54 protein-coding genes, 2 tRNA genes and 1 pseudogene (1 of these 57 running past the window's edge) are annotated in these 57,053 nt (G+C 68.7%); 30 read left to right on the top strand and 27 right to left on the bottom strand.

Annotated features, from left to right (window positions below; translation table 11 throughout):
- The 7 genes from DEI86_RS09250 to pknB all read left to right on the top strand — a co-directional run.
- Positions 1-271, top strand: the 3' end of a protein-coding gene (locus DEI86_RS09250) for a DUF3662 and FHA domain-containing protein (RefSeq protein WP_111010799.1). The gene continues 407 nt to the left of window position 1, outside the view; only the last 271 of its 678 coding nucleotides appear in the window; its start codon lies beyond the left edge, outside the window; its stop codon occupies positions 269-271.
- Positions 271-819 (top strand): FHA domain-containing protein, encoded by a 549-nt coding sequence (locus DEI86_RS09245; protein WP_111049357.1) that lies wholly within the window; start codon positions 271-273, stop codon positions 817-819. The genes DEI86_RS09250 and DEI86_RS09245 overlap by 1 nt, the downstream gene beginning before the upstream one ends.
- Positions 820-825: 6 nt before the next feature.
- The gene (locus DEI86_RS09240; protein ID WP_111049356.1) at positions 826-2,148 is read left to right on the top strand and encodes a Stp1/IreP family PP2C-type Ser/Thr phosphatase; all 1,323 of its coding nucleotides are present in this window, start codon (positions 826-828) and stop codon (positions 2,146-2,148) included.
- Positions 2,141-3,565, top strand: coding sequence for an FtsW/RodA/SpoVE family cell cycle protein (locus DEI86_RS09235; protein ID WP_111010796.1), 1,425 nt, complete (start codon positions 2,141-2,143; stop codon positions 3,563-3,565). The genes DEI86_RS09240 and DEI86_RS09235 overlap by 8 nt, the downstream gene beginning before the upstream one ends.
- 7 nt (positions 3,566-3,572) lie before the next feature.
- The gene (locus tag DEI86_RS09230) at positions 3,573-5,027 is read left to right on the top strand and encodes a penicillin-binding protein 2 (RefSeq protein ID WP_111011937.1); all 1,455 of its coding nucleotides are present in this window, start codon (positions 3,573-3,575) and stop codon (positions 5,025-5,027) included.
- A complete protein-coding gene (locus tag DEI86_RS09225; protein WP_111010794.1) occupies positions 5,024-6,844 on the top strand; it encodes a protein kinase in 1,821 nt (606 codons plus the stop codon). Before DEI86_RS09230 ends, DEI86_RS09225 begins: the two co-directional genes overlap by 4 nt.
- Before the next feature lie 97 nt (positions 6,845-6,941).
- Positions 6,942-8,729 (top strand): Stk1 family PASTA domain-containing Ser/Thr kinase, encoded by a 1,788-nt coding sequence (gene pknB / locus DEI86_RS09220; protein ID WP_258376499.1) that lies wholly within the window; start codon positions 6,942-6,944, stop codon positions 8,727-8,729.
- A 169-nt stretch (positions 8,730-8,898) separates the two neighbouring features.
- Here the strand turns inward: pknB and DEI86_RS09215 are convergent, their stop codons facing one another.
- From DEI86_RS09215 to DEI86_RS09210, 3 genes are read right to left on the bottom strand one after another with little or no spacing between them, the layout of a single operon-like run.
- Positions 8,899-9,549, bottom strand: coding sequence for an aminodeoxychorismate/anthranilate synthase component II (locus DEI86_RS09215; protein WP_111011934.1), 651 nt, complete (start codon positions 9,547-9,549; stop codon positions 8,899-8,901).
- Positions 9,546-9,707 carry a hypothetical protein gene (locus DEI86_RS16535; protein WP_181434571.1) on the bottom strand — a complete coding sequence of 54 codons (162 nt, stop codon included), beginning with the start codon at positions 9,705-9,707 and terminating at the stop codon, positions 9,546-9,548. The genes DEI86_RS09215 and DEI86_RS16535 overlap by 4 nt, the downstream gene beginning before the upstream one ends.
- An 8-nt stretch (positions 9,708-9,715) precedes the next feature.
- Complete coding sequence (locus DEI86_RS09210) at positions 9,716-10,498, bottom strand: class E sortase (protein WP_111010791.1); 783 nt, start codon at positions 10,496-10,498, stop codon at positions 9,716-9,718.
- Positions 10,499-10,570: 72 nt separating this feature from the next.
- Here DEI86_RS09210 and DEI86_RS09205 point away from each other — a divergent pair, with 72 nt between their 5' ends.
- Positions 10,571-10,825, top strand: a complete 255-nt coding sequence (locus DEI86_RS09205) for a cell division protein CrgA (RefSeq protein WP_111010790.1) — start codon at positions 10,571-10,573, stop codon at positions 10,823-10,825.
- 174 nt (positions 10,826-10,999) lie between these two features.
- Here the strand turns inward: DEI86_RS09205 and DEI86_RS09200 are convergent, their stop codons facing one another.
- Positions 11,000-11,854 carry a rhomboid family intramembrane serine protease gene (locus tag DEI86_RS09200; protein ID WP_111011932.1) on the bottom strand — a complete coding sequence of 285 codons (855 nt, stop codon included), beginning with the start codon at positions 11,852-11,854 and terminating at the stop codon, positions 11,000-11,002.
- Complete coding sequence (locus DEI86_RS09195; protein WP_111010788.1) at positions 11,854-12,408, bottom strand: peptidylprolyl isomerase; 555 nt, start codon at positions 12,406-12,408, stop codon at positions 11,854-11,856. Before DEI86_RS09195 ends, DEI86_RS09200 begins: the two co-directional genes overlap by 1 nt.
- A gap of 121 nt (positions 12,409-12,529) precedes the next feature.
- Here DEI86_RS09195 and DEI86_RS09190 point away from each other — a divergent pair, with 121 nt between their 5' ends.
- On the top strand, positions 12,530-13,120 hold the full coding sequence (locus DEI86_RS09190) for a hypothetical protein (protein ID WP_111049354.1): 591 nt from the start codon (positions 12,530-12,532) through the stop codon (positions 13,118-13,120).
- A gap of 335 nt (positions 13,121-13,455) precedes the next feature.
- Here DEI86_RS09190 and DEI86_RS09185 read toward each other — a convergent pair.
- The 10 genes from DEI86_RS09185 to dnaA all read right to left on the bottom strand — a co-directional run bounded on the left by DEI86_RS09185 (position 13,456) and on the right by dnaA (position 24,847).
- Positions 13,456-13,531 (bottom strand) — tRNA-Ala (locus DEI86_RS09185).
- A gap of 85 nt (positions 13,532-13,616) precedes the next feature.
- Positions 13,617-13,690 (bottom strand) — tRNA-Ile (locus tag DEI86_RS09180).
- A gap of 74 nt (positions 13,691-13,764) precedes the next feature.
- Entirely contained in the window at positions 13,765-14,172 is a 408-nt protein-coding gene (locus DEI86_RS09175; protein WP_111011930.1) for a DUF3566 domain-containing protein, read from the bottom strand.
- Positions 14,165-16,795: a DNA gyrase subunit A gene (gene gyrA / locus DEI86_RS09170; RefSeq protein WP_111026528.1), complete on the bottom strand. Its 2,631-nt coding sequence runs from the start codon at positions 16,793-16,795 to the stop codon at positions 14,165-14,167. The genes DEI86_RS09175 and gyrA overlap by 8 nt, the downstream gene beginning before the upstream one ends.
- 93 nt (positions 16,796-16,888) lie before the next feature.
- Positions 16,889-18,862 (bottom strand): DNA topoisomerase (ATP-hydrolyzing) subunit B, encoded by a 1,974-nt coding sequence (gene gyrB / locus DEI86_RS09165; RefSeq protein ID WP_111010784.1) that lies wholly within the window; start codon positions 18,860-18,862, stop codon positions 16,889-16,891.
- Between the two features lie 168 nt (positions 18,863-19,030).
- Complete coding sequence (locus tag DEI86_RS09160; protein ID WP_111010819.1) at positions 19,031-19,531, bottom strand: DUF721 domain-containing protein; 501 nt, start codon at positions 19,529-19,531, stop codon at positions 19,031-19,033.
- 2 nt (positions 19,532-19,533) lie between these two features.
- On the bottom strand, positions 19,534-20,799 hold the full coding sequence (recF, locus tag DEI86_RS09155) for a DNA replication/repair protein RecF (RefSeq protein ID WP_111049353.1): 1,266 nt from the start codon (positions 20,797-20,799) through the stop codon (positions 19,534-19,536).
- Between the two features lie 23 nt (positions 20,800-20,822).
- Positions 20,823-21,707, bottom strand: coding sequence for a phosphogluconate dehydrogenase (NAD(+)-dependent, decarboxylating) (gene gnd / locus DEI86_RS09150; RefSeq protein WP_111010782.1), 885 nt, complete (start codon positions 21,705-21,707; stop codon positions 20,823-20,825).
- 50 nt (positions 21,708-21,757) lie between these two features.
- Positions 21,758-22,903, bottom strand: a complete 1,146-nt coding sequence (gene dnaN / locus DEI86_RS09145; protein WP_111010781.1) for a DNA polymerase III subunit beta — start codon at positions 22,901-22,903, stop codon at positions 21,758-21,760.
- Positions 22,904-23,392: 489 nt separating this feature from the next.
- The gene (gene dnaA, locus DEI86_RS09140) at positions 23,393-24,847 is read right to left on the bottom strand and encodes a chromosomal replication initiator protein DnaA (protein WP_111010780.1); all 1,455 of its coding nucleotides are present in this window, start codon (positions 24,845-24,847) and stop codon (positions 23,393-23,395) included.
- Between the two features lie 417 nt (positions 24,848-25,264).
- Between dnaA and rpmH the strand changes: the two genes are divergently transcribed.
- From rpmH to DEI86_RS09100, 8 genes are all read left to right on the top strand, one after another.
- Positions 25,265-25,402 carry a 50S ribosomal protein L34 gene (rpmH, locus tag DEI86_RS09135; RefSeq protein WP_019181680.1) on the top strand — a complete coding sequence of 46 codons (138 nt, stop codon included), beginning with the start codon at positions 25,265-25,267 and terminating at the stop codon, positions 25,400-25,402.
- A gap of 9 nt (positions 25,403-25,411) precedes the next feature.
- Positions 25,412-25,771, top strand: coding sequence for a ribonuclease P protein component (gene rnpA / locus DEI86_RS09130; protein WP_111010779.1), 360 nt, complete (start codon positions 25,412-25,414; stop codon positions 25,769-25,771).
- Positions 25,768-26,211, top strand: a complete 444-nt coding sequence (yidD, locus tag DEI86_RS09125) for a membrane protein insertion efficiency factor YidD (RefSeq protein ID WP_111049352.1) — start codon at positions 25,768-25,770, stop codon at positions 26,209-26,211. Before rnpA ends, yidD begins: the two co-directional genes overlap by 4 nt.
- Positions 26,212-26,220: 9 nt before the next feature.
- Entirely contained in the window at positions 26,221-27,195 is a 975-nt protein-coding gene (gene yidC, locus DEI86_RS09120; protein WP_111010778.1) for a membrane protein insertase YidC, read from the top strand.
- Positions 27,192-27,731, top strand: coding sequence for a protein jag (locus DEI86_RS09115; protein WP_375342169.1), 540 nt, complete (start codon positions 27,192-27,194; stop codon positions 27,729-27,731). The genes yidC and DEI86_RS09115 overlap by 4 nt, the downstream gene beginning before the upstream one ends.
- A 58-nt stretch (positions 27,732-27,789) precedes the next feature.
- Entirely contained in the window at positions 27,790-28,428 is a 639-nt protein-coding gene (gene rsmG / locus DEI86_RS09110) for a 16S rRNA (guanine(527)-N(7))-methyltransferase RsmG (RefSeq protein WP_111010817.1), read from the top strand.
- A 96-nt stretch (positions 28,429-28,524) separates the two neighbouring features.
- A complete protein-coding gene (locus DEI86_RS09105; RefSeq protein ID WP_111035758.1) occupies positions 28,525-29,418 on the top strand; it encodes a ParA family protein in 894 nt (297 codons plus the stop codon).
- Positions 29,418-30,467: a ParB/RepB/Spo0J family partition protein gene (locus DEI86_RS09100; protein WP_111049351.1), complete on the top strand. Its 1,050-nt coding sequence runs from the start codon at positions 29,418-29,420 to the stop codon at positions 30,465-30,467. The genes DEI86_RS09105 and DEI86_RS09100 overlap by 1 nt, the downstream gene beginning before the upstream one ends.
- 1,174 nt (positions 30,468-31,641) lie before the next feature.
- Here the strand turns inward: DEI86_RS09100 and DEI86_RS09095 are convergent.
- From DEI86_RS09095 to murJ, 5 genes are all read right to left on the bottom strand, one after another.
- Positions 31,642-32,604, bottom strand: coding sequence for a D-alanine--D-alanine ligase (locus DEI86_RS09095; RefSeq protein WP_111049350.1), 963 nt, complete (start codon positions 32,602-32,604; stop codon positions 31,642-31,644).
- 83 nt (positions 32,605-32,687) lie between these two features.
- Positions 32,688-33,995 carry a PLP-dependent aminotransferase family protein gene (locus DEI86_RS09090; RefSeq protein WP_111049349.1) on the bottom strand — a complete coding sequence of 436 codons (1,308 nt, stop codon included), beginning with the start codon at positions 33,993-33,995 and terminating at the stop codon, positions 32,688-32,690.
- A gap of 203 nt (positions 33,996-34,198) precedes the next feature.
- Complete coding sequence (gene trxA, locus DEI86_RS09085; RefSeq protein ID WP_111010772.1) at positions 34,199-34,525, bottom strand: thioredoxin; 327 nt, start codon at positions 34,523-34,525, stop codon at positions 34,199-34,201.
- A 96-nt stretch (positions 34,526-34,621) separates the two neighbouring features.
- Positions 34,622-35,629 (bottom strand): thioredoxin-disulfide reductase, encoded by a 1,008-nt coding sequence (gene trxB / locus DEI86_RS09080; protein WP_111011922.1) that lies wholly within the window; start codon positions 35,627-35,629, stop codon positions 34,622-34,624.
- 108 nt (positions 35,630-35,737) lie between these two features.
- On the bottom strand, positions 35,738-40,156 hold the full coding sequence (gene murJ / locus DEI86_RS16680; protein ID WP_220038505.1) for a murein biosynthesis integral membrane protein MurJ: 4,419 nt from the start codon (positions 40,154-40,156) through the stop codon (positions 35,738-35,740).
- A gap of 108 nt (positions 40,157-40,264) precedes the next feature.
- On the opposite strand from murJ, the gene DEI86_RS09070 reads away from it, so the two are divergent.
- The 9 genes from DEI86_RS09070 (at position 40,265) to DEI86_RS09030 (ending at position 47,750) form a co-directional block, all read left to right on the top strand.
- Entirely contained in the window at positions 40,265-41,692 is a 1,428-nt protein-coding gene (locus DEI86_RS09070) for a CCA tRNA nucleotidyltransferase (protein WP_111049348.1), read from the top strand.
- A 180-nt stretch (positions 41,693-41,872) separates the two neighbouring features.
- Positions 41,873-42,244 (top strand): 30S ribosomal protein S6, encoded by a 372-nt coding sequence (gene rpsF, locus DEI86_RS09065; protein ID WP_111010769.1) that lies wholly within the window; start codon positions 41,873-41,875, stop codon positions 42,242-42,244.
- 3 nt (positions 42,245-42,247) lie between these two features.
- A complete protein-coding gene (locus tag DEI86_RS09060; RefSeq protein ID WP_111011919.1) occupies positions 42,248-42,793 on the top strand; it encodes a single-stranded DNA-binding protein in 546 nt (181 codons plus the stop codon).
- Positions 42,794-42,843: 50 nt separating this feature from the next.
- The gene (gene rpsR, locus DEI86_RS09055) at positions 42,844-43,104 is read left to right on the top strand and encodes a 30S ribosomal protein S18 (protein ID WP_066517360.1); all 261 of its coding nucleotides are present in this window, start codon (positions 42,844-42,846) and stop codon (positions 43,102-43,104) included.
- A 14-nt stretch (positions 43,105-43,118) separates the two neighbouring features.
- Positions 43,119-43,571: a 50S ribosomal protein L9 gene (gene rplI, locus DEI86_RS09050; RefSeq protein WP_111010767.1), complete on the top strand. Its 453-nt coding sequence runs from the start codon at positions 43,119-43,121 to the stop codon at positions 43,569-43,571.
- An 861-nt stretch (positions 43,572-44,432) separates the two neighbouring features.
- Positions 44,433-45,794, top strand: coding sequence for a replicative DNA helicase (dnaB, locus tag DEI86_RS09045; protein WP_375334608.1), 1,362 nt, complete (start codon positions 44,433-44,435; stop codon positions 45,792-45,794).
- 303 nt (positions 45,795-46,097) lie between these two features.
- Positions 46,098-46,559 (top strand): hypothetical protein, encoded by a 462-nt coding sequence (locus DEI86_RS09040; protein ID WP_111011918.1) that lies wholly within the window; start codon positions 46,098-46,100, stop codon positions 46,557-46,559.
- A complete protein-coding gene (locus DEI86_RS09035) occupies positions 46,556-47,026 on the top strand; it encodes a hypothetical protein (RefSeq protein WP_111011917.1) in 471 nt (156 codons plus the stop codon). The genes DEI86_RS09040 and DEI86_RS09035 overlap by 4 nt, the downstream gene beginning before the upstream one ends.
- 169 nt (positions 47,027-47,195) lie before the next feature.
- A complete protein-coding gene (locus tag DEI86_RS09030; RefSeq protein ID WP_111011916.1) occupies positions 47,196-47,750 on the top strand; it encodes an AAA family ATPase in 555 nt (184 codons plus the stop codon).
- A gap of 39 nt (positions 47,751-47,789) precedes the next feature.
- Here the strand turns inward: DEI86_RS09030 and DEI86_RS09025 are convergent, their stop codons facing one another.
- From DEI86_RS09025 to DEI86_RS09005, 4 genes are all read right to left on the bottom strand, one after another.
- Positions 47,790-48,074: a hypothetical protein gene (locus DEI86_RS09025; RefSeq protein WP_146242817.1), complete on the bottom strand. Its 285-nt coding sequence runs from the start codon at positions 48,072-48,074 to the stop codon at positions 47,790-47,792.
- Between the two features lie 190 nt (positions 48,075-48,264).
- Positions 48,265-48,849 (bottom strand): recombinase family protein, encoded by a 585-nt coding sequence (locus DEI86_RS09020; protein WP_111011914.1) that lies wholly within the window; start codon positions 48,847-48,849, stop codon positions 48,265-48,267.
- Between the two features lie 125 nt (positions 48,850-48,974).
- Positions 48,975-49,760, bottom strand: coding sequence for a glycosyltransferase (locus DEI86_RS16530; protein WP_181434570.1), 786 nt, complete (start codon positions 49,758-49,760; stop codon positions 48,975-48,977).
- A gap of 704 nt (positions 49,761-50,464) precedes the next feature.
- On the bottom strand, positions 50,465-50,953 hold the full coding sequence (locus tag DEI86_RS09005; RefSeq protein WP_111011911.1) for a MarR family winged helix-turn-helix transcriptional regulator: 489 nt from the start codon (positions 50,951-50,953) through the stop codon (positions 50,465-50,467).
- Positions 50,954-51,060: 107 nt separating this feature from the next.
- Here DEI86_RS09005 and DEI86_RS09000 point away from each other — a divergent pair, with 107 nt between their 5' ends.
- On the top strand, positions 51,061-51,852 hold the full coding sequence (locus DEI86_RS09000; RefSeq protein WP_111011910.1) for an SDR family NAD(P)-dependent oxidoreductase: 792 nt from the start codon (positions 51,061-51,063) through the stop codon (positions 51,850-51,852).
- 446 nt (positions 51,853-52,298) lie between these two features.
- Here the strand turns inward: DEI86_RS09000 and DEI86_RS08995 are convergent, their stop codons facing one another.
- Complete coding sequence (locus tag DEI86_RS08995) at positions 52,299-52,772, bottom strand: MarR family winged helix-turn-helix transcriptional regulator (RefSeq protein ID WP_220037426.1); 474 nt, start codon at positions 52,770-52,772, stop codon at positions 52,299-52,301.
- Positions 52,773-52,832: 60 nt separating this feature from the next.
- Between DEI86_RS08995 and DEI86_RS08990 the strand changes: the two genes are divergently transcribed.
- From DEI86_RS08990 to DEI86_RS08980, 3 genes are all read left to right on the top strand, one after another.
- Entirely contained in the window at positions 52,833-53,666 is an 834-nt protein-coding gene (locus DEI86_RS08990; RefSeq protein WP_309146557.1) for an NAD(P)H-binding protein, read from the top strand.
- A 281-nt stretch (positions 53,667-53,947) separates the two neighbouring features.
- Positions 53,948-54,130 carry a hypothetical protein gene (locus DEI86_RS08985; protein ID WP_146244893.1) on the top strand — a complete coding sequence of 61 codons (183 nt, stop codon included), beginning with the start codon at positions 53,948-53,950 and terminating at the stop codon, positions 54,128-54,130.
- Between the two features lie 197 nt (positions 54,131-54,327).
- On the top strand, positions 54,328-54,807 hold the full coding sequence (locus tag DEI86_RS08980) for an anthrone oxygenase family protein (RefSeq protein ID WP_111011907.1): 480 nt from the start codon (positions 54,328-54,330) through the stop codon (positions 54,805-54,807).
- Between the two features lie 93 nt (positions 54,808-54,900).
- Here DEI86_RS08980 and DEI86_RS08975 read toward each other — a convergent pair whose 3' ends face one another.
- Together DEI86_RS08975 and DEI86_RS08965 are read right to left on the bottom strand one after the other, a co-directional pair.
- Entirely contained in the window at positions 54,901-55,860 is a 960-nt protein-coding gene (locus tag DEI86_RS08975; protein WP_258376498.1) for a DUF2332 domain-containing protein, read from the bottom strand.
- A 410-nt stretch (positions 55,861-56,270) separates the two neighbouring features.
- Positions 56,271-56,945 (bottom strand): annotated as a pseudogene (locus DEI86_RS08965) (IS30 family transposase); the annotation flags it as partial.
- Between the last annotated feature and the right edge of the window lie 108 nt (positions 56,946-57,053).

Below are 57,053 nucleotides of genomic sequence, written 5' to 3'. Positions count from 1 at the left end.
GCAGCGCCATCACCTCAAGGTGGGCCGCACCGTCATCGGTCGCGGTTCGGACGCCGACATCACGGTCGCCGACACCGGCACGAGCCGTCGGCACGTCGAGGTCGTGTGGGACGGCAAGCACGCGCAGGCGACGGACCTCGGCTCGACGAACGGATCCAAGCTGAACGGCGAGCGCTTCGAGCGTGCGATCGTGGAGCCGGACTCCACCATCGAGATCGGACGGACCCGTATGGTGTTCCGGGTGGTCCCGGAAGCCGACGGAGGAGCGTGATGACGAGCAGCCTGACACTCCTCGTGCTGCGCTTCGCGTTCCTCGCGGTGCTGTGGCTGTTCGTGTTCGCGATCGTGTTCGCCCTCCGGAGCGATCTGTTCGGGCAACGCACCCGGTCCATCCCGACCGACGCCAAGAACCAGCAGCAGGGTCCGAGCACGCCGCCACTGCCGACCAACGCCACGGCTGGCCGCGCGGATCCGGGCGCGTTCACCGAGGCCATCCGGCCTGGAGGCCCACCCGCGTCCGCCACGCAGGTCGCCACCCGACTCGTCGTCACCGACGGCGCGCGCGAGGGCATGGAGATGCCCCTCGGGCGCGGTCCGATCACGATCGGTCGAGCGAGCGACAGCAACGTCGTCATCCGCGACGACTACACGTCCACCAACCACGCCCGCCTCGACCTCCGCCCCGAGGGGTGGTTCATCACCGACCTCGACTCCACGAACGGCACCTTCCTCGACGGCCAGCGCGTCTCCGCGCCCATGCCGGTCCGGGAGCGCACCCCGATCACCATCGGGACGACGACGTTCGAGCTGCGGCGGTAGCGCCGGATGGCAGCCCGTACCCTCAGTGCCGCCGTGTCCCACGTGGGCCGGATCCGCGCGAACAACCAGGACTCCGGCTACTCGGGGGCGTACCTGTTCGCGGTCGCCGACGGCATGGGCGGGCACGCGGGGGGTGACGTCGCCTCCGCGATCGCGATCCGCCGCATCCGCGAGGTCGACCGCGAGTTCCCGTCGGCCCACGACGCGGAGTTCGCGCTGCAGGCCGCGCTCATCGCGGCGAACCAGCTCATCACCGAGACGGTGTTCGAGCACCAGGAGCTCACGGGCATGGGCACGACCGTGTCCGCGATGATCCGCGTGGGCGACCAGATCGCGATCGCGCACATCGGCGACTCCCGCATCTACCGCTTCCGGGACGGCGAGCTCAAGCAGATCACCGCCGACCACACCTTCGTGCAGCGGTTGGTCGACAGCGGGCGCATCACGCCGGAGGAAGCCGCGGTCCACCCGCGGCGGTCCGTCCTCATGCGGGTGCTCGGCGACGTCGACGCGGCGCCCGAGGTCGACACCGCGGTCATGGACATCCAGCCCGGTGACCGGTGGCTGCTCTGCTCCGACGGCCTGTCGAGCTACCTCGCCGAGGAGCGCATCCGCCACGCGCTCGCGTCCGAGATGGACGCCAACCAGGTGACGCAGCGCCTCGTCAAGGAGACCCTCGACCACGGCGCACCGGACAACGTCACCGTCGTGGTGATGGACGTGACCGAGGACGTCCCGGACGACGTCGACGACGCCGCGACGACCGTCGGGTCCGCCGCGGCGCCGCTGACGTTCGAGGCGTCGACGGGCCGCAAGCCGATCCGGCTGCCGACGATCCTGCTCCACCCCCTCAAGGTCACGACGGCGCCCGAGGACTCACACTTCGAGCCCGAGTCCGACCAGTACTTCGCCGAGCTCATCGCGGAGGACCGCCGCCGGCGCCTGCGTCGTCGCATCTCGTGGACGATCGCGTTGGTCGCTGCGGTCGTCGTGCTCGTCGGCGTCGTGTTCCTCGGCTACCGGTGGACCCAACAGCACTACTACGTGGGCGCCGACGGCAGCAACGTGGCCGTCTTCAAGGGCGTGCAGCAGGGCATCGGTCCGGTGCACCTGTCGAGTGTGTACGAGGACTCGGACCTCCGGGTCGGCGACCTGCCCGCGTACACGCGTGAGAACGTCCGCCAGACCATCAACGCGTCGTCCCTGTCGGACGCGCGGGCCATCATCCGCCGTCTGGAGGCCGCGGCCGAGTCCGACGCGGACGGTGACGGCACCGGGACGCCGACGCCCACACCCACGCCGACGCCGACGGGAGGCGCGCATGGCTGACATCGCCGCCCGCCAGTCCCTGACGCAGACCATCACCATCAAGCTGCGCGAACCGGCGCGCGCCCGCAACCTGGAGCTCGGCCTCCTCGTCATCGCCTGCGGCATCTGCGCCGGCGCGATGCTGCTCGTCCAGCTCGGCGTGCACAACCGGATCGACGTGCCGATCCTGATCGAGGGCGCGGCCATCCTCGTGCTGGCCCTCGTGATGCACGTGGTCCTCCGCATCGTCGCGAAGAACGCGGACCCGTTCATCCTGCCGATCGCCCTCGTGCTCAACGGCATCGGGATCGCCGAGATCTACCGGATCGACCTGCACACACCGAGCGCCACCGGATGGGGCAGCGCCGGGGTCCGGCAGATCGCCTGGACCTGCATGGCCATGGTGATGGCGATCCTGGTGCTCCTGCTCGTCCGGAACCACCGCTTCCTCCAGCGCTACCGCTACATCTTCATGCTCGTCAGCATCGTGCTGTTGTTGCTGCCGATGCTGCCCGGGATCGGACGCACCATCTACGGCGCGCGCGTCTGGATCGGCATCGGACCGTTCTCGTTCCAGCCGGGCGAGCTCGCCAAGATCTCGCTCGCGCTGTTCTTCGCCGGGTACCTCGTGACGGCGCGCGACAGCCTGTCGATCGTGGGCCGCCGGATCCTCGGTGTGCAGCTGCCGCGGGCCCGCGACCTCGGGCCGATCCTCATCGTGTGGGGCGCGGCGATGAGCGTCCTCGTGTTCCAGCGCGACCTCGGGACCTCGCTGCTCTACTTCGGCCTGTTCCTCGTGATGATCTACGTGGCCACGGGCCGCGCGAGTTGGGTGATCATCGGCTTGATCCTGTTCGTGGGAGGCGCGCTCATCGCCGCGCAGACCCTCACCTACGTGCACGGCCGGTTCCAGGCCTGGCTCGAGCCGTTCGACAACACCATCTACAACCGGCAGTTCTCCGGGAGCTACCAGCTCGTGACGGGTCTGTTCGGGTTCGCCAACGGCGGCATCACCGGCACGGGCCTCGGCCAGGGACGCCCGTACCTGACCCCGCTCGCCCAGAGCGACTACATCTTCTCGGCCATCGGCGAGGAACTCGGGCTCGTCGGCGTCTTCGCGATCCTCGGACTGTTCCTCCTGCTCGTCTCGCGCGGGTTCCGCGTGGCGTACGCCGGCCAGGACGACTTCGGCCGACTCCTCGGGGTCGGGCTCGGCTTCGTCATCGCGCTGCAGACCTTCATCGTGATCGGCGGCGTCACGCGCGTCATCCCCGTGACGGGTCTGACCACGCCGTTCATGGCCGCGGGTGGCTCCTCACTCGTGGCGAACTGGATCATCGCGGCGATGCTCCTGCGCCTCACCGACTCCGTCCCGGCGGAACAGCGGGTGCAGCAGGGCGTCGCCACGGCCGCCATCGACACGAGGACAGGACGGTGACCCGCCCGTGAAACGCCAACTCCGCTCGATCTCGACCGTGGTCGTGCTCATGTTCGTCGCGCTCTTCGTGTCGACGACGAGCATCCAGTTCTTCTCGGCCCAGCAGCTCCGGGCCGACTCCCGGAACTCCCGGACGATCCTCGACAGCTACTCGACCAAACGCGGCGCGATCCTGGTCGACGGCACCCCCATCGCCGAGTCGAAGCCCGTGGACGACCAGTACAACTACCAGCGCACCTACGCGAACGGCGACCTGTACAGCGCCGTGACCGGGTACTTCACCATCGGGCAGGGCGAGACCGGGGTCGAGAGCGCCGAGAACTCCTACCTCGCGGGCACGAGTTCCGACAGCTTCTTCAGCAACATCAACTCGATCCTCACCGGGCAGGACGTCCAGGGCGACGACGTCAACCTGACGATCGACCCGCAGGTGCAGCAGGCCGCGTTCGACGCACTCGGCTCGAACACCGGTGCGGTCGTCGCCATCGAGCCGAAGACCGGCAAGATCCTCGCCATGGTGTCGAAGGCGTCGTTCGACCCCAACACGCTCGCCGTGCACGACACGAAGCAGGTCCTGGCCCAGTACCACGCCCTCCTGTCCGCCGAGAGCCAGCCGCTGCAGAACCGCGCGATCGCCGGCGACCTGTACGCGCCGGGGTCCACGTTCAAGCTGATCGTCGCTTCCGCCGCCTTCGCGAGCGGTGACTACGACCTCGACTCGACGCTGCCGAACCCGTCGACACTGACCCTGCCGGGCACGAGCCGCACGATCAACAACGCAGAGGGCGGGTCCTGCGGCGGTGGCAACACGGTCACCATCGCCGTCGCGATCCAGAACTCGTGCAACATCCCGTTCGCGGAGCTCGGCCAGAAGCTCGGCTACGACGCCATCAACGCGATGGCCAAGCAGTACGGCTTCGGCGACAGCATCCACGTGCCGATGGCGAGCACGCCGAGCCAGTACCCGCAGACCGACGGCACCGCCGAGCTCATGCGGAGTGCCTTCGGTCAGCAGAGCGTCCGGGTGACCCCGCTCCAGATGGCGATGGTGTCGGCCGGCATCGCGAACGGCGGCCGGGTGATGAGCCCCACGCTCATCGACAAGATCACGACGAGCGACCTGAAGACGGTGGTCCCGTTCCAGGCCAAGCAGTACGGCGACCCGATCTCGTCCGACGTCGCCTCCGACCTGACCAAGGCCATGGAGAGCGTCGTCGACAACGGCACCGGCACCAATGCGAGAATCGACGGGGTCGACGTGGCGGGCAAGACGGGCACCGCCGAGAACGGGACGGGCGATCCCTACACGCTCTGGTTCACCGGGTTCGCCCCCGCGAAGGACCCGCAGGTCGCCGTCGCCGTGGTCGTGGGGAACGGCGGCGGACTCGGACAACAGGGCGTGGGCAACACGGTCGCGGCTCCGATCGCGAAGAAAGTCATGGAGGCGGTGCTGAACAAATGAGACCCACCAGCGGACTCACCTTCGGTGGGCGGTACCAGCTCTCCTCCCGCGTCGCGATCGGCGGCATGGGCGAGGTGTGGCAGGCGACCGACCTCGTCATCGGTCGCACCGTCGCGCTCAAGATCCTCAAGGACGAGTACCTCGGCGACCCCGGGTTCCTCGAGCGCTTCCGCGCGGAGGCCCGACACGCGGCACTCGTCAACCACGAGGGCATAGCGAACGTCTTCGACTACGGCGAAGAGGACGGCAGCGCCTACCTCGTCATGGAACTCGTCCCCGGCGAGGCGCTCTCGACGCTGCTCGAGCGTGAGCACACACTCCCCGTCGACAAGGTCCTCGACATCGTCGCGCAGACGGCCAACGCCCTGCAGGCCGCGCACGCGGTCGGGCTGGTGCACCGGGACATCAAGCCCGGCAACCTCCTGATCACCCCGGACGGCCGGGTGAAGATCACGGACTTCGGCATCGCGCGCATCGCCGATCAGGTCCCCCTGACCGCGACGGGTCAGGTGATGGGCACCGTGCAGTACCTGTCGCCGGAGCAGGCGAGCGGTCACCCGGCGTCGCCCTCGACGGACATCTACTCGCTCGGGATCGTCGCCTACGAGTGCCTCGCGGGCAAGCGTCCGTTCACGGGTGAGTCCCAGGTCGCGATCGCGATGGCGCACATCAACGAGCAGCCCCCGGAGCTCCCGGCGTCGATCCCCGAGCCCGTGCGCGATCTGGTGATGTCCTGCATCGCGAAGAAGCCCGCCGACCGCCCGGCGACCGCGGCGAACCTCGCACGCGCGGCGCAGGCACTCCGACGTGGTGACGTCGCCGCGGCCACCGTCGCCGTCCCGGCGCTCGGCGCAGCCACGGTCGCCTTCAACCCGCCGGTCGGCAACGACGACGCCACGAGCATCATCGGGACCCAGGCCACCCAGCGACTCGCTCCGACGCCGGGGCCGGCCGTGCCCAGGGGCCCCGGCACCCCGCCGACCCCCGACGACGACGGCCGGAAGCGCCGGCCCTGGTTGTGGCCCCTCATCGTCCTCGGGGCGCTCCTCGTCGCGGCGCTCGTCATCGGCGGCATCGTGTTCGCGAACCGCGGCAACCAGCAGGACCCGAGTGCGTCGGAGACCCCATCGCACGCGTCCACGCCGAAGCGGTCCGAGCCGAGCGACAGCCCGAGTTCCACGCCGACCACCGCCCAGCCCCAGACCGTCACGGTGAACGAGGGCGACTACACGGGCAAGAACGTCGACGACGTGGCGGCCGCGCTGCGCGCCGAGGGGTTCACCGTCAAGGTCGTCACCGGCGATCCGGCGTCGAGCACGACGCCGGAGAACACGGTGCAGTCCATCGACCCCACCGGCAACCTGCCGTACGGCTCCACCATCACCGTCAAGGCCTACGGGCCCATGCCGTCGGCGCCCACCCCGTCCACGGCCACCGCCTCGCCGATCTCGTCGGACGGCACCTTCACGGCGACCTGGCCGGCGTACACGCAGTGCCCGACCGGCTACAGCCTCACCGGGTACTCGTACACGATCCAGAACGGCACGGACGGCTCCGGGGCGTCCTCGGGGGCGACCCGCGGCACGTCGGTCCGCGTCTCCGCCGGCTCGCCCGGAACGGTGTCCCTCACCTACACCGTCAACTGCGGGGACCTACAGTCGGGCTCGTCCCAGCCGCTCACCGTGCAGTACCAGCCGGCTGCGACGAGCACGCCCACACCGAGCTCCGCCGGGACCCCGGGTACCCCCGGCACCTCGAACGACGACGCGAACAACGTGCTCGACCAGATCGCGAACCGGGTCGGTCTGCACCGCTGATGACCTTCCGATAACGGTTCGCCACCGGGTCGCCCGCGCCAGCGATCCGTCAGGAACCCCTGCCGTACACTGATCGCGACGGACACTCGGAGGACACGTGGCAGAAGGTGTGACCGCGGGGATCTCCCTCCTCGCCGGCCGGTACGAGATCGGCGACACGATCGGCCGGGGCGGCATGGCGACGGTCCACATCGGCAACGACACCCGGCTCGGTCGTCGGGTCGCGGTCAAGCTCCTCAAGCCGAGCCTGGCGAACGACCCCTCGTTCCGCACACGCTTCCGGCAAGAGGCCCAGGCCGCCGCGCGCATGGCCCACCCGACCATCGTCCGCGTGTACGACGCCGGTGAGGAAACGGTGACCGAGCCCTCCGGTGCCGAGGTCCAGGTGCCGTACATCGTCATGGAGTTCGTCGAGGGGCGTCCGCTCAGCGACATCCTCACCGACGGCCCGCTCGCTCCGGACGAGGCCGTCCGCATCACCGAGGGCATCCTCACCGCGCTCGAGTACAGCCACCGTGCGGGTGTCGTGCACCGGGACATCAAGCCCGCGAACGTCATGGTGACGCAGTCCGGCCAGGTCAAGGTCATGGACTTCGGGATCGCGCGGGCCATCACCGACACCTCGGCGACCGTGGCCCAGACGACCGCGATCCTCGGAACCGCCTCGTACTTCTCCCCCGAGCAGGCCCGCGGCGAGACCGTCGACGCCCGCACCGACCTGTACTCGACGGGCATCGTCCTGTTCGAGCTGCTCACCGGTCGTCCGCCGTTCCGCGGGGACTCGCCCGTGGCGGTCGCGTACCAGCACGTCAGCGAGCAGCCGGCCGCCCCGAGCACCGTGAACCCAGCCGTGTCGCCCGCACTCGACGCGGTCACGCTGCGCGCCCTCGCGAAGGACCGGTCGCAGCGGTTCCAGAGCGCCGCGGAGTTCCGTCGTGACCTCCAGCAGGCCGCGTCCGGGCACGTCCCCGCGACGCGTCGGCTACCGGCCGCCGCCGACGCCTCGACCGTCCTGTTCGGCGTCGACCCCCGGACCTCCGACAGCGCCGACGCGGCCTTCCGCGAGCTCGACGACCCCGATGACGCCCGCCCGCAGCGGACGCAGAGCCGACCGCCCGTCGCGTGGATCTGGCTCGGCGTCATCGTCATCGCAGCCGTCGTGATCGCCGTCGTCTGGTGGGTCGCGAACCTCCAGCCATCCACGTCGTCCGTGTCCTCGTCGGTGTCCGTGCCGAACGTGGCCGGCGCGACCTGGCAGACCGGGCAGAAGGCCCTGGAGAAGCGCCATCTCGTCGCCGTCCGCGTCGACAGGAACTCGACGTCGGTCCCGAAGGACACCATCATCCGGACCACGCCCGGTGCCGGCACGAACGTCGCGCCCCAGCAGAACATCCGGGTCGTGGTCTCGGCCGGTCCGGCGCAGGTCGCCGTGCCGGACGTGACGAACCAGTCCCAGGACGCCGCCGAGACCACCCTGAAGTCGCAGGGCCTCAAGATCGGCAGCAGCAACTCGGGGTACTCGGCGACCGTGCCCGCAGGCACCGTCCTCAGCACCGACCCGGGCTCGGGCACGACCGTCAACAAGGGCTCGGTCGTGAACATCGTCGTCTCGAACGGCAAGATCCAGCTGCCCGACGTCACGAAGCAGCCCTTCTCGACGGCGAACGCGACACTCGCCGGCCTCGGGCTCACCGTGCAGCCGCAGCCGGACTACACCTGCACTGGCAGCACCGTGACGCAGCAGTCGCTCCCGCCGGGCGATCAGCCGCAGGGCTCGACCGTGCAGCTGACGTACTGTGCCGCCTCCGCGCAGCCCACGCAGACATCGACGCCGGCACCGACCCAGAGCAGCGACTCCGGGAACGGCGACGACGACGACCACTGACGGTTCGTCGACCGTCCGGGGCGCCGCCTCCGGCGGACCCCGTGGTCCTCTCCAGACCGCGTGACCCTCATCGGAGATCGCGTGAGCCTCACCGGGCCGCGTGATTCTCATCGGGCCGCGTGACCCGCAGGTCGCCCGCGCGTCGCCCTCAGCGGTCCGCGCCTCGCCCTCAGCGGTCTGTCGAGGGCGACGTGATGAGCGGACCGAGTCCGTCCGCGGCCGTGGCGGCACCCGCGAGCCCGGTCAGCTCGAGCCAGTTCCCCACCATGCGGTACCCGCCCTCGGTCAGGACGGACTCCGGGTGGAACTGCACGCCGAAGACCGGAGCCTCCCGGTGCTGGACTCCCATGATCACACCCCCGGTCGTCCGCGCGGTGACCTCGAGTTCGTCGGGCACCGTGCCGTCGACCACCGCGAGCGAGTGGTACCGGGTCGCCGTGAACGGCTGCGGAACGCCGACGAACAGCGGGCTGTCGTCGTGCATCACGCTCGACGTCTTGCCGTGCATGAGTTCCTCGGCGTGGGTCACCGTGGCCCCGAGTGCCTCCGCGATGGCCTGGTGTCCGAGGCACACCCCGAGCAACGGCACGTCGGCGCCGATCGCAGCATGCACGGCGGGGATCGAGACACCGGCAGCGGCGGGAGCGCCGGGCCCCGGCGACAGCAGGACGCCGTCGTACTCGGCGATGCGGTCGGCGATGGCGTCCGCATCGATCGCGTCGTTGCGGACCACGTCGGTCTCGGCACCGAGCTGTTGCACGTAGCCGTTGAGCGTGTAGACGAAGCTGTCGTAGTTGTCCACGACCAGGATCCGGCTCATCGGTGGCCGACCGTCACGTCGGGGGTGGGGATCAGCTCCTGCACCCAGGGGAACACCCACAGGTCGAGGACGGCGAGGACGATCGCGACGAGGACCAGGACCTCGACGATCCGTACCCACACCGGACCGGGCAGGACCCGCCAGAGCGCACCGTACATGTGGTCTCCTAACCCTTGACCTCGGACGCGATGGCCGTCGGCGCTCCCGCGGACCGTGGCTGCCACGAATCGAACACACTGAAGGCGACGATGCGCTCCTGCGCCGAGTACATCGGGTTGCAGCTCGTCATCGTCATGATCCGGTCCTTCGTCGCGACGCCGACGTCGTCGGGGTCCTGGTCGAGGACCGTCACCTGCGTCGGCGGCACGTACTCCAGGTTGCGGAACGTGTAGGTGTAGAAGCCGTCCGCGGTCTCGAGGTAGATCTTGTCGCCGACCTGGAGGTTCGCGATCTGGTTGAACGGGGCGCCGTGCGTCGTGCGGTGACCGGCGACGGCGAAGTTCCCGACCTGACCGGGCATCTGGGTGTGGTCGTAGTGCCCGATGCCGATCGTGTCGAGTGTGCCCGCCGTGGTCGTGCCGCCGGCCATGGGGACGGCGTAGGTCGCACCGAACCGGGGCACGTACATGACGCCGAACACCTTGGTGTTGCCGGGCTGCGCGCTGACCTTCGGCGGACCGTACCCCTGCGTGGGGGTGGGCGCTGGCGTCGAGATCGCACCGAGCGACTTGCTGAACTGCTGGGCCTGGTGTTCGTGCTGCTTGGCGACGACCAGGTCGTTGAACCACTGCTGCCACGCGATGAACAGGAGGACGAGCACACCCGCCGTGATGAGCAGGTCGCCCAGGACACCGAGGACGGTCACGTGGCCTCGGCGTCGACGACGGCCGCCCGTGTCCGGGGACGGGGCGTGAGCGTCGCCCTCGACGGGCACCTCGGTCACGGTCATGTGGTTCGTCCCCCGTCCGACAGCCCACCCACCCGAGCGGGTGGCAGATGTGTTGACGGTAGGATACCGGCCATGGCCAAGCAGAAGGACCGTACGAAGCCCGCCCGGCAGGCCCGAGCCGACTCGGTCGACACTGCCGGCGGTGCACCGAACCCGGTGTGGTTCAAGCCGGTCATGTTCGGCTTCATGCTCGTCGGCCTCGCCTGGGTCATCGTGTTCTACGTCTCGCAGGGAACGCTGCCCGTGCCGACGCTCGGGTCGCTCAACATCCTGATCGGCTTCGGGATCATGTTCATCGGGTTCCTCATGACGACGAAGTGGCGCTGAGGCGAACACGATCTGTCCGCCGGGTGACGGCGGAGCCTAGTGGACTTACACAGCTGTGATTATCCCCAATGTGGACATGGCTGTGGATAACTCATCCCCCTCTTCGGGGGGAGACGGAAGGCCCGCGGACCGTCCGGTCCGCGGGCCTTCGTGTGTCGGGCCTCCCGACGGTGCTCACGTGTACACGGCGTAGGCCGCTGCGGCGATGGCGACCGCGACGACGGCCTCGGCGACGAGCAGGGTGATCTGGAGCCCACGCCGTCGGACATTGCGGGTCCGGGTGAAGATGAAGCCCGTCACGAAGCCCGCGACGACGCCACCGACGTGCGCCTGCCATGCGACGCCGGCGACCAGGAACCCGATCACCAGGTTGAGCCCGATGATGACCAGGATCTGGACCGCGTTGCCACCGAGACTCCGCTGGAGCACGAAGAACACCGCGAACAGTCCGAAGATCGCCCCGGAGGCGCCGATCACCGTGGTCTGCGGCGCCAGCACCGTCACCGCCACCGAACCGACGAGACCGCTGATGAAGTACAGCGCCACGAACCGCCAGGTCCCGAGCATCTGCTCGAGCATGCGGCCGAAGATCCACACGGCCCACATGTTGAACAGGATGTGCAGGAAGCTGCCATGGACGAACATCGTCGTGATCAACCGCCATGGCTGCGTCGGCAGCCAGTACGGGTTGTAGTCGAGCGCGGCGGTGACCGGCCCGTTCGTCCCGCCGGTCAGCATCTGCAGCAGCCAGATGGCGACGCTGACGACGACGATGACCGTCGTCGCTTTCTGGTCGATCATGCCGAAGCGACGCCGTGCCACCGTGAAGGTGCTCGGGCCGACGGTCCGGCGGTTCGACGAGAACTGCGCGCGCTGCTCACGCACGCACTCGGGGCAGTGCACCCCGACGGCGGCCGGCGTCTGGCACTCGGTGCAGATCGTCCGCCCGCAACGCTGACACAGGATGAAGCTCTGCCGGTCCGGGTGCCGGTAGCAGAAGTTCGCTCGGTCTTGGGAGAAGTCGGTCACTACGCCCCGGCGCCAGCGGAGTCGGTCACGTCGATGCTCTGGATGACGACGTCCTCACGCGGCTTGTCGCGGCCGTCGGTGGGCACGGCCTCGATCGCGTCGACGACCGCGCGCGACTCGTCGTCGGCGACCTCTCCGAAGATCGTGTGCTTGCCCTGCAGCCATGGGGTGGCGACGGTCGTGATGAAGAACTGCGATCCGTTGGTGCCGCGGCCACCCTGGGTGCCGGCGTTCGCCATCGCCAGGATGTACGGCTGCTGGAACGTGAGCTCCGGGTGGATCTCGTCGTCGAAGCGGTAGCCCGGACCGCCGATGCCCTGGCCGAGCGGGTCACCGCCCTGGATCATGAAGTCCTTGATGATGCGGTGGAACACGACGCCGTCGTACAGCTTGTCCGTCGACACCTTGCCGGTACCCGGGTGCGTCCACTCCTGCGTGCCCGTGGCGAGTCCGACGAAGTTCGCGACCGTCTTGGGTGCGTGGTTGCCGAAGAGGTTGACGCGGATGTCGCCGAGGTTGGTGTGGATGGTTGCAACAGCGGTGTGCGAAGACATGTGGCCATTCTCGCATGCGCTCCCGGGTCGTTCATGGTACTTCCAGACGAGGCACCGTGACCTGCCAGGGTCTCCGGTGGCAGGATGGGCATCTCACCGCCCGATCCGATGGAGGTAGCTCATGACCATGGAACTCTCCCGCAAGCGCAAGAAGCAGATCAAGAAGCTCAAGGGTCAGACGACCACCCTCCTCGGCGAGCAGCGCAAGGTCCTCGAGCACGCGAACGCCATCCTGGCCGAGGCCCGGCTGCACGCCGCCGACGCCGCTCGCAACGACCTCGGCCCCCGCGTCAAGGACGCCATCGACAACGGGGTCAAGCCCGCCGTCGCCACCGGGGTGCACGCGGCGACGTCGGCGGCGACCGCCACCAAGACCCGGCTGACCACCGAGGTCGTCCCGAGCCTCGTGTCGACCCTCGGGTCCGCGATGAGCGTCGTGGACCTGGCCAAGGACCCGAAGGTGCGCAAGATCGTCGCCGACGCCACCAAGAAGGCGGCCAAGGCCTCGAAGAAGGGCCGCAAGGCCGCCAAGACGGTGGTCAAGGCCGCGCCGAAGCAGAAGAGCGGACTCGGCTTCGGCGGCGTCGCGCTCATCGTCGTCGGTGCCGTCGCCGTCATCGGAGCCGCGTACGCGGCGTACCAGACCCTCCGTGCCGACGATGACCTGTGGGTCGCCGACGACGCGGACGCGGCGGGCAAGCCCGCCGCCTGATCGGATCGCACCACACGAACGGCCCGTGTCACTCGGCGCGGGCCGTTCGTCATGCCGGGAGGGCCATCCCACCCGGCGTTGCCGGCAGCCCTCCGCCGAGATCACAGCAGATGTCGTTTCGGCGCGGTCCGAAGCGGCACCTCCTGCGATCTCGCGCAAGAGGAGGACCGGAAGGGACGCCCGGACCGAAGGCACTGGGCCGGCGCCGCGCGCCGAGCGCCGAGCACGGAGCGCTCAGGCACGCCCCGCGACGTCGCGCCGCAGGGGCGGCGGCGCGCATGAAGCACTGAACCAGCGGGCTGCGAAGGCGCGAAGCGCCGAGCAGCCCAGACAGCTGGTGGAGCCTAGGGGAATCGAACCCCTAACCCCCGCCTTGCAAAGGCGGTGCTCTGCCAATTGAGCTAAGGCCCCGGATGGTCGGCCATGCTACCGGAGGAGCAGCCGACGGGTCATACGGGCTCGGTGGTGCAGTCACGATGACGGCGAACCGTCGGAGTGGGGCTACTAGGACTTGAACCTAGGACCTCTTCGTTATCAGCGAAGCGCTCTAACCGCCTGAGCTATAGCCCCGAGACCGGATGAAAGCCTACATGACGCGCGCCGCGGGCGCGAATCGGGTGGGGCCTCCAGACCGGTGATCCGGGTCAGTTGTTGGTGAACCCGACGAGCAGACCACCGGTGATCCGCACGCTGAGGTTGTACAGCACGCTCACGATCGCGCCGAGCACCGTGCCGACCACCACGTTGAGGCTCCCGACGACGATCGAGAACCCCATGACCTGGCCCAGCGAGAACTGGTCCATGATCGAGTAGTTGTTCTTGCCGGTGACGTCCTGCAGCAGCTTGTCGATCTGGGTGAACACGCCCGTCTGGTTCAGGATGATCCAGACGAGCATGGTCGCCACGACGATCACGATGCTGCCGGCCAGCGCGATGAGGAACGACAGCTTCACGCAGGACCAGAAGTCGAGGTACACCAGGCGCAGCCGGACCTGCTTGGTGCCGACGGGTCGCTTCGTCTTGCGCTGGAGCTTCTCGGCGACACTACTCATTCGTTGACTGGTCCTCTCCGGCCTGCGGGTCGGCGGGCTCGTCCGTTGCCTCGGCGGGGCTCACTGCTTCGACCGGGCCCGCGGGTTCGATCTCGGCGTCGGCCTGGTCGTCCAGGTTCCGTTCACTGTTCCGGGCCACTGCGATGATCCGGTCGTCGTCGGCGAAGCGTGCGAACACGACGCCCATGGTGTCGCGCCCCTTGGCAGGGACCTCGGCCACGGCAGACCTTACCACCTTGCCGGAAGCCAGCACGACGAGCACCTCGTCGTCCCCGCTGACGATGAGACCGCCGACCAGGTCACCCCGGTCGACCGCGAGCTTGGCGACCTTGATACCGAGACCGCCGCGACCCTGCACGCGGTACTGGTCCACGGCGGTGCGCTTGGCGTAGCCGCCCTCCGTCATCACGAACACGAATCCCTCGTCGTGCGCGACCGAGGCGGACAGCAGCGAGTCGTCCCCACGGAAGGTCATGCCCTTGACGCCGGACGTCGAGCGGCCCATCGGACGCAGGGCGTCGTTGGTCGCGGTGAACCGGAGCGACATGCCGTGCCGCGAGACCAGGAGGAGGTCGTCGGACTCGTCCACCAGGAGTGCGGAGACGAGTGCGTCACCCTCGCGGAGGTTGATCGCGATGATCCCGCCGGTGCGGTTCGTGTCGTACTCGGTGAGCGCGGTCTTCTTGACCAGGCCGTCGCGGGTCGCCAACACGAGGTACTGGGCTGCCTCGTAGTCGCGGATGTCGAGGACCTGCGAGATCTGCTCGTCGGGCTGCATGGCGAGCAGGTTGGCGACGTGCTGGCCCTTCGCGTCGCGCCCCGCCTCCTGGAGTTCGTACGCCTTGGCGCGGTAGACGCGACCCTTGTCGGTCAGGAACAGCAGCCAGTGGTGCGTCGTCGTGACGAAGAAGTGGTCCACGACGTCGTCCGCTCGGAGCTGGGCGCCCTTGACGCCCTTGCCGCCGCGGTGCTGGGACCGGTAGTTGTCGCTGCGCGTGCGCTTGACGTAGCCACCACGCGTGATGGTGACGACCATCTCCTCCTCGGGGATGAGGTCCTCGACGCTCATGTCGCCGTCGAACCCGAACATCACCTCGGTGCGGCGATCGTCGCCGAACTTGGCGACGATCTCGTCGAGCTCCTCGCCGATGATCACGCGCTGGCGCTCGGGACGCGCGAGGATGTCCTGGTAGTCCGCGATGAGGCGCTCGAGCTCCTCGGCCTCCTCGTGGATCCGCTGTCGCTCGAGGGCGGCGAGACGACGGAGCTGCAGGTCGAGGATCGCGCGTGCCTGGACCTCGTCGACCGACAGCAGCGCCATGAGGCCGTCCCGGGCCTCCTCGACCGTCGGCGACCGGCGGATGAGCGCGATGACCTCGTCGAGCGCGTCGAGGGCGGCGAGGTACCCGCGGAGGATGTGCGCCCGCTCCTCTGCCTTGCGGAGCCGGAAGCGGGTCCGCCGGACGATGACCTCGACCTGGTGGTCGACCCACGCCGAGATGAAGCCGTCGAGCGCGAGCGTGCGCGGGACACCGTCGACGATCGCGAGCATGTTCGCGCCGAAGTTCTCCTGCAGCTGCGTGTGCTTGTACAGGTTGTTGAGCACGACCTTGGCGACCGCGTCGCGCTTGAGGACGATCACGAGCCGCTGTCCCGTGCGGCCGGAGGTCTCGTCGCGGATGTCCGCGATGCCCGCCAGGCGGCCGTCCTTGACGAGCTCCGCGATCTTGACCGCGAGGTTGTCCGGGTTCACCTGGTACGGCAGCTCGGTCACGACGAGGCAGGTCCGACCCTGGATCTCCTCGACGTTGACGACCGCGCGCATGGTGATCGAACCACGGCCCGTGCGGTAGGCGTCCTGGATCCCGCGGACGCCGAGGATCTGCGCGCCGGTCGGGAAGTCCGGGCCCTTGATCCGCTGCATGAGCGCCTCGAGGAGCTCCTCGCGCGTCGCGTCCGGGTGTTCGAGCGCCCACTTCGCCCCCTCGGCGACCTCGCGCAGGTTGTGCGGCGGGATGTTCGTGGCCATGCCGACCGCGATGCCGACCGACCCGTTGACGAGCAGGTTCGGGAAGCGCGACGGCAGGATCGACGGTTCCTGCGTGCGGCCGTCGTAGTTGTCCTGGAAGTCGACGGTGTCTTCCTCGATGTCCCGCACCATCTCGAGCGCGAGCGGAGCCATCTTCGTCTCGGTGTACCGCGGGGCGGCGGCACCGTCGTTGCCGGGGGACCCGAAGTTGCCCTGGCCGAGCGCGAGCGGGTACCGGAGGCTCCACGGCTGCACCAGGCGGACGAGGGCGTCGTAGATGGCGGAGTCGCCGTGCGGGTGGAACTGCCCCATGACGTCGCCGACCACGCGCGAGCACTTGGAGAAGGCGCGGTCCGGGCGGTACCCGCCGTCGTACATCGCGTAGAGGACGCGCCGGTGCACGGGCTTGAGGCCGTCACGGACCTCCGGGAGCGCACGCCCGACGATGACGCTCATGGCGTAGTCGAGGTAGGACCGCTGCATCTCGAGCTGGAGGTCGACCTGCGAGATGCGGTCGCCCGAGAGCACGATGTCGCCGGCGTCGCCGTGCACGACCTCGGGCTCGTCGCCGCCGTTGTCGTTGTCGTCAGCCATGTGCTGCCTCTCTCATCGGCCGGGAGGCCGTGGTTCCGTCCTGCTCGGGCGTCGCGCCGGCAGGTGGTCGGGGCGCGCGGGGCGCGCGGTGCCTCAGATGTCCAGGAAGCGGACGTCCTTGGCGTTCTGCTGGATGAACTGACGACGTGACTCGACGTCCTCGCCCATGAGGGTGGCGAACACGCCGTCGACCGCGGCGGCGTCCTCGAGGGTGACCTGGAGCAACGTGCGGGTGTCCGGGTTCATCGTCGTGTCCCAGAGCTCCTTGTAGTCCATCTCGCCGAGGCCCTTGTAGCGCTGGATCCCGTTGTCCTTCGGGATCCGCTTGCCCGCCGCGAGACCGGCCTGCAGCAGGACGTCGCGCTCGCGGTCACTGAACACGTACTCGTGGGCCGAGTTCGACCACTTGAGTCGGTAGAGCGGGGGCTGCGCGAGGTACACGTAGCCACGTTCGATGAGCGGACGCATGTAGCGGAACAGGAGCGTCAGCAGCAGCGTGGTGATGTGCTGGCCGTCGACGTCGGCGTCGGCCATGAGCACGATCTTGTGGTACCGCGCCTTGTCCGGGTCGAAGTCCTCGCCGATGCCGGCACCGAACGCCGTGATCATCGACTGGATCTCCTGGTTCGCCAGCGCGCGGTCGAGTCGGGCCTTCTCGACGTTGAGGATCTTGCCGCGCAGCGGGAGGATCGCCTGGGTGAGCGGGTTGCGCCCCTGCACCGCTGATCCGCCGGCCGAGTCGCCCTCGACCATGAAGATCTCGCTGACCGTCGGGTCCTTGGACTGGCAGTCCTTGAGCTTGCCCGGCATCCCGCCGGATTCGAGCAGGCCCTTGCGCCGCGTGGTCTCGCGCGCCTTCCGCGCCGCCATGCGCGCCTGGGAGGCCTGGATCGCCTTGCGGACGACGTCGCGCGCCTGCGTCGGGTTGCGCTCGAGCCAGTCGCCGAGTTCCTGACCGACGACACGCTGGACGAACGACTTCGCCTCGGTGTTGCCGAGCTTCGTCTTGGTCTGGCCCTCGAACTGCGGTTCGGCGAGCTTGACGGAGATGACGGCGGTCAACCCCTCGCGGATGTCGTCACCCGTGAGGTTGTCGTCCTTCTCCTTGATGATGTTCTTGTCGCGCGCGTACTTGTTCACGAGCGAGGTGAGCGCGGCGCGGAAGCCCTCTTCGTGCGTGCCGCCCTCGTGCGTGTTGATCGTGTTCGCGAAGGTGTGGACGCTCTCTTGGTACGAGGTGTTCCACTGCATGGCGAGCTCGAGCGAGATCTTCCGGTCGGTGTCCTCGGACTCGAGGGAGATCACGTCGGGGTGGATCACCTCGGCCTTCTTCGTGCTGACGAGGTACTCGACGTAGTCGACGAGCCCGCGCTCGTAGTGGAAGACGTCCTTCCGTGCTTCTTCGCCCTCGTCGGGGACACGCTCGTCGTGGAGCGTGATCCGGAGCCCCTTGTTGAGGAACGCCATCTGCTGGAACCGCGTGCGCAGGGTCTCGTAGTCGAAGTCGACGGTCTCGAAGATGTCCGCGTTCGGCCAGAACGTGATCGTCGTGCCGGTGGTGTCGGTCTCCTCGTCCTGGGAGAGCGGCGCGACGGGCACGCCGTCGGTGTAGCTCTGCCGCCACACATGGCCCTGTCGGCGCACCTCGACGTCGAGTTCCGAGCTCAGGGCGTTCACGACCGACGACCCGACGCCGTGCAGACCACCGGACACCGCGTACCCGCCGCCGCCGAACTTACCGCCGGCGTGCAGGACCGTCAGCACGAGTTGGACGGTCGAGATGCCCTCGTTGGGGTGGATGTCGACCGGGATGCCACGGCCGTTGTCGGTGACGCGCACACCGCCGTCCTCGCGGATGACGATGTCGATCTGGTCGCAGTACCCCGCCAGGGCTTCGTCGACCGAGTTGTCGACGATCTCCTGGACGAGGTGGTGGAGCCCACGTGGTCCGGTGGAGCCGATGTACATGCCGGGGCGCTTGCGGACCGCTTCGAGGCCTTCGAGCACCTGGATCTGATCGGCACCGTACGCGTTGTCCTGAGGGGTGTCGCCAGATTCTGATGACATGGTCGTTGTGGCTCCTGCCCGCCTGCGATTCGGTCGTGCAGCACGGCGTGTCCGGCGTGCGCCAGCGCCCGCGTGCAACCCCACGAGTCTACCGCAGCAGGCCTGCTCCCGAGGGCTGAGACGCCGATCTGCGGGCCGATTCCGCTCCCAGAGGATTGATTTGTCGCCTCAACCGTAGGTATCGCGAGGGCCGCGCCCCTGGACCGATCTGAGACCGCGTTTCCAGGTCGGGGCGTCCGGGGCGAGAACGCGCACCGACTCGACCCCCGCCTCCGGGTAGCGCTCGGCGATCGTCGTCGTGATCTGCGCGCGCATGAGTCGGAGTTGTGTGGCCCAGGCGGTCGAGTCACACCGGATGAGCAGCGCGTGGTCGTCGATCGACACCGGCTCCGAGTGCGCCGCGAGCTCGGCACCGACGACATGGGGCCACGCGGCGATCACCTCGGACTGCGCCAGGGGCTCGGTCCACCCGAGCTCGCTCGTCAGGTTCCCCACCACGTCGCCGAGCCCCCGCGGCTCGCGTCCGACGCCGTAGGGCTCCGAGTCCGCGGAGGCCTCGCGTCGACGACGCCGACGCGCGTCGACGGATCGCTTCGCGGGGTCACCGAACACGGCCTTCAGGTGGAGGTAGAACCGCGTCGGTTCGGTCGGCCGGTCCGGTCGTGGCACCGTCACACCTCCTGCGCGGCCGGACGGGAGGAACGGTGCGCGTCCGCCCCGTCGGTCCCGTCCGTCGATCCGGTCGCCGGGATCCCCGTCTCGGCGACCGCCGCGGCGTCGCCCGGCGCGTCCACGATCCTCCCGGCGTCGATGTGCACCGTGTGCGCGGCGAGGACCGGCGGCACGTCACCGTGGACGGCCGCCGTGATGAGCACCTGCTCGTACCCGGACACCGCGTTCGCGAGTCGGCCGCGGCGGGTCTCGTCGAGTTCCGCGAACACGTCGTCGAGCACGATGATCGGATCGCCGAGGGACGACTCCGCGCGGAGCACGGCCGCGGCCGCGAGCTTGACCGCCAGTGCGAACGACCACGACTCGCCGTGGCTGGCGTAGCCACGGGCCGGTAACCCGTTGAGCCGGAAGAGGACGTCGTCACGGTGCGGACCGACGAGGGTCAGTCCGCGGTCGAGCTCGTCCCGGCGCCGACGGGCCAGGCCGGCTCGGAACCCGTCCGCCGCGGCGGCCACCGTCACGGGTTCGATCTCGCTCCCGAGCTCCTGCTCGGTCTCCGGGTCGCCGCCGCGGATGCTGAGGACGCCCGCGAGTGACGCCTCGTGGGCCGCACCCGCGACCGCCGCGTAGGCCTCGGCGACGAACGGTGCGAGTCGTCGGACCAGGTGGTCGCGCCCGGCGATCACCTCGGACCCGAGGGCGACGAGGCGGTCGTCCCAGACGTCCAGGGTCGACATCGCCCCGCCGCTGACACCCGAACCGCGCGCCGACTTGAGGAGCGTGTTCCGCTGGCGGAGCGTCCGGTCGTAGTCCGCGAGCACCCCCTGCATGCGCGGGGCGATGAGCACGAGGAGTTCGTCGAGCATCCGGCGCCGGCCGGCGGGCTCGCCCCGCACCAGGGCCAGGTCCTCGGGGGCGAACAACACGCTCGTGCAGTAGCGGGGGAGATCCCGGGGCTTGATGGGTGCCCGGTTCACCTGGGCTCGGTTCGAGCCGGTCCGGTTGATCTGCACCTCGGCGAGGATCGTGCGCTCTTCGTACGCGAGCCGTGCCCGGACGATCGCCGCGTCGCACCCCTGTCGCACGAGCGCGGCGTCGGTGGGGACCCGGTGCGAACCGAGGGTGGACAGGTACCCGATCGACTCGACGAGGTTGGTCTTGCCCTGTCCGTTCCGGCCCACGAACAGGTTCGGCCCGCGTGCGAAGTCGACGTCCGCCTCCCGGTAGTTCCGGAAGTCGGTCAGTTGGAGATGGTCGACGTGCACGCGGGCCGAAAGAGCGAGGACCGCTAGGCCTTCTTGACGGCGTGGCCGCCGAACTGGTTGCGGAGGGCGGCGACGGCCTTCATCGTCGGCGACTCGCTGCCCTGACGGGACACGAAGCGCGCGAAGATCGAGGCGCTGATCGCGGGCATCGGCACGGCGTGCTCGATCGCTTCCTCCAGCGTCCAGCGACCCTCACCGGAGTCCTCGACGTAGCCCTCGAGCTCCTTGAGCGTCGGGTCCTCGTCGAGCGCGCGCACGAGCAGCTCGAGCAGCCAGGAACGCACGACGGTCCCGCGCTGCCATGCCCTGAAGGTCCCGGGGACGTCCTTGACCAGGTCCTTGGCCTCGAGGAGCTCGTAGCCCTCGCCGTACGCCTGCATGATCGCGTACTCGATGCCGTTGTGGACCATCTTCGTGTAGTGGCCGGCACCGACCGGACCGGCGTGGACCAGGCCCTCTTCGCGCGGACCCTCGGGGCGGAGCGCGTCGAGCACGGGCATCGCCGTCGCGACGTCCTCGTCCGCGCCACCGACCATGAGGCCGTAACCGTTGTCGAGGCCCCAGACACCGCCGGACACACCGGCGTCCATGTAGCGGATGCCCTTGGCGTCGAGCTGCTTGGCGTGCACCTCGTCGTCGAGCCACTTCGAGTTGCCACCGTCGATGACGAGGTCGCCCGCGTCGAGGACGTCGGCGAGGCCCGAGATCACGTCGTCGGTGATCTTGCCGTGAGGGACCATGACCCACACGAGGCGCGGGCCGGGCAGAGCCGCCGCGAGGTCCGCGAGGCTGGCGACATCGGAGACGGCGGGGTTGGCGTCGTAACCGGTGACCTCGATCCCTGCGTTGCGCAGGCGGGCACGCATGTTGTTGCCCATCTTCCCGAGGCCGACAAGACCGATGTGCATGATTTCCCTTTTCTCGTTGAGTTCGCGCGACGCCCGGTGGTGCCCCGGCGTCAGCGCAGGAGGAGGTTGGGCTGGAGCAGGTACCGGTAGCCGTCCGCGGCCGCGTCCTCGCGCGAGGTCTGTCCCGTGATGAGCACAGGCCCCGGCTTGTTCGGGTTCTCCGTCTTGGTGAAGGAGATGCGGACGAACTCGGAGTGCACCGCGTTCAACCCGTCCAGGAGGAACTGCGGCTTCAGCGAGACCACGGTGTCCTCTCCGGTCAACTGCGCGTCGATCGACTCTGATGCCTGCGCTTGTTCGGATCCGATCGCCTCGAGCGTGAGCCCGTCGACCGAGAAGGTGAATCGGAGCGCGGCTTCGCGCTCGAGGACGAGGGAGACGCGACGGACGGCCTCGACCAGTTCCGCGGTGTTGAGCACCGCGTGGTCGGGGACGGTGTCGGGGAACAGCCGGCGGACCGGCGGGTAGTTGCCCTTGATGAGCAGCGAGGTGACGGTCTTGTCGTCGGCACGGAACGCGATGAGTTCGCGGTCCTGGTTGCCGCTGATCGACACCGACACGGTGCTCGCTGATCCGAAGGTACGTCCCACCTCCTGAAGGGTACGCGCGGGTACCAGGGCGTGCATCGGGTCAGCGCCGACGCGCCCGCTGTCCCATGCGATCGTCCGGACGGCGACCCGGTAGCGGTCCGTCGCGACGAGGGACAGGTCGTTGTCGCCGACCTCGAGTTGCACACCCGTGATGACGGGGGTGACGTCGTCACGGCTGGCGGCGACCGCCACCTGCGCGACGGCCTCGGAGAAGGCGTTGCCCGGGATGACGCCCGTCTGGGGACCGACCTCGGGCAGGGTCGGGTACTCGGCCACCGGCATGCTCAGGAGCGTGAAGTGTGCCGATCCGCACGTGACCGTGATGCGGGACTCGTCGGTGCTGAACACGACCGGCGCGTTCGGGAGGCGGCTGGCGATGTCAGCGAGGAGGCGCCCGGACACGAGCACGGTGCCGGGGTCGTCGATCTGCGCCGGGATGCGGGTCTGCGCACTGACCTCGTAGTCGAACGACGAGAGCGTCAGGTGGTCGTCCTCGGCGTGGATGAGCACACCCGACAGGATCGGGAGCGTCGTGCGCTGGGGGAGGAGCTTGACCGCGAAGGAGACCGCTTCGCTGAAGACGTCCCGGTTGACATGGAACTGCACAGCTGGGACCCCTGTCCTTCGGTTCGGTGACGGCGGCCCCCATTGTGGCACAGCGGGCGGGGGCGGGATCCGTGTCGTTCGGCCGCTGGGGACCGTCCACAAGGTTGGCCCCCTGAGAGAGATCGTTAACCAGGAGTAATGGTCTTAACGCTTGTGCACAGTGTGGATAACTCTGTTGATCGTTGTCAGGACGGGGAACTACAACCGTGTGACTTGTGAGCAGTGTGTGGAGCGGCCGTGGACGAGGAAAACTCGTCGGGAGCTCCCTCCCGACGACGTCCACAGCTCGGCCGTCGTCCATGAACAGGGGAGCGGCGTGTCATCCACAGTTATCCACACGTTGTGCACATCTTGTGGAGACCGGGCGGTGATGCTCTCCGGAGGCGGCGTCGCGGCCGTCCCGCAGCCGGGCCGGGGAACGCATGGCGGGGCCGCGGTGTGCCTCCCGGCCGGCGCGCGGAGGGGTGTACGAGGGCGACGCCGGCGGTGCTACTTGTAGCGGCGGTCCTGCTTGATGCGGCTCGTGAGCTCGGTCACCTGGTTGTAGATCGACCGACGTTCCTTCATGAGCTCGGTGATCTTCTTGTTCGCGTACATCACGGTCGTGTGGTCGCGGTTGCCGAACAGCTGCCCGATCTTGGGCAGGGACAGACTCGTCATCTCGCGGCAGAGGTACATCGCGATCTGCCGGGCGGTCGCGATCGCCTGGGAGCGGGAGGAGCCGTAGAGGTCGTCGACGGACAGTTTGAAGTAGTCCGCGGTGTGCGTGATGATGTCGACCGGTGCGATGACGTTGTCCTCGTCGAGCGTGATGAGGTCCTTGAGCACCGTCTGCACGAGTGCCATGTCGACCTCGGTCCGGTTCAGGCTCGCGAACGCGGTGACCCGGATGAGCGTCCCCTCGAGCTCGCGGATGTTGCTCGACACCTTGGACGCCATGAACTCGAGGATGTCGTCGCGCACCTGCAGGTGGTCGCTCTGCGCCTTCTTGCGGAGGATCGCGATGCGGGTCTCGAGGTCCGGTGCTTGGACGTCCGTGATCAGGCCCCACTCGAACCGGCTGCGCATGCGGTCCTCGAAGCCGGTCAGGTGCTTCGGCGGCAGGTCCGACGTGATGACGACCTGCTTGTTGTGGTCGTGCAGGGTGTTGAAGGTGTGGAAGAAGGCCTCTTGCGTGGAGTCCTTCCCCTGCAGGAACTGGATGTCGTCGATGAGCAGGATGTCGATGTCGCGGTAGCGCTGCTGGAACTGCGCGGAGCGGTTGTTCGCGATCGAGTTGATGAAGTCGTTGGTGAACTCCTCGCTCGAGACGTACCGGACGCGGATGCCGGGGTACAGGCTCTCGGCGTAGTGCCCGATGGCGTGGAGGAGGTGCGTCTTGCCGAGGCCGGAGTCGCCGTAGATGAACAGCGGGTTGTAGGCCTTCGCCGGGGCCTCGGCGACCGCGACGGCGGCGGCGTGTGCGAAGCGGTTGGAACCGCCGATGACGAAGTTGTCGAAGTTGTACTTCGGGTTGAGGCGCGAGTCCGGGCGGCCGGCACTCGACGGGTTGTCCACCGGCGCGGGCACGAACGGGGCCTCGACGTACTGGCGCGGGGCCGTGCCCTGCTCCATCGGCGGGACGGGTGCCGATGCCGCGTACGCGGGGACCACCGGATCCGTGCGGGGTTCCGGGGTCAGTTCGGGGTTCACCGTGATCGCGAAGTTGGCGACCGAGTCGTCACCGAGGCGCGAGACGGCCTCGGTGATGGGAACCCGGATCCGCTGCTCGAGCATGCCGCGCGTCAGGTCGTTGGGCACCTCGAGGTAGAGCGTCCCGGCGAGCACGCCCTTCGGTTCGACCAGGTTGAGGAATCCGTGCAGCTGCGGGGTGATCCGGTCGTCGTCCTCGAGGAGTCCGAGCACCGAGGCCCAGAGGTCCTCGACGGGTGCCGGGATCGTCATGGCGCGCTCGTCTCCTCTGGTCGGTCGACGTGGACCGACGGTCGCTCCGGCCGGCTCCCGCACAGCGCCGACGTCGCCCGCGAGTCGTGGGCGGACCACTCGGCCGTACACAGGGTTGTCCACAGTGTTCTCCACGAGTCGCGGATCGTGCTCGTGCCCGGTCCCGCCGGGTGATCACGGGCCGCGCGCCCCTGGATCAACCCACTGTAATTGCTCGCGGCGCGTCGGACGCAACCGGAGTTGTCCCCAATGTGGAGAATGAGCGGTTGGTCCCGTTCGTTTGACCCAGGGCCCGTCCTCACGTACCGTTGAACGGTTGACTGCGGCCAATCGGTCGCGCCCAGAGCGTCCGTTCCCATCGCGTCAACGGACCCAACGTGACCGGACCGCCGCGAGCGTCCGTGTGGAGACGAGATCATGAGCAAGCGCACCTTCCAGCCGAACAACCGCCGCCGCGCCAAGAAGCACGGCTTCCGCGCTCGTATGCGCACCCGCGCCGGCCGTGCCATCCTGGCCGCCCGCCGCAGCAAGGGCCGCACCGAGCTCTCGGCCTAACCCCCGGGGTTGTTGGCCCGAGCCAACCGGATCGTCCGAGGTGACGACTACCGAACCGTCGTGCGTCGTGGTCGCAGGAGCGCCACGGCGCACGCCGTCGTATCGGTGGTCGTCCGTGCCGATGCCGATCCCACCCGGTTCGGGTTCATCGTCTCGAAGGCGGTGGGGAACGCGGTGACCCGGAACCTCGTCCGCCGCAGGCTCAAGGCCATCGCCCACGAACTCGTCGTCGATCACCCTTCGGGGCTCGATGTGGTCGTCCGCGCACTGCCAGCCGCCGCGCAGGCCGGCTGGCCTACCCTCATCGCAGATGTCAGGCAGTGCTTCAGTCGGAGCATGAGCCAGAGCAAGGGTGTGAACAAGGCATGAGACGAGCACTGTCGGCCGTCGCGTTGCTCCCGCGCAACGTGTGCGTGGTGGTGCTGCGCGCGTACCGCGCGGTCGTCTCCCCGCTGTACGGCGAGGTCTGCCGGTACCACCCGTCGTGCTCGCGGTACGCACTCGAGGCCATCCAGCAGTACGGCGTCGTCGTCGGCTCCAGCATGGGCGCCTGGCGTATCGCCCGGTGCAATCCGTGGGCGGCCGGTGGCATCGACGACGTCCGGGCTCGGACCGCGCCCTATCCCGTGACCCGTTTCGGGTTCGTGCTCCCCCGCCCAGCCGGCGACACCCGCGCGCTCGGCACCCGCCGGCTCGACGGCACCCCCGTCGTGGAGACCCGCCCCGTGGACGGCACCCACCGTTCGGCCCCGCAGGCCGCCCCGACCTCCCGGCGTCGCCGGTTGACACCGCACCCCCGAAAGGCGTGACCGCTTCTCATGGAGTTCCTCGAAAACACGATCCTCTGGCCACTCAAATGGGTGGTCTCCGCGATCCTCGTCGGTTTCCATTCGTTGTTCGCGGCCATCGGCATGGACCCGAACGCCGGGATCACCTGGGTGATCTCGATCATCGGTCTGACCCTCGTGGTGCGGGCGGCGCTGATCCCGATCTTCGTCCGGCAGATCAAGAGCCAGCGGCGGATGCTCGAGGTCGCGCCGCAGCTCAAGAAGATCCAGGACAAGTACAAGGGCAAGAAGGACCAGTTCTCGCGTGAGGCCATGTCCCGTGAGACGATGGCGCTGTACAAGGAGACCGGGACGAACCCGCTGAGCTCCTGCCTGCCGCTCATCATCCAGATGCCGGTGTTCCTGAGCCTGTACTCGACGCTCCACACCGCTCAGATCGACAAGACCGGTATCGGCCTGCTGACCACGCCACTGGCCCATTCGTTCGGTGTCGCGAAGCTGTTCGGCGCTCCCCTGCACGAGACGTTCCTCAGCGCCACGGGCTGGGAGGTCCGCCTCATCGCCGCCGCGATGGTCATCATCATGACCGTCTCGCAGTTCGTCACGCAGCTGCAGATCGTGGCCAAGAACATGTCGCCGGAGACCAAGGCGAGCCCGATGTACCGGCAGCAGCGGATGATGCTCTACGTCCTCCCGCTCGTGTTCGTGTTCTCGGGTCTGAGCTTCCCGCTCGGCGTCATGTTCTACTGGCTCGCCTCGAACGTCTGGACGATGGGGCAGCAGTACGTCGTGATCCGGCGCATGCCGACGCCGGGGTCCGAGGCGGCGCTCGCCCGTGAAGCCCGGCTCGCCCGGAAAGCGCAGCGACGCGGCGCGACCGCCGGTGGCGCTCTCGCCGCCGTGAACGACATCCGCGTGACCGAGATCGAGCGTCCTCGCCCGACGACCCAGCGGCAGCAGCCGGTGGGCAAGAACCGCGCCAAGAAGAACGGGAAGAAGTCGTGACCGACGACGAGCTGCTGACCGAGGACGCGCCCGTGTCCGACGAGCCGACCACCGAGGCACCGGTCGACGACGTGGAGGGTGTTGACGACGAGGTCCGTGATGAGGGCGACATCGCTGCCGACTACATCGAGGAACTGCTCGACATCTGCGATCTCGACGGTGACATCGAGATCGAGGAGCGCGGCGGCCGCGTCTACCTCTCGGTGACCGATCAGGGTGGCGCGCTGCGGCTGCTCTCGAAGCCCGACACGGTGTCGGCGCTGCAGGAACTCACCAGGATCGCCGTACAGGCCGAGACCGGCGAATTCAGCCGTCTGATCCTCGACGTCGGTGGCTCGCGCGATGCTCGGGCGTCGGAGCTCGGTCGGCTCGTGGACACGGCCATCGAGCGGATCGAGGCCGGGTCCCCGAGCGCGGCGCTCCCGCCGATGTCGTCGTACGAGCGCAAGCTCGTGCACGATCTCGTGGCCGAGCGCGGCTTCCACTCGGAGTCCGAGGGCGAGGGCCGCGACCGGCACACGGTCGTCACGCGCTGACGTGGCTGACAGCACGGACGAGCGTTCCGCGTCTGGTGAGGGCAACGTGGAGGTCGCCGTGACCGAGAGCTTGCCGGTCGAGCCAGAGCCGGACGCTGCTGCGGCGGTGTTCGGTGACCACCTCGAGCAGGTCCGGTCCTTCACGCAGGAACTCGCGCGACGTGGCGAGGAGCTCGGGTTGATCGGACCCCTGGAGCTTCCACGGCTCTGGACGCGACATATCCTCAATTCAGGCGTGGTCGGACCGCTGCTCCTCGAGGGAGCGAAGGTCGGTGACGTCGGATCTGGTGCGGGACTGCCGGGCCTCGTGCTCGCCATCATGCGGCCTGACGTCGAGATGACCCTCATCGAGCCGATGGAGCGGCGCGTCGAGTGGTTGCGTGGTGAAGCGGACCGGCTCGGCCTGCAGAACGTGCGGGTGCTGCGCGCCCGAGCCGAGGACGTCGCGGACGACCTCGTGCTCGATCAGGTGACGGCCCGCGCGGTCAGCGCCCTGAGCAAGCTCATCCCGATCACCGTTCCACTCGTCCGCTCGGGCGGCCAGCTGCTGCTCATGAAGGGGGCCCGGGTCGATGCCGAAGTCGATGCGGCACGGAAGGTGATTCTCCGGAAGCGCCTGACGGACGTCGAGGTCATCGAGCTCGGTGCGGGCGTGGTGGAGGAAACGACCCGGGTCTTCCGGGCTACAGTTGACTGACGTTCCCGTGCGGAGTGTCTGGTCGAGCATCGGACGACTGCTCGCCGCAGCCGCACCAACGTTTCACGTGGAACATCGAGGCGGGGAAGTGCATTCGTGAGTTCATCTACTGACTTCGACGCGACCACGCCACTCGCGCGCGAGATCGCCGACCTCAATCGGCGGCGACGCGCGCTCGCGACGCAGCAGTTCCCCTTGCCCGAGCAGACGCGCGTGTTCACCGTGTCGAACCAGAAGGGCGGCGTCGGCAAGACGACAACGACGGTCAATCTCGCGGCCGCACTGGCCCGTGGCGGCGCTCGCGTGCTCGTCATCGACCTCGACCCGCAGGGGAATGCCTCGACGGCGCTTGGCGTGGACCACCGCGCGGAGGTCGCCAGCATCTACGACGTGATCGTGGATGAAGCGCCACTCGCCGGCACCATGCAGCAGAGCCCGGAGTCGGAGAATCTGTTCTGCGTGCCGGCCACCATCCACCTGGCGGGCGCAGAGATCGAGCTGGTGTCCCTCGTGGCGCGTGAACAGCGCCTCCGGACCGCGCTGCAGCAGTTCCTCGACGGCGTCGACGAGCCGTTCCACTACGTGTTCATCGACTGTCCGCCGTCGCTGGGTCTGCTGACGATCAACGCGTTCGTGGCGGCGCGTGAGGTGCTCATCCCGATCCAGTGTGAGTACTACGCGCTCGAGGGGCTGAGCCAGCTGCTCCGGAACATCGAGCTGATCGAGCGGCATCTCAACCCGGCGTTGCGGGTGTCAACGATCCTGCTGACCATGTACGACGGCCGGACCAATCTGGCGAACCAGGTCGCGAACGAGGTCCGCGAGCACTTCGGCGACCAGGTCCTCGCCACGCTGATCCCCCGGTCCGTGCGCATCAGTGAGGCTCCGAGCTACGGGCAGAGCGTCGTCAGCTATGACACGAATTCACCAGGGTCGCTCTCGTACTTCGAGGCGGCCGCAGAGATCGCAGCACGAGGAGCGAAGCACTGATGGCACCGAAGCGGACCGGACTCGGCAGGGGCATCGGCGCGCTCATCCCGACGAGCCCCGAGCAACAGGAGCGTCCGGTCGACGTCTTCTTCCCCACGAACACGAGTGCTGCGACCAGGCAACCCGCGACGACCGCGACGGATGCCGTCGCTGCGATCCTTGCCGACGGAGCGTCGCCGAACAGCGTCGGCCAGACCGCCGATGACCTGGTTGCCGTGCCCGGCGCTCGCCTGGCCAATCTCAACCCCCTGGACATCGTGCCGAACGCCCAGCAGCCACGCTCGGAGTTCCGCGAGGAAGAGCTCCAGGAGCTGGTCCACTCGATCCGCGAGATCGGCGTCCTGCAACCGATCGTCGTTCGTCCCATTGCGGGCGCGGCCGGAACCGAGCCGCGGTACGAGCTCATCATGGGTGAGCGACGGCTGCGGGCCACGAAGGAACTCGGCCTCGCCACCATCCCGGCGATCATCAAGGAGACGCCTGATGACGCCATGCTGCGCGATGCGCTCCTCGAGAACCTGCACCGTGCGAACCTCAACCCGCTCGAGGAGGCATCGGCCTACCAGCAGCTCCTGGCAGACTTCGGGATCACGCAGGAGCAGCTCGCCGCACGTATCGGGCGTTCGCGGCCACAGATCACGAACACCATCCGCCTGCTCCGACTGCCGTCACCGGTGCAGCGGCGCGTCGCAGCCGGTGTCCTGAGCGCTGGCCATGCTCGCGCGATCCTCTCGGCGCCCGACGCAGAGGCGATGGAGTACCTCGCCGAGAAGATCGTGAACGAGGACCTGTCTGTCCGGGCCGCTGAGGCGGCCGCAGCGGCACTCTCGGCCAAGACGCCCTCGGGGCGGCCGCGGACGGAGCCGTCCAAGCGCCAAGCTCATCTCAATGACCTCGCGGAACGCCTCGGTGACCGCCTCAACACGCGCGTGAAGATCCAGTTGGGGTCGCGCAAGGGCACGCTGAGCATCGACTTCGCAACGATCGAGGATCTCAATCGGATCCTCGAGGACCTGCGGAACGAGGCAGTCGCCGACGCAGCGTCCTGACGTTTCACGTGGAACATCGTGGGGCGCGTCGGCAGGTGGCGTCCGAAGGGGGTCTGCGGCGCTGACCACGATCGGCACGTTGCGTGGCTCGCGCCCTGATCGTGAATCCTGCGCACGCCGTCCTTGGACCAGTCGAGCCGCTGGTGCGACCGATCCGGTGTGGCAACGCGGGCGCTGATGGTCGTGCGACGGCCGGGGTCGAGAGACCGGCGTGGCGGTCATGTTGCACGTGAAACCACGGCCGCCCTCCTGCTGGTCGCGCCGCAGCCGGTGCGCGTGACGCCGCGGCGTTGCGCGCGGACCGCGAACAAAGCGTGACGCGATGCAAACGGAGGATGACTTGACGGCCGTCGCGGGGATGGAACTACGAGCACTGGGGGTCGGGTCCCCCCGCAGATGGCAACGCCACGGCACGACGAGCGGCTTGGCCTGCGGTGTCTCGACGACGACGGACGGCAGGCCGGGGATCGCTGCAGGAGGTTGACCGCTGCGCTGGTGGCTCGCGCTCGGATGAGCGCGGGGGATCGCGCCGGGACGTTGATCGGGTCCGCCAGAGTGGCAGCGAGACGGCCGGCGGTTGGGCCGTCAGGTGGGCGGCGAATCGGGTGACGCGTGAGGCGGAGCGCGAGGCGTCGGGTGGGCGGCGATCCGGGCAGCCATCCGGGCGGCGCGTGAGGCGACCACGATGGGTGATCCTCGCTGCCACCGCGGGCGTACGCGGCCGTCGCGAGGCCGGGTGTGCGGATCGTGATCGGTGCGCCTCGGCGCGCCTCGTCGCCCAGGTGGGCCGTCCTCGGCACCCGGGCGGCGATCAGGCTACGCTCGGTGGACGCGGAGCCGGGCCACCGCAGCGCACGATCGCACAGTCGTGTCCCGGCGTCCTCGGTCTGCTGTTGTTCGGCCGCCACGCAGATCGTGCTGCCGCTGGGCGCCCGGTACGCCGATCAGCTTGCTCCTGCGGGGACGACTGCGGGGCCTCGACGGCACGCCGATCAGGACGACCGGTGGCCAACTCCGGCCGTCGCCTTCACCCTCGCCAAGTCACAGAACCGGGTCGTCTCCAGCTGCGCCTGGACCAGCCGAATGTTTCACGTGGAACGGGCGTGCACTGCGCTGCCCGGGACCGGACCGCGCTGCTCGGGACCGGGCTGATCCCCCGTGGGACAGACGACCGCTACCGGCGATGGTCGCGGATGGCCTGCTCGGCGAGCTCGGCGTAGACCCACCCGAGGTCATGACCGGAGGCCAGGAGGGCCTGCGGCACGAGCGACGTCTCAGTGAGTCCGGGAAGGACGTTCACCTCGAGGAACCACGGTGTCTCGACCGCGTCGACGATCATGTCGACGCGCGAGATGTGCCGGAGGCCGAGCGCGACGTGTGCGGCGACTGCTGCCTCGGCCGCCGCCGTTGCGGCTGCGGCCGACAGGCGCGCCGGGGTGTAGAAGGTCGTCTCACCAGCGTTGTACCGCGCCTCGTACCCGTACACGCCGGATCGCGGGACGATCTCGACGGGAGCGAGGGGCACCGGGCCATCACCGGTGTCGACCACACCGACGGCGATCTCGGTCCCGGTGATGCGCTGCTCGACGATGACGTCGTCGCAGTAGGTGTACGCCGTGACCATCGCTCGCGGCAGATCGGCCGTGCCGTGGACCAGGGTGACGCCCTGCGCGCTGCCACCGCGGGCGGGCTTGACCACGAGGGGGATCGGGTGCTCGTCCGCGATGGCCGCGAGCACGCTGACGGCGCCGAGTTCGCGGAAGACGTCGTGCGACAGGGTGACCGATCGCGGCGTGCGAACGCCCGCCCGAGCGGCGAGTGCGGATGCGGTCGGTTTGTCCCACGCGAGGCGAGCCGAGGTGGCGCGCGAACCGACGAACGGCACGTCGAGCGCCTCGAGGATGCCGCGGAGCGCGCCGTCCTCACCGCTGGCGCCGTGGAGCGCGGGCCAGACGACGTCGGGCTGGAGTTCGCGCAGCGCGGGGAGCAGCGTCGCGTCGGCGTCCCGGAGATCGACCTGCCAGCCGTAGCCGATGAGCGAGTCAGCCACACGTCGTCCGGAACGGAGCGAGATGTCCCGCTCGTGCGAGATGCCCCCCGCGACGACGACGACGTGACGACGGGCGAACTCCACCATGATGCGTTCCTCGAGTGCGGCCGCGCGGCGCGCGGCGTGATGAATTCCTGGTCAGGAGCGGTCGGCCGAGATGGCGACGCGGGTCAGGACATGTTCGGCGGCGGTGCGGAGACCGTCTGGGCGGGGTCGGTGACCGGCGCCGGCCGGGCGGCGGTGCCGAAGGTCTCGATGAGCTCGAGTTCATCGTTCACGACGGTCGCGAGCCGCTTCACGCCGGTGCGGATCTGCTCCGGTGTGGGGTAGCAGAAGGACAAACGCATGTGTCCGCCCCCGCGGCCGTCCGCGAAGAACGCGGTACCCGGCGTGTAGGCGACGAGTTCCTTGACCGCGCGGGGCAGCATCGCCTTGGAGTCGAGCTGGTCCGGCAGCGTGAGCCACACGAAGAACCCGCCGTTCGGCGTGGTCCACCGCAGGTCGGGGAGGAACTCGGCGAGGGCGGCGAGCATGGCGTCGCGGCGCTCCGCGTAGAGACCGCGGAAGGTGGTGATCTGGGCCTTCCAGTCCGCGGCATCGAGGTACGCGTTCACGACGTACTGTCCGAACGAGTTCGGTGCGAGCACAGCGGATTCGTTCGCGAGCACGAGCTTCTCGCGGATGGCGTGCGGCGCGAGGGCCCAGCCGACGCGGAATCCCGGGGCGAGGGTCTTCGAGAAGGAGCCGAGGTACACGACGCCGTCCTCGTCGATCGAGCGGATGGCCTGCGGCGCCGGCTCGTCGAACCAGAGGAGACCGTAGGGGTTGTCCTCGAGCACGAGGATCTGGTTCGACCGGCAGATGTCGAGGATCTCGATGCGGCGTTCGCGGCTCATCGTGACGCCCGCGGGGTTGTGGAAGTTCGGGATGGTGTACAGGAACTTCATGCGCTTGCCAGCGGCCCTGAGGCGGGCGATGGTCTCGCGCAGGGCCTCGGGGACCAGGCCCTGGTCGTCCATGGCCACGTGCACGGTCTCGGCCTGGTACGAGCGGAACACACCGATCGCACCGACGTACGACGGCGACTCCGCCAGGACGACGTCGCCCGGATCGATGAACAGCCGCGTGACGAGGTCGAGGGCGTGCTGCGAACCCGTGGTGACGACGACGTCCTCGGCGCTCGCACGGACGCCCTCGAGCGCCATGATGTCGACGATGTGCTCACGGAGGGTCCGGAGACCCTGGCCGCCGCCGTACTGCAGCGCCATGGCGGCGTCGTGCTCCATGACCCGGTCGATGGACCCGGTGACGAGCTCGCGGGGGAGCGCGGACACGAACGGCATGCCGCCAGCCAGGGAGACGACCTCGGGGCGGGATGCGACGGCGAACAGTGCTCGGACCTCGGATGCGCTCAGCCCTGCGGTGCGCTGGGCGTAGGAGTCGTACCACGGGTCGAGGCTGGTTCCCCGGTCGGTCATCGCATGGTCTCCGATCACTCGGGCGCCGATCGCGGACGACGACGCCGACGCCGACGGACGGCGTTCCGGCCACGATACGGCATGCCTGTGCACGCCCGTCGGTCCCCGCGCAGGCCAGTTCCGGACGCGTGGCTCCGCGTGGACGACGGAAGCCCCGCCTCCCGGATCGGGAGACGGGGCTTCAGGAGCCGTCGGGGCTGGTGTCAGACCAGGAACTCGGCCAGGTCGGCCTCGAGCGCCGGCTTCGGCTTCGCACCGATCACGGTCTTGACGACCTCACCGCCGCGGAAGACCTTCATCGCGGGGATCGAGGTGATCTGGTACTGCATGGCGGACTGGGGGTTCTCGTCCACGTTGAGCTTGACGATCTCGATCTTGTCGCTGTGCTCCGACGCGATCTGGTCGAGGATCGGGGAGACCGCACGACACGGCCCGCACCACTCGGCCCAGAAGTCGACGAGGATCGTCTTGTCGGACTGCAGCACGTCGCTCGAGAACGACGCGTCGGTCACTGCCTTGGCGTTGGACATGGTTCCTGCTTCCTTGGGTTGGTCGTTGTGGACAACATCGGCGTCCGTGTCGCTATTCCGTCGGCCGGGAGGCACGGCGCGGCCGGGCGCGCCCGCTCAGCTGCCGACCGTGGCCGGCTCGACCGGCGAGATCGTGACGGGCTCGACCGGGACCGGACCGTCCGCCAGGGCGGCGAGCTCGGGCTCGAGGTCGGCGAGGAACTTCTCGGCGTCGAGGGCCGCCACCGTGCCGGAACCGGCCGCGGTGATCGCCTGCCGGTAGGTCGGGTCGATGACGTCACCGGCCGCGAAGACGCCGGACAGGTTCGTGCGCGACGAGCGTCCGTCGACGGCGATGGTGCCCTCGGGGGCGAGGTCGACCTGGCCGTGGATGAGGTGCGTACGCGGGTCGTTGCCGATCGCGATGAACAGACCGTCGAGGGGCAGCTGCGACTCCTCGCCGGTGGTGGTGTCGCGGAGCGTGACGCCCTCGACCGAGGTCTCACCGTGGATGGCGACGACCTCCTTGTTCCACGCGAACGCGATCTTCGGGTCGTTGAACGCGCGGTCCTGCATGATCTTCGACGCGCGCAGGACGTCCTTGCGGTGGATCACCGTCACCGTGTCGGCGAAGCGGGTGAGGAACGTGGCTTCCTCCATCGCGGAGTCGCCACCGCCGACGACGGCGATGTTCTTCTGGCGGAAGAAGAAGCCGTCGCAGGTCGCGCACCACGACACGCCGTGGCCCGACAGGCGCTGCTCGTCCGGGAGGCCCAGGTTGCGGTAAGCGGAGCCGGTCGCGTAGATCACGGCGAGCGACTCGTACGTCTGGCCGCCACCGACGGTGACCTTCTTGACGTCGCCCGTGAGGTCGACGGACACGGCGTCGTCGTACAGGATCTCCGCGCCGAACTTCTCGGCCTGCTCCTGCATCTTCATCATGAGGTCGGGGCCCTGGATGCCCTCCGGGAAGCCGGGGAAGTTCTCGACCTCGGTGGTCTTGGTGAGCTCGCCGCCGGTCTCGACGCTGGACGCGACCACGAGGGGCTTCAGCTCGGCGCGCGCGCTGTAGATCGCGGCCGTCAGCGCGGCGGGACCGGAGCCGATGATGATGAGCTGGCGCATGCCTGGTGCCCTTTCGTCGTGGACGTCCTGGAGGACCGGACCGGTGCCTCCCGGTCCGATCGGATCAACACATGGTACCGGCGGCGCATTCCGCCGCTCGGCCCGCGTTCAGCGTCCGAGACGGGCCCGGAGGAGGCCCACCGCGCTGCGGATCTCGCCGTTGCGCGTGAGGACGAGCACGGCCACGTACACGACGACCATGGCGGCCGCCGTGAGTGCGAGGGTGATGAGCGCACTCGTGACGTCCGTCATCGCGAACCCGCCGGCTCGGAACGCCCCGAAGAACGCGGCGACGGCGACCCCGGCGGCCCCGGCGACGATCGCGGCGACGATGAACTGTACGTGCGAGCGCGTCACGGGACCGCCCTCGATGCCGGCGAGGCGTCGTCGGACGATGACGAGCGCGACGACGGTCTGGGCGCTGCCGGCGAGGGTGGTCGTGATCGCGACGCCGACGCCGATGGCCGAGCCGGGCAGGGCCGCGACGGCGTAGGCGCCGATGACGAACAGCCCGGACTGCACGAGCTGCATGAAGAACGGCGTGCGGTGGTCGTGGAGGGCCCAGAACACCCGCTGGATGATGAACAACATGCTGATCAGCACCAGGCCGGGCATGTAGGCGACGAGCACGAAGGCCATCGACCGGACGTCCGTGAAGGCGTGCTCGTAGATCCGGGCGAACGGGAACGCCAGGACGATGAGGGCGACCGACGCGAACACGGTGAACAGACCGACGATCCGGAGCGACTGCGACAGGTTCCGGCGGACCGCGGCGATGTCACCCCGTTCCGCGTCGTGGCTCATCCGGGTGAAGTAGGCGGTGGCGATCGACACGGTGATGATCGAGTGCGGCAGCATGAACAGCAGCCACGAGTTCTGCAGCGTCGCGTTGCCCGCGCCCGTGCCGAGGGACGCCACCCGCGACTGCACGATGCCCGCGAGCTGCGTCACCAGGATCATGAGGAACAGCCAGCCGGCCGCGGTGCCCGTCGCCTTGAGGCCCACCCCGCGCCACCGGAAGTCGGGACGGAACCCCAGGCCGGCACGACGCCAGAAGAGCAGCAGGAACGCCGCCTGCACCGCGACGCCCAGAGTGGCGCTCCCCGCGAGCACGGCGATCTTCGTCGGCGTCCAGTCGCCTGCGTCGCTGTTGAGCCCGCGCGTGCCGAAGAGGGCGATGAACACGACGAGCCCGGCGATCGCGATGACGTTGTTGAGGAGCGGCGCCCACGTGAAGGGCCCGAACACCTGGCGGGCGTTGAGGACCTCGCCGAGCAGCGAGTACAGCGCGTAGAAGAGGATCTGCGGCAGGCACCAGAACGCGAACGCGACCGCCAGTGCGGTGGTGTCGTCCGCGAAGCCCTTGCCGCCGCTGCCCGCGGACCGGCTGTACAGGTGGACGAGCAGGGGTGCGATCGCGGTGGCGACGACGGTGACGCCGAGGAACACGATGCCCCCGAGCGTGACGATCCGGTTGATGTACGCCTGACCGCCGTCGGCGTGCTGCTTCATCGAGCGGACGATCTGCGGGATGAGGACCGCGCTGAGCAGGCCACCCGCGATGAGCGCGTAGATGTTGTTCGGCAGCTGGTTCGAGACGGCGAAGGCGTTGGCGGCGGCGCTACCGGACTGGCCGATCGCGGCCGCGAGGACGAACGTCTTGGCGAACCCGAGGACGCGCGACACCATCGTGCCGATCGCGAGCAGGGCGCTGGCCCGGCCGAGGCCGCGTTCCGCCGGGGCGGTCGGGGTCGCGCCGCCGGTCGGGGTCGCGCCGCCGGTCGGAGCCGCACCGTCGATCGCGCCCGCTGCCGCGACCGCGCCCGCCCCGACGGCCGCGTCCGTCGTGCCCGGGGTGCCGGCGGTGGGTGCCGCGGCACCGATGGGGGTCCCGGCGAGTGGAGCCGTGCCTCCCGGCCGAGCGGTCTGGAGGTCGTCGGTCACGTCGTTCCGTTCTCGTGCGCCCGTCGGGCGTGCAGCGGCGACGGCGGCGGGTGTGGCGACGGCTGCGGCGACGGCCGTGGATGCGGTGGCCGCGGGGGCGGGGGCCGACGCGGCCACCGGCTGGTCGTCGAGCGGACGGTTGGGGTCGTCGTCGTCCTCAGGAGGCGCGCCACCGGACCGGCGACGGAGGCGTCGGCGGATGTTGCGCAGGATCCCGAGGCCGAAGATCACCACGACCGCGGCTCCGGCGAGGCCGGTGATGATGGTCTCCCACTGGGCCTGCACGTTGATCTCGACCGCGCTCGGCTGCGCGACCCTCGTCCCGGTGGAGCTCGTCAGCGTGAGCTGGAGCTGCACCTTGCCGTTCGCGACGGACTGCACGGGGAACGTGATGCGCGACTGCGACTCGGGCTGGACGGTGACCTGGAGCGCGTTCTTCTCGACCCGGAGGAACGAGTTCGACGGCGTCACCGTCAGGTAGACGGTCACGGGGAACTCGGACTTGTTGCGGACGGAGATCGGCAGGGACGACCGGTCGCCGAGCAGGGTGATGGAGCTCGAGTCGACGATCCCGACGGAGTCGACGACGGCGTTCGCCCGTTTCACCCGGACGGCCACGGCACGCTGCAGTCCCGCGAGGTCGGTCGTCCACGCGGTCGAGGCGAGGGTGAGCGTGTGGAGCCGGGTCGGCGCCGTGAGGTCGGTGGGGGTGGTCAGCGCGGTCGAGAACGCGGTGACGGCACTCTCGGACTGGACGAGCTGGCGGAGCTGCGCGAGGCGGTCGTCGGGCTCGGCGTGGTTGCTCACCGAGACGCTCGTCGGCGCGGTGCCGATGGTCGTCGAGAGGTCCGTGGGTGAGACCCACGGCATCGACTCGAGCGCGTCGAGCGTGTCGGACATGCGGGTCGGGTCGGTGGGCCATGACCGGTCGAACGTCAGGAGGATCGGGGCGGAGGTGCTCGCCTGGCGCGTCGTCGTCGCGAGGGTGGCGGTGAGCGCCGCCATCGCGCTCTGCCACGACGCCTGATCGGGTGCGTCCGCGGCGTCGTCGAGGAGCGCGCTCAGCCGTTCGTCGGACACGAGGAGGTCGGCGGTCCCGGCCTTGGCGGAGGCGGCGACCGTGGTGTCCGCGCCGGCCGTGGTGTTCCCGTTCGCGACGATGGTGTGCTGGTAACCCCCCTTGGCGAGTACCGGGAGGTCGTCTGACGTGACGGTGTCCTCGTCCGGCCAGGCGATCGAGGGCAGCGTGTACGGGAAGTCGAGCAGGGTCTGCATCGTCGGCAGCGTGGGCGCGGCGGGCGTGGGCTCGCCTCCCGGCTGGCCCGTGCCGGGCGCCGGGGTTGTGTCGGTGCCGGCGGTCGTTCCGGTTCCGGTTCCGGTCCCGGTCTCGCTCCCGGTGCTGGCTCCGCCGGCCGCGGCGGCGCTCGTCCCCGTGCCTCCACCGGCCGACGTGGACGGGCCCGCACCGGCGGTCGGCGTCGCGCTCGCGGCGGCCGCGCTGGCGCCGCTCGCACCGTCCGTCGTCCCGGTCGCGGTGGCCGTCGGTGTCGGGGTGACCGCTCCGGGGAAGTGCCGTGGGTCGACGTCCTGGTCGAACGAGATCGGCGTGAAGACGCCCGGCGCTCCCGCCTGCCGGAGGCCCGTCAGGTCGGCGTCGGCGTAGGGGAGCGCGAACGTCTCGTTCCGGGCGGCGGTCAGACGGTCGAGCCAGGTCACCGCGGACTCGGGGGCGTCCTGGCCCAGGAGCCGGATCGAGACGATGATCCGCGGGTCGATGCCGATCGCGACGTTGTGGTCGATCGCGGCGTCGAGCTGCGCCGTGAGCGTGCCGTCGACGGCGGTGTCCGCGGCGAGCTCCGACGCCGACAGCGTGGTCGACGTCGTCGCGGGCACGGTGATCGGCATCACGACGGAGACGTCCGTGGGCTGCTGCGTCAGCGACGGGTACCAGGTGATGGCCGAGCGGCCGACGACGTCGACCGAGCCCGACGCGTACGAGACCGCGAGGCGGCGCGCGCCGAACGAGTAGCCGTCGAGGCCGACCGTGGCCGACGGGATCGTGATGTCGGTCATCGTGACCGTGTGGTGCGCGGGGACCACCGGGACGTCGAAACTCGTCAGGTAGGAGCCGAGGTAACCGTCTGAGCTGGTGTCCTCGAGCCAGTCCTCGAGATCGGACCGGTCCCCGGTCACGCTCCGCGACAGGGAGACGTCCGCGGTGGTCGCGGCGAGGTCCGTGTCGGTGCCGTTCGTCACGGTGACCGTCAGGGTGAGGTCCTGGTCCGTCTTGAGCACGCCCTGGTCCGTCGCCGCCACCGACAGGGAGGCCGTGGTCGCCGTGGTGGGCGCCGCTGCGTTCTTCTGCGCGGGGTGGGTGGGCGCGGGGGTCGCGGTGCTGGCGTTCGTGCCGGTGGGACCGGGGGTCGCGACCGCGCGCGCACTGCTCGCGGCCGACGCGGCGTGGCTGCTGCTGGCCGCTGCATGGCTGCTGCTCGCCGCCTCCGCGACTCCGGGCGCGCCGACGACGCCGAGGGCGACCAGCGCGGTCACCGCGGCGGCGAGTGGCGTTCGGAGGATGTGCATGGAAGAGGCGCCCGGGACCGTCCGGGCCTCGGACGAGTGTAGGAGGCCCAGCCGGAGACGCAGCCGAGGAGGCACGGCACGGCCGGGTTCTGGGATGATCGACGGGTCATGCCCTCCGTCGCACACGCCGTGGAACGCCTCGGTCACCTCGCCGAGTCCGCACCCGTCGCCACCCTGGCCGCCGCCTTCGCCGAGGCCGGTCACGAACTCGCGCTCGTCGGCGGTCCCGTCCGCGACGCCTTCCTCGGCCGGCCTGTGACCGACCTCGACTTCACGACGGACGCCCGGCCCGACGAGATCCTCCGGATCGTGGAACCGATCGCGAGCGCGACCTGGGACGTCGGGCGACAGTTCGGCACCATCGCGGCCCGCGTGCGTGGCGAGCAGGTCGAGATCACGACGTACCGCAGCGACGCGTACGACGGCGAGACCCGGAAGCCCGAGGTCGAGTTCGGATCGGCCATCACCGAGGACCTGGTCCGCCGGGACTTCACCGTCAACGCGATGGCCCTGCGACTCCCCCAGCGCGAGCTCGTCGACGTGGCCGACGGCGTCGAGGACCTGCTCGCCGGTCGCCTGCGCACCCCGCAGAGCGCCGTCGTGTCCTTCCGCGACGACCCGCTCCGCATGATGCGTGCGGCACGGTTCACGGGCCAGCTCGGATTCACCGTGAGCGACGACGTCCGCACCGCGATGACCGAGCTCGCCGGCTCGATCGCGATCGTCTCCGCCGAGCGCGTGCGCGACGAGTTCGTCAAGCTGCTCGCCACGGACGACCCCGTGCCCGGGCTGCGCCTCCTCGTCGACACGGGCATCGCCGAGCGGGTGCTGCCGGAACTCCCGGCGATGCAGCTCGAGATCGACGAGCACCACCACCACAAGGACGTCTACGAGCACTCGCTCACCGTGCTCACGCAGGCGATCGGCTACGAGCACGAACGGCACGCCGGCGACGCGCCCGACATCGTCCTCCGCGTCGCCGCATTGCTCCACGACATCGGCAAGCCGGCCACCCGTCGCCTGGAGCCCGGCGGCGTCGTGAGCTTCCACCACCACGACCTCGTCGGTGCCAAGCTCGCCCGCAAGCGGCTCCGCGCGCTGCGGTTCGACAACGAGACCGTCGCCGCCGTCACGAAGCTCATCGAGCTGCACCTGCGGTTCTTCGGCTACACGGACGGCGCGTGGACGGACTCGGCCGTGCGCCGCTACGTCCGCGACGCCGGCGACCAGCTCGAGCGGCTCCACGAGCTCACCCGATCGGACGTCACGACGCGCAACCGCCGGAAGGCCGACCGGCTCGGGTTCGCGTACGACGACCTGGAGGACCGGATCGCCGCCCTGCGCGACCGGGAGGAACTCGACGCCATGCGTCCGGACCTGACGGGCGACGACATCATGCGCATCCTCGACATCCGCCCCGGGCGCGAGGTCGGCGAGGCCTACCGGTTCCTGCTCGAGGCGCGCATGGACGAGGGGCCCCTCGGCGCGGACGAGGCGGAGCGTCGCCTGCGCGCCTGGTGGGCCGAGCGGGGCTGATGCGCACCACCCGACCACGGTGCGGGCGGTCGGGCTGTGGAGAACCCTTGCCGGGCCTCCCGGCCGTCGGCTAGTCTTGTCAGGTTGTGCCCACCGCCTTCGTGGTGGTCGCACACATGCATCAACCCTCCTGCTCCGGAAAGACCGGAGCCGTTCTAGACCAAGGGAGGTGGGTTCCGCATGCACCAGTACGAACTGATGGTCATCCTCGACCCCGAGATCGACGAGCGCACGGTCGCTCCGTCGCTCGACCGGTTCCTCGCAGTCATCCGCAACGACGGTGGCACCGTCGACAACGTGGACGTCTGGGGCCGTCGTCGTCTCGCGTACGAGATCAACAAGAAGTCCGAGGGCATCTACGCCGTCGTCAACATGACGGCGAACGCCGACGCCGCCAAGGAGCTCGACCGCCAGCTCGGTCTCTCCGAGGCCGTGCTCCGCACCAAGGTCCTCCGCGCCGAGGAAGCGATCGCCCAGGTCGCCGCCGCCAAGAAGCTCTCCGACGAGCGCGCCGCCCGCAAGGCTGCGGCCGCCACGAAGAGCGCCGAGTAGCCCGTGGCCGGCGAGACCGTCATCACGGTGGTGGGCAACCTCACCAGCGATCCCGAGCTGCGGTACACGCAGAACGGCCTCGCGGTGGCGAACTTCACCATCGCGTCGACACCGCGCACGTTCGACCGTCAGGCGAACGAGTGGAAGGACGGCGACGCGCTGTTCCTCCGTGCGAGTGTCTGGCGTGAGTTCGCCGAGCACGTCGCGGGATCGCTGACCAAGGGCTCGCGCGTCATCGCGCAGGGTCGTCTGCGTCAGCGCTCCTACCAGGACCGCGAAGGCCAGCAGCGCACGAGCATCGAGCTCGAGGTCGACGAGATCGGCCCCTCGCTCCGCTACGCGACCGCCCAGGTCACCCGCGCCTCCGGTGGTGGTGGCGGCGGTGGCCGCGGCCAGGTCGGTGGCGGCAACGGTGGCGGCGGCGGCTACAACGGTGGCGCGCAGTCCGACGAACCGTGGTCCCCGCAGGGCAACCAGGGTGGCAACACGTCCTCGTCGGACGTGTGGAACACCCCGGGCGGCACCTACGACGACGAAACCCCGTTCTGATCAGTCGGCTCCCCCGCTGATCCGGAAACAGAACTAGAAGGAATCCCCCAATGGCTGGAAAGAGCAGCGGCGACCGCCGCAAGCCTCGCGGAGGCAAGGGCGGCAAGAACGCCGCCCCCGCGAAGTCGATCAAGGTCGGCGTCATCGACTACAAGGACGTCGCGACCCTGCGCAAGTTCATCTCCGAGCGCGGCAAGATCCGTGCCCGCCGTATCACCGGCGTCTCCGTCCAGGAGCAGCGCCTCATCGCCCGTGCCGTGAAGAACGCCCGCGAGATGGCGCTCCTCCCCTACGCCGGCTCCGGCCGCTGATCGGAGGATCACCCATGTCGAAGCTCATCCTCACCCACGAGGTCTCCGGCCTCGGTTCCGCCGGTGACGTCGTCGATGTCAAGAACGGCTACGCCCGCAACTACCTGATCCCGCAGGGCTTCGCCGTCGCGTGGTCGCGTGGTGGTCAGAAGCAGGTCGAGTCGATCCAGGCCGCCCGCGCCGCGCGCGAGCTCGCCACGATCGAAGAGGCCCAGGACCTCAAGCTCAAGCTGCAGAACGCCGTCGTCACGCTGACCGTCAAGGCCGGCAAGGACGGCCGCCTGTTCGGCTCGGTCCGCCCGGGCGACGTCGCCGACGCCGTGCAGGCGCAGGGCATCGGCTCGCTCGACAAGCGCAAGATCGAGGTCCCCGGGTCGATCAAGTCCGTCGGCGAGCACGAGGCCACGGTCCGGCTCCGCGAGGACATCGTTGCGACCATCGCGCTGAAGGTCGTCGCCGCCAAGTAGTTCCGTCCGGGCCGGCGCTGCCGGTCCGACCGCCGAGGGCGGGTCTCCCAGTCGGGAGGCCCGCCCTTCGTCGTCCCCGTGGCCTCCTCCGGCTTCGCTGCTCTTCGACAGTCCGGCGGTCGTCCGACATCGGATCGGCGGTCGTCGGATGCACACGCACGAGATGCGGTTGCATGCGACGACCCGACTGCTGTCGGACGACAACGGTCCTGTCGATTCGGGCCCCCTGCCGGAGGCGCGGTGGCGGTGCGTCCCGCTGGCCGGGACCGGGGCGAGGCCGGTGGGGTACGCGTGTCCTCCTGGTTGCGGACAGCAACTCCGCGTGGTTCCGGCGCGCGCCCAGCGACACCCGTCGCGCTGTTGACCCGGGGACCGTTCCGGGGGACAAGCGCGCATGTGGTGGGGCTGGGAGCGTGGGACGTGGTACTCCACATCAGGCCGCCCTGTCCAGGTTCTATGCACAGGCAGGACGTCAAGTCGGGAACCTTCAACCGGCACTCTAAACAACGTTGTGCACACATGGTGTGCAACCGGAAATGCCTGGTCAGAAGCGGTTTATTTCGCCCCGGTCCCCGCTCCTCCACAGGAGTTTCCACAGTTGTCCCCACCGCTTTCCGGCGTGTTCCCCGTGTCATCCACAAAGTTATCCACAGGACCTCTTGCTGGGGATAACTTCGCTCCCCTAGCCTGCGGGAGCGACTCGGGCAGGGGGCATGGAACGGGTCGTCACGGGATCGGAACGACCGTCGCGCTCGAGCCGCGAGGGTGGTGTCGGGGGGTGGCGGTACCAATGGTGGGACGGGCCTCCCGGATCATGCTCGAACGGCCCGGACGGGCCGACCAGGACAGTGAGGAGTCTGCGTGTCGATCGCGCATCTCGGTGCACCACCGGACATGGCCGAACGGGGCATGGAGCGGACGCCGCCCCACGACCTGCTGGCCGAGCAGTCGACCATCGGCGGCATGCTGCTGTCGAAGGACGCCGTCGCCGACGTGATCGAGACCGCGCGGGGCGTGGACTTCTACATCCCCAAGCACGAGGTCATCTTCGACGCGATCCTGTCGCTGTACTCTCACGGTGAGCCGACCGACGTCATCGCGGTGACCGACGAGCTCACCAAGACGGCCATGCTGTCCCGGGCCGGTGGCGCCGAGTACCTGCACTCCCTGACCTCGCTCGTGCCCACGGCGGCCAACGCGGGCTACTACGCCGCGATCGTCGCCGAGAAGGCCGTGCTCCGTCGCCTGGTCGAGGCCGGCACGCGCATCGTGCAGATGGGCTACGCGTCCGAGGGTGAGGTCACCGACCTCGTCAACAACGCCCAGGCCGAGGTCTACAACGTCGCGGGTGGCGTGCAGACCGAGGACTACGTGCCGCTGACCGAGGCCATCGGCTCCGCCATCGACGAGATCGAGGCCGCCAAGGGCCGCGACGGGCAGATGACCGGCGTGCCGACCGGGTTCGCCGGGCTCGACGCCCTGACGAACGGGTTCCACCCCGGCCAGCTCATCATCGTCGCGGCGCGCCCGGCGCTCGGCAAGTCGACGCTCGCCCTCGACCTCGCTCGCGCCGCCGCCGTCAAGCACAACCAGACCGCGGCGTTCTTCTCGCTCGAGATGGGCCGCTCCGAGATCGCCATGCGCCTGCTGTCCGCCGAGTCGAGCGTGCCGCTGCAGAACATGCGCAAGGGCACCGTCGACGCCCGCGACTGGACGACCATCGCCCAGACCCGCGGTCGCATCAACGACGCCCCGTTCTTCATCGACGACTCCCCCAACATGACCCTCGTCGAGATCCGAGCCAAGTGCCGGCGGCTCAAGCAGCAGCACGACCTCAAGCTCGTCGTCATCGACTACCTGCAGCTCATGACGAGCGGCAAGCGGGTCGAGAGTCGCCAGCAAGAGGTCTCGGAGTTCTCGCGTGCGCTCAAGCTCATGGCCAAGGAGCTCCAAGTCCCGGTCATCGCGCTCTCGCAGCTCAACCGTGGCCCCGAGCAGCGCGCGGACAAGAAGCCCCAGATCTCGGACCTGCGGGAGTCGGGCTCGATCGAGCAGGACGCCGACATGGTCATCCTGCTGCACCGCGAGTCCGCCTACGAGAAGGACAACCCGCGGCAGGGCGAGGCGGACTTCATCGTCGCGAAGCACCGCAACGGGCCGACGGATACCATCACGGTGGCGTTCCACGGGATGTTCTCGCGGTTCGTGGACATGCCGCAGTAGGGGAACTTTTCGGCCGCCAAGCAACTTGTTCAACTGCCACTCAACGTATCTGAAATACGGGCCTGGACACGCTATTTGGCTGTGCAGACGGGCGACGTCGTCGGGTCGGCTAAGCCTTCGAGTGTCTCGAGGCGTCCGTATGGCCTACGCGAAGTGCGAAAGTTCTCGGACCACGTATATGAGACAGGGTCGGCCACGGACCAGGGCTGTAGGAGTCGGCGCCTCCCGCAAGCGCCCGGACGTCCGCTGAAGGACCGGCTAACGGACGCCGTAAATGCTCCCGCCAGCGGCTACGATCCACACGTGAGCTTCGATCGCCAAGCGTTCTGGCGCTGGTGTCGCCGGTACCGTTACCGCATAGCCGGTGGGGTGCTGAGTGTCCTCGGACTCGCTTTCGCTGCCCTGATCGCGTTCCTTGCCTCTGCCAAGACGCCCCCGTCGGCCTCCGAGAGCGGATTCACCGTTCTGTTGTCGGCGGTGTTCCAAGGGGCGTCGGTGTACCTGTTCGCGAAGGGAGCACCCAACCCCCAAGCCTTGGGGATTCAGATGCGGCGGCACGCGCGTCTCGGGGAGACACTGACCGGGGTTCGCAAGCTCGCCGAGGACGCAGCCAATTCGGACGATCCGGCCATCGCACAGAAGGCCGTGGACCGGTTGAGCTGGCAGCTGCAAGAGGCGGAGCAAGATCACGACGACCTCGCGTCGGACTGGTATCGGCTCTACGAGGACCTGGCGGATGCGCCAGAGGACGGAACAACCGAATGAGTGACTATCACGACCCAGCGGACGACGAGTTGGACGGTGAAAGCGCTCCGGAGCCAATCCGTGGCAAGGTCGCGCAACTGCTCACCGCAACCGACCTGGTCATCAACCGGGGCAGCGACGACGGCGTGCGGGAAGGGATGCAGTTCGCTGTCCTCGATCCATCCGGCACCGACATCAAGGACCCGGATACCGGCGAGGTGATCGGATCGCTTCCGATCGCGAAGACCGTGCTCAAGATCGTCCGCGTCGAGCCTCGTCTGGCGGTCGCACGCACGTTCCGGGTGAAGCAGAGCGGGTTCTCCCTCGCCACGATCGCAGGCATGACCACCGGGGACCGCTCGGAGACGCTGCGCTCGGACGAACGCCGGTTGCAGCAGATGCTCGACGAGAAGGACGCGAAGGTCAGCGTCGGCGACGCCGTCGAGCGGTACATCGGCGACTTCCCCGGGATGGTGCTCGACTTCTGAGCACCGAACTGGAGAACGTCTGGCAGCTCGCGGCGCTCGCCTGTTCGGCGTGATTGGGAAAGCGAAACTAGCCTCACTCGCCCGGCGGCCAGGGACGGTTATCGATCGGCTACCGGTCTTCGTGCATGAGTGATGCTTCATCGGCGGGCCCTCCTGCGAGACTCGCCAGATGGACCTCGTCGACCTCGGCCAGCGGATCTGCATCCTGGGGCCGTCTAACAGCGGCAAGTCGACCCTTGCGGCAGCCATCGGCCGAGCCCGGTCGCTTCCAGTGATCCACCTCGACCAGTACCGCCACCTGCCCGGGACAGACTGGGTCGAGCGTCCGGACATCGATTTCGAGCGCATGCACAACGAGGCGATGGACACGGATCAGTGGGTCATCGAGGGCAACTACTCGCGTTGGCTGCCAGGCAGGTTGCGGCGAGCAACCGGTCTGGTGCTGCTGGATGCCTCGACCACCGCGAGCATCGTCCGGTACGTCCGCCGCACCCTCTTCGAGTCCGACCGGGCTGGGAGCTTGGAAGGCACTCGCGACCGCGTCCGCGTCGAAATGCTCCGCTTCATCCTCGGACCCGCGAGGAAGAACCGGCTCGGGTATCGGCATGCCTTCGACGAGTTCGAACGGCCGAAGGTGCTCCTGCCGGACCGTGCTGCCTTGGAGAACTTCTACCGCCGTAGCGGCTTGGCCCGTCGCAGCCGATCACCCCGGGCCGCCCGGTAGCCGATCGATGTACGGACGCGCGAGAGCATCGGAACCTACTTATGAATCGTCGTCGCGCTCCGCGCGAAGCGCGCGCCGGCCGGCGATGCGCTGGACAAGCTTCCTCAAGAAGACGAGCTCGAGTGCCACCATGATGGCCAGGTCGAAGAGTGCGAACGCGACGCGCGCTGCGTCGAAGCCACCACTGAGCACGATGATGGGGAGACCGATCATCAGGGCGGCACCCGCGATTACGTTCCACCACGACTCGATGAGTCCTGCAGGCATACGGTTCGTCAGTTCCGGACGATCTGACGGATCGGTTCGATCCCACCACGACGTCATGCTCCGACGCTACCCGGCGCCCGTCGACCGCGACATAACTCAACCTCCTCCTGCCGGGCGTCGACCGTCTCGAAGCCCGGTCGTTCAGCGGACGTCCGCGCTCGAGGACAGACTGGATGAGTCGTCTGATGAATCTGCTCGCGGATGACGCCCCGCTCTCGGACGCCTGCGCCGAGAGCGGAGCTGACCGTTAGCGGTCGGGGTGGGCTTGTCTGTCGATACAGCGGTAGACGGTCGCTCGTCCGATGCCGAACAGTTCGGCGAGTTCCGCGACCGAGTGCGTGCCAGCTTCGTGCACCTCGAGGAGGTGTCGCTGTTGAGCGGCGCTGAGCTTGGGTTGCCGGCCGCGGAGGTGGCCTTTCGCTTTCGCGATCCGCATCCCCTCGCGCGTGCGAGCTCGGATGAGGTCGGACTCGAACTCGGCAACCATCGCGAGGACGTTGAACAGCAGGCGGCCGACGGGGTCGTTGGGGTCATGGACGGAACCGCCGATGTTGAGCTTGACGTTCTTGGCGGTCAGCTCGTCGACGATGTCTTTCGCGTCTCGAAGGCTTCTCGCTAGCCGGTCGAGCTTCGCGATGACAACTGTGTCGCCGTCACGGCAGGAAGCGAGTGCTTCCCGAAGGCCGGGTCGTGATCTGTTCGTGCCGGTCAGGCCGTGATCGGTGTGGATGTTGGGTGGGAGGACTCCGAGTCGCTCGAGCGCGATGCGTTGAGCGGTGAGGTCTTGTTCGTAGGTTGAGACGCGGGCGTACCCGATCAGTAGAGCGTTCATGGCGCGAGGATGCGCCGCTGCACCGAGCTGACGTCGTCTCGTCACCCGATCGGCTTTCGGACGGGCTGCACGGGCGCAGACACTGCCAGGGGCCGATAGCACCCCGGGTGGAGGACCGCTGGGCGTTAGAGCACGGATGAGCTGATGTGGGCGATGACGTCGGCGGGGGCCGGAAGATTGAGGGTGGAACGGCGCAACGCGGCCGTCGATTCGAGAGCTTGATCGTTGGCGAGAACGGCTGTGATCGCCTCGAAAATGTCCGAGGAGTCGACGGTCGTGGGGTCAAGTGTGGCGCCCAGGCCGAGATCGTCGACTCGGCGAGCGTTGAACGGCTGGTCCGCCCCCATTGGAAGGACGACCTGCGGTGTGCCGCTGAGAACCGAACGGAGGAACAACCCGCTCCCACCGTGGTGCACAACAACGCTCGCCCGGGGGAGAAGCGCGTCGAAATCGACGAACCGTCGCACTTGCACGTGAGCTGGCTGCCGGCCGAACCGCGCGGGATCGACGTCGTTCCCCACTGCGAGCACCGATGGCGTGTTGAAGCGGGCGAGCGCGGCGAGGATGCGGTGGAACAAGTCGCCCGATTCGGTGTTGAACTCTGTTCCGAGCGTCGCGACGATCGATCCGTCCGGGGCGGGCGGAGGGCCGGCGTCTGGGCGCATGCAGAGCGCGTCGTCAGGTGTCGGGAATAGCGGATCGCGCATCGTCGGGGCGAAAGGAACAACGAAGACATCGCCGCGCGATCGGACCGGCCCCGACAGGCCCAGGGCCTCACCCAACTGTCCGAGAGCATGCGTGAGTCTCACGGGGCGGACGAGCGCGCCGGAGGCGATCACGGATACGACGACGGACGGGACGCCGGCGTGCTGCGCGGCTCCGATCGCCCCGAAGTCCAGCTCGTCACACACCAAGAGGTCCGCCCCGGGCAAGAAGTCCCTCACTGCGCCGGCCGACTTCAGGGCGGCCGATCCCGCGAAGTGCCGCTCGACGACCGCGAGTTCGTGTTCGACATCGAGTGGAACGAGCGGGGTGATGCCACCAGACGGGTCGCTTCGTCGGTCGGGCCGAAGAGCGGCCGTACGGTACAAGCCCGTTGGGGCAACGGAGGCAGCGGACGCGCGACCCACGAGGGTGAGTTCGTGTCCGGCCTCAGCGAGAGACCGATGCAGGGGAAGTTGCGGCACCAGATGCCCTGAGCCCCCGACGAACGAACACACCACCCGCACACCCGAGACGGTAACAGCAACGCCCGGTAGGCGATCCCCTGCCGGAATCTCCGGCGAGGACAAGGAGTGTGCGGACACACCCGGCTCCGGGCTGGCTGGATACTCGGACCGGTGACCGTTGTGTTGTTCGTCGTGACCGTCCTCGCAGCTGTCACAGGCTTCACGTCTTGGCCTCCGCTCCGCTGCTCGCCGCTGCGGTCGCGGCCGCCGTGGCTGCATGAGTGCTCTTTGCGTTGGGGCCGCGTGCTGCCCGACAGCAGCCACGTACGCTACGGATCGAGTCCGCGGATCGCGACCGGTGGACGCTCAGCGGACGCGGTGCATGATGCGATCCGACCCGTCCGCGGCGTAGGTCAGCAGTTCGAGAGTCAGCGGGGAATGCGGGTTCATGTGTCGCTCGCCTGCGGAGGCCGCCACGCCGGCGCGGTGTCGATCGCGTCGGCGATGCTCCGCGCGATGACGCCGAGCTGGTGCGCCTGCTCGGGGCTGATCGTGTCGAAGACCAACCGTCGGACCAGGGCCTGGTGTGCGGGGGTCGATTCCGCGACCTTCTCGCGTCCGTCGCCGGTCAACACCGCGAGCGTGAACCGACCGTCCGTCGGATCGACGACACGGCGAACCCATCCCTTCCGCTCGAGTCGAGTGACCGCTCGGGACAGCCGTGAGAGTGTCGAACTCGCGTACCCGGCGAGCGTGCTCATCCGCAGCGTCTGGTCTGGAGCGGTGTCGAGTGCGGTGAGCACTCCGTGCTCGAAGTGGGTGAGCCCGCTGTCCCGCTGCAGCTGCGCGTCGAGGGCAGCCGGCAGCCGTTCGAGCAGCGTCGCCACGGCCGCCCAGACCTCGAGTTGCTCGCCGGTGATCCTCGGCCGCGCCATGCCGCCAGCGTAGCGTGCATTGACTTGCTCAGGCAAGTGATCCGTCCTACGGTGCTTGCCTGAGCAAGTCATTGCGTCGTGCGGCGCGAGAGGATCGAGGAGCAATCGTGGACCTGCAACTCCAGGACAAGACGGCGTTCATCAGTGGATCGACGCAGGGCATCGGGTACGCGATCGCCTCCGCACTCGCCGCCGAAGGCGCACGGGTGATCCTGAACGGCCGAGACCGTGCCCACGTCGCCGACGCCGTCGAACGCCTGAGGCGAGAGCGCCCCAGCTCCGACCTCTCCGGGATCGCCGCCGACTTCGCCGATCCCGGCGACATCGCTCGACTGCTCGAGGCGCTCGACCGCGTGGACGTCCTGGTCAACAACGTCGGGCTGTTCGGCCTCGCCGACTTCGAGTCCGTCACCGACGAGGACTGGGATCGGTACTTCGCTGTCAACGTGATGAGCGGTGTCCGACTGTCGCGACACCTCCTGGGCGGGATGCTGGAACGGGGCTGGGGCCGCATCGTCTTCATCGGCAGCGAGTCCGGCGTCAACGTGCCGGCGGACATGGTGCACTACGGCGTGACGAAAGCGGCGATGATCGCCCTCGGTAACGGCCTCGCCAAGCGGACGCGCGGCACCGCCGTCACGGTCAACACCGTGCTCGGCGGGCCCACGTACTCGGACGGCGTCGCGTCCACGGTCGACGCGATCGCGGCGGCCCGGTCACTCCCCGTCGAGACGGTGCAACGGGCGATCATCGGCGAGAACCGGACCACCCTCCTCGAACGGTTCATCGCGCCGGCCGAGATCGCGGCGCTCGTGACGTACCTCGCGAGCCCCATGGCGTCCGCGACGAACGGCGCCGCCGTCCGGGCCGACGGTGGCGTGCTCACGAGCCTTCTCTAGCCACCCGACCCCAAGAGCATCGACGAAGGGTTGCTCGCCAGAACTGGTCTCCCCTCTGGCGATACCGCCGTGCCGCCCGAGTGGCTCGATGCCGCGACCCCGGCTTCGCGCCGCATGCGGCACCGTCGCTCACGGCCAGCCGGCTGGCTCGTAGCGGATCCGACGTCGAGCGCCCGAGGTCACCGACCTCAGTGGCGGAGCTGTTCACTCGGTTCGGGCGGCCGCACGTCGGTCGGGGGCGAGTCGACGCGGTCGACGTCGATGGAGTGTCAGCGTCTCGCACTTGATGCCGCATAGCGGCCTCTCAATGGGGGTAGCGTGCGGACGCGCGTGCAACGCGTCCCAGTGTCCCTGCCGCCTCGAGAACAGGTACGTCGCTGTACTCAGGAGGTCGGGGCGGCGCGGTCAGGCATTGACTGACTGCCTTGTTGGCGGGGGTGGCGAGGTCAAGGAACTGTGCGAGTGTCCGGGACGCGCCGTTTCGGGCCGAGGGGCGGTCTCCGTGCTCCGCTGAGGTGCCGCAGGATGCGAGTGAGGGCGGCAGTGTCTTCTTCGTCGAGCCGGTCGAGGAGGTGCTCTCGGACTGCAGTGTCGAGATGGGGGCGGGCCTCCTCGTAGTGTCTGCGCCCTGTGGGGGTGAGCTCGATGTCGACGCCATTGGTGAGCTTCCGGCGTGCCACAGTCCCCCTGGTTTCCATGCGGGAGACCAAGTGGGACAGCCGGGTCCGGTCCCACGCGAGCGCCTGCCCCAAGGCGTTCTGCCGCAGGCTGCCGCCGGCGTCGTGGAGGTGGATCAGCACCGAGAACTCAGGCTCGGTGAGCTCGGAGTGAGCGATGACGTCCGCAACGATCGCGGATCGGAGCGCCTCGTGGCTCCGCTTCCACAGCTGCCACAGCTCACTCGGATTATCTGTTGACACTTCAACATCTCCTTGAATACTGTTGACACAACAACAGTACCGAAAGGGGCAGGAACGTTGGTGATCCTCGTGACCGGTGCCAGCGGAAACGTCGGAGGTGCGGTGCTCACGACCCTGATCGCCGCAGGTGCGGCGGTGCGGGCGTCAAGCCGCTCCCCGCGTCCCGGCCAGTTCTCGGACGAGGGAGAGGTTGTCTCCCTCGATCTCGATGCGCCGGAGACCTTCCCGCATGCCCTCGACGGCGTCGACAAGGTCTTTCTCTACGCCCGCCCGGAGACCGCGGCCGACTTCGCTGCCGCCGCTCGGGACGCCGGGGTGGAGCACGTGGTGGTGCTCTCCTCTGCCTCGGTGATCTCCGCGAGCACGGGATCCGACCCCATAGCCGAGCAGCACCGCGCAGTCGAGAAGGCCGTGCAGGAGTCGGGCCTGGGCTGGACCTTCGTACGACCCGGCTACTACGCGTCGAACATGCTGCGCTGGCAGAGCATCCGCACGCGCAGAGAGCTGCGCACGGCGTTCCCCAACGCGGTGTCCTCTCCCGTGCACGAACGAGACATCGCCGAGGTCGCGGCCGCGTCCCTGCTCGACGACACCCAGCGCGGCAAGGCCCACGCCGTCCTCGGCCCGGGCCCGTCGACCGTGCGTCAGCAGGTCGCGGCGATCGCGCACGCGCTCGACGAGGCGGTCGACCTCGTCGAGATCGACACCGACACCTACCGCACCGAGCTCCTGACACAGCTGCCGCCGTTCGTCGTCGACCGCGTGATCGAAGCACAGGGCAACATGCCCATGCTCCCCGCCGGGCTCGCAGCGGACGCAGTCGAGAGCCTGCTCGGCAGGCCACCGCTGACCATCGAGACCTGGGCACAGGACCACGTACAAGACTTCCGCTGACGAGGGGCGCGCGCTGCCCGGACGACCCGGGCGACCGGCCGAGGCGAGGCACCGATGCAGAGCATGGGACGAGCTCGGGAGTCAAGCTGACCCGTCTCAGTGGTCGATCTTGGAGCGAGACGGTCGAGGTCGCTTCTCACCGACTGAGAACCGAAGGTGCTTTCGTCGACGCGTTGGCTGGTCGTCGACGCGCTTTCAGCAGCGCGGCGGTTCCACCGGCCATGCTCGGGTGGATGCCGCGGTTGTGGGCTTGGGTTACGGCTTTCCTGGGACTGGTCATCATGGTCGTCGACTCCGTCGACGGCGCAATCCTCGGGACCTGGTTCGACGAGCATGCTGTTTTCGATGCTCCAGAAGTCTTCGGCGAGTTCCTCATCGCCGGCCTTGGTCTGGTCCTTCTGGTCGGAGGTGTACTCACCCCGGTGCTGTCTCGGCCGCCCGCCCACCGCTCACGCATCCGGTAGGGGATTGGCGATCGAACGGGCCCGCGATGAGTCGCCGGTATCTCGTACCCGTACTTCTCTGCCAGTGCTCGAACGTCCACAGGGTCCTTGTGCTTCGGCGGGCACGCCGTCTTGAAGCGGAACATCCAGTCGGAAGCGATGCACCGACCCGAGCGTGAGCCGCTGTTCTTCCCGCCTGCTATCGAAGACAATGACTCATGCGCCTCGGTCCAGTCGTTCACTTCGCCAGCCTGTTCACCGCCACCCTCTCGACGGGCGTGTTCTTCGGCACCCTGACCAGTCTCGGACCCGCGACTGTGAGCTTCTCGCCGCGCACGTACATTGAGGTGCAGCAGGCGACCGTGCGCAATCTCCGGCCAGTGATGGGGCCACTGCTCCCGGCTGCCGTAGCGGCCAACCTGGCCATGGCCGTCGTGCGACGCCGGCAGGGATCCTCGCGCGCCTCCCGCCTGACCGTTGTCGGGTTCACCGGCCAGCTGACCGCTCTGGCCATCACCGTCGCCGTCGAGCTGCCCATCAACGCCCGATTGCTGACGTGGTCGTCCGAGAACCCGCCGGAGGGATGGGAAGGTGTGCGGAACCGCTGGGCTATGGCGCACCGGGCCCGGGTAGCTGCTGCCGTGCTGGGTCTGGGCTCGCTCCTCGCAGCCTCGGTGTCAGAATCCGCACCTCGCTGAGCGACGCCGCACATCCACCGCAGCGCTCTCGCGCGTACCACCGCCGATGGCCGGTGGAGGATCCCTCGCCGGGCACGCCGCGCTGTCGTCCGATCAGGAGTCGGCGAGAGCGTGGAAGAACTGTCCGTGTGGGCCGACGATGGCGACGGGTGTGCCGTTGACTGCCAGGACGGTGCCGTTCTCGGTGTCTGCCGGTAGCTGCGTCGCAATCTCCGGGAGTACCGACTTGCCTTCGTTACTGATCCACACAGCACCGCTCGTGCGCACTTTGCCAACGAACGACTCGCGCGCGTCCGGGCTCAGGTACACGAGCACGGCGCTGTGGAAGACGACCAACGTCGCGTCAGCTGGTGCCTGCGCGGCGAGCTTCTCGAACGCTTCATTCAGGTCACCTGCCACCAGTAGCGGCCGGTGTGCCGCAACGACGGATGCCGCCGCGTGCAGGTCCCGGCGTCGCTCGTCATGCTCGGGCCACACGAGTGTTTCTAGCCATTCCAGTGACACCGGGTCTGCGATGTCGAGAGGGTTCAGGTCAATGCCGGCACGCCAGACGATTTTCGGGAGGCGCGTCGGGGTTGGACGCCCTCGTAGCTCGGTCTCGAGCGCAACAGCGCTGCCGCTTGCAGGTGCCAGTTCGTCCACTCCGCGTTCGGTGATGAAGCGGTAGGCGTACTTGTCCGGGTACAGGCACAGGCCCGCGGACGCACCGACTTCAAGCAGGGCGATCGGTCCGGTGATCTTCGCCAACTCAGGCAAGAGCACGGCACACCGGCGGACTTCGTTCGTCTGCGTCGCGTGGGTGAGTGCAATCCCGCGGATCGCATCCCACCTGGCCATGAACTCACTCCTTGCCTCCTTGTAGGGCACGAGAGGAACACCCGCCATCCGGGCCGAAGCGAAGACAAGGTTCGGTTGCCGCTTCGTCGTGGGCAGCTCCTCGACCAGCTTCACGATGTGCTCATCGGCCGCGATCCCAGTCGCCCAGTCGAAGTACAGATCGGAGATGCCATGCGCTTCGACTTGCGCCCACGCCCGATACTTCTCCCCAGCCACACCCACAGACGCATCCTACGGAAGGCACTTGCCAAGCCCGGGAGCCGATCCACTGCGGGACAGGAGCTGCCGGTACGCTGCCGACATGATGGTGCCGCCGTGAGTAGGCCCGAAGGGACACCGAATCAGCGGGCCTGGCGCAAGACGCGCAGGTGGTTCATCGTCGCGATCATCTTCGGGGCATTCGCTTTGCTCTTTGCGGTTCTGCGTCTGGTGGGTGAACCGTCAGTCGGCCAAGTGGTGCAAGTCGCCTGCTGGGTCATCTTCGTGGCCGCGTTCTCAGTGGTGCTGAGGCGGGAAGACCGTCGGAAGCGTTAATGCGTAATTGGCGCCCGGTAAGCCATCCGCAAGCGAGACGACTGGCGCCGTCGGCGTAGCGGTGCTCAGCGTCCGATGAACGACCGGCGGTTTCACGGGGTCGTCGCAACGGGTGGTTGTTTCGGGTCCGAGAGTAGCCCTTCGAATGCTTCTACTGGGGTGCGGTGGCCAAGGGTCTTGCGGGGTCGTCCGTTGAGCTCCGTGGCGACTTCGAGGAGCCGTTCCGGGCTGTGGACGGTGAGGTCAGTGGACTTCGGGAAGTACTGCCGGAGCAGGCCGTTGGTGTTCTCGTTCGAGCCGCGTTGCCAGGGCTTGTGCGGGTCGCAGAAGTAGATCGCGATGTCGGTTGCGAGCGTGATGTCTTTGTGCCGGGCAAGCTCCGTGCCCTGATCCCATGTCAACGAACGGCGGAGATGCTCGGGCAGGGTCTGGATGGTGGGGATCATCGCATCGCGGACGGCGTCGGCGCTGTGCCCGTCAGGCAGGTGCAGCAGCATCACGTACCGGGTCGTGCGTTCGACCAGGGTGCCGATCGCGCTCCTCGCGTTGATCCCGACGATCAGATCGCCTTCCCAGTGCCCGGGAACGGCGCGGTCGTCAACCTCGGCGGGACGTTCACTGATCAGGACCATGTCCCGGATCTTTGACCACGACGCCCGCCGGGGCTCACCCCGGTGGCGACGGATGGCGCGGCCGGTGCGGAGGTGTTTGTGCAGGTCAGCGCGAAGGTGCCCGCGGCCCTGGACGAACAGGGATTGGTAGTTTGTTCCGCCCCGGGTCTGATGGAGGCTCTCAATCCACGGGAGGATGAGAGTCATGGGAGCACCGAGGAAGTACCCGGAGGAGCTTCGGGAGCGGGCGGTCCGGCTCGCGGT

This window comes from Curtobacterium sp. MCBD17_028, from assembly GCF_003234875.1.
Classification (GTDB): domain Bacteria; phylum Actinomycetota; class Actinomycetes; order Actinomycetales; family Microbacteriaceae; genus Curtobacterium.
Note: the sequence above shows the minus strand (reverse complement) of the source record. Positions and strands in the feature narration are given on the sequence as shown.

Coding starts and splice junctions, on each gene's coding strand:
- trxB (WP_111011922.1), bottom strand. CDS start 35,629: ATGCGCCAGCTCATCATCATCGGCTCCGGTCCCGCCGCGCTGACGGCC.
- DEI86_RS16535 (WP_181434571.1), bottom strand. CDS start 9,707: ATGTACGGTGCGCTCTGGCGGGTCCTGCCCGGTCCGGTGTGGGTACGG.
- dnaA (WP_111010780.1), bottom strand. CDS start 24,847: ATGACGATCCCGGCACCCGTCGAGGACCTCTGGGCCTCGGTGCTCGGA.
- DEI86_RS09035 (WP_111011917.1), top strand. CDS start 46,556: ATGAGTGACTATCACGACCCAGCGGACGACGAGTTGGACGGTGAAAGC.
- DEI86_RS09100 (WP_111049351.1), top strand. CDS start 29,418: ATGGCACCGAAGCGGACCGGACTCGGCAGGGGCATCGGCGCGCTCATC.
- rpsR (WP_066517360.1), top strand. CDS start 42,844: ATGGCTGGAAAGAGCAGCGGCGACCGCCGCAAGCCTCGCGGAGGCAAG.
- DEI86_RS09215 (WP_111011934.1), bottom strand. CDS start 9,549: ATGAGCCGGATCCTGGTCGTGGACAACTACGACAGCTTCGTCTACACG.
- trxA (WP_111010772.1), bottom strand. CDS start 34,525: ATGTCCAACGCCAAGGCAGTGACCGACGCGTCGTTCTCGAGCGACGTG.
- DEI86_RS09245 (WP_111049357.1), top strand. CDS start 271: ATGACGAGCAGCCTGACACTCCTCGTGCTGCGCTTCGCGTTCCTCGCG.
- DEI86_RS09195 (WP_111010788.1), bottom strand. CDS start 12,408: ATGTCTTCGCACACCGCTGTTGCAACCATCCACACCAACCTCGGCGAC.
- rplI (WP_111010767.1), top strand. CDS start 43,119: ATGTCGAAGCTCATCCTCACCCACGAGGTCTCCGGCCTCGGTTCCGCC.
- gyrA (WP_111026528.1), bottom strand. CDS start 16,795: ATGGCTGACGACAACGACAACGGCGGCGACGAGCCCGAGGTCGTGCAC.
- DEI86_RS09235 (WP_111010796.1), top strand. CDS start 2,141: ATGGCTGACATCGCCGCCCGCCAGTCCCTGACGCAGACCATCACCATC.
- DEI86_RS09070 (WP_111049348.1), top strand. CDS start 40,265: ATGCCCTCCGTCGCACACGCCGTGGAACGCCTCGGTCACCTCGCCGAG.
- rpmH (WP_019181680.1), top strand. CDS start 25,265: ATGAGCAAGCGCACCTTCCAGCCGAACAACCGCCGCCGCGCCAAGAAG.
- gnd (WP_111010782.1), bottom strand. CDS start 21,707: ATGCACATCGGTCTTGTCGGCCTCGGGAAGATGGGCAACAACATGCGT.
- DEI86_RS09210 (WP_111010791.1), bottom strand. CDS start 10,498: ATGACCGTGACCGAGGTGCCCGTCGAGGGCGACGCTCACGCCCCGTCC.
- DEI86_RS08985 (WP_146244893.1), top strand. CDS start 53,948: ATGGTCGTCGACTCCGTCGACGGCGCAATCCTCGGGACCTGGTTCGAC.
- DEI86_RS09205 (WP_111010790.1), top strand. CDS start 10,571: ATGGCCAAGCAGAAGGACCGTACGAAGCCCGCCCGGCAGGCCCGAGCC.
- DEI86_RS09225 (WP_111010794.1), top strand. CDS start 5,024: ATGAGACCCACCAGCGGACTCACCTTCGGTGGGCGGTACCAGCTCTCC.
- DEI86_RS09025 (WP_146242817.1), bottom strand. CDS start 48,074: ATGACGTCGTGGTGGGATCGAACCGATCCGTCAGATCGTCCGGAACTG.
- yidC (WP_111010778.1), top strand. CDS start 26,221: ATGGAGTTCCTCGAAAACACGATCCTCTGGCCACTCAAATGGGTGGTC.
- DEI86_RS09020 (WP_111011914.1), bottom strand. CDS start 48,849: ATGAACGCTCTACTGATCGGGTACGCCCGCGTCTCAACCTACGAACAA.
- yidD (WP_111049352.1), top strand. CDS start 25,768: ATGAGACGAGCACTGTCGGCCGTCGCGTTGCTCCCGCGCAACGTGTGC.
- rpsF (WP_111010769.1), top strand. CDS start 41,873: ATGCACCAGTACGAACTGATGGTCATCCTCGACCCCGAGATCGACGAG.
- DEI86_RS09090 (WP_111049349.1), bottom strand. CDS start 33,995: ATGACCGACCGGGGAACCAGCCTCGACCCGTGGTACGACTCCTACGCC.
- gyrB (WP_111010784.1), bottom strand. CDS start 18,862: ATGTCATCAGAATCTGGCGACACCCCTCAGGACAACGCGTACGGTGCC.
- DEI86_RS09005 (WP_111011911.1), bottom strand. CDS start 50,953: ATGGCGCGGCCGAGGATCACCGGCGAGCAACTCGAGGTCTGGGCGGCC.
- DEI86_RS09175 (WP_111011930.1), bottom strand. CDS start 14,172: ATGAGTAGTGTCGCCGAGAAGCTCCAGCGCAAGACGAAGCGACCCGTC.
- DEI86_RS09095 (WP_111049350.1), bottom strand. CDS start 32,604: ATGGTGGAGTTCGCCCGTCGTCACGTCGTCGTCGTCGCGGGGGGCATC.
- DEI86_RS08980 (WP_111011907.1), top strand. CDS start 54,328: ATGCGCCTCGGTCCAGTCGTTCACTTCGCCAGCCTGTTCACCGCCACC.
- DEI86_RS09240 (WP_111049356.1), top strand. CDS start 826: ATGGCAGCCCGTACCCTCAGTGCCGCCGTGTCCCACGTGGGCCGGATC.
- DEI86_RS09030 (WP_111011916.1), top strand. CDS start 47,196: ATGGACCTCGTCGACCTCGGCCAGCGGATCTGCATCCTGGGGCCGTCT.
- murJ (WP_220038505.1), bottom strand. CDS start 40,156: ATGCACATCCTCCGAACGCCACTCGCCGCCGCGGTGACCGCGCTGGTC.
- DEI86_RS09190 (WP_111049354.1), top strand. CDS start 12,530: ATGACCATGGAACTCTCCCGCAAGCGCAAGAAGCAGATCAAGAAGCTC.